The sequence below is a fragment of the Mucilaginibacter agri genome (assembly GCF_009928685.1).
Taxonomy (GTDB): Bacteria; Bacteroidota; Bacteroidia; order Sphingobacteriales; family Sphingobacteriaceae; genus Mucilaginibacter; species Mucilaginibacter agri.
On record NZ_WWEO01000034.1, the window covers coordinates 1 to 57,671 of the forward strand.

58 protein-coding genes and 1 pseudogene (1 of these 59 running past the window's edge) are annotated in these 57,671 nt (G+C 44.7%); 38 read left to right on the forward strand and 21 right to left on the reverse strand.

Annotated features, from left to right (window positions below; all coding sequences use genetic code 11):
* Nucleotides 1-116: 116 nt before the first annotated feature.
* The 10 genes and pseudogenes from GSY63_RS01570 to GSY63_RS01615 form a co-directional block, all read right to left on the reverse strand.
* Nucleotides 117-1,031, reverse strand: a pseudogene (locus GSY63_RS01570) (DUF932 domain-containing protein); the annotation flags it as partial.
* Nucleotides 1,032-1,072: 41 nt separating this feature from the next.
* Nucleotides 1,073-1,390 (reverse strand): single-stranded DNA-binding protein, encoded by a 318-nt coding sequence (locus tag GSY63_RS01575; protein WP_166584066.1) that lies wholly within the window; start codon nucleotides 1,388-1,390, stop codon nucleotides 1,073-1,075.
* A 730-nt stretch (nucleotides 1,391-2,120) separates the two neighbouring features.
* On the reverse strand, nucleotides 2,121-2,408 hold the full coding sequence (locus GSY63_RS01580) for a hypothetical protein (protein WP_166584067.1): 288 nt from the start codon (nucleotides 2,406-2,408) through the stop codon (nucleotides 2,121-2,123).
* Nucleotides 2,408-2,671 (reverse strand): hypothetical protein, encoded by a 264-nt coding sequence (locus tag GSY63_RS01585; protein WP_166584068.1) that lies wholly within the window; start codon nucleotides 2,669-2,671, stop codon nucleotides 2,408-2,410. The genes GSY63_RS01580 and GSY63_RS01585 overlap by 1 nt, the downstream gene beginning before the upstream one ends.
* 51 nt (nucleotides 2,672-2,722) lie before the next feature.
* Nucleotides 2,723-3,853 (reverse strand): hypothetical protein, encoded by a 1,131-nt coding sequence (locus GSY63_RS01590; protein WP_166584069.1) that lies wholly within the window; start codon nucleotides 3,851-3,853, stop codon nucleotides 2,723-2,725.
* The gene (locus GSY63_RS01595) at nucleotides 3,850-4,293 is read right to left on the reverse strand and encodes a hypothetical protein (protein ID WP_166584070.1); all 444 of its coding nucleotides are present in this window, start codon (nucleotides 4,291-4,293) and stop codon (nucleotides 3,850-3,852) included. Before GSY63_RS01595 ends, GSY63_RS01590 begins: the two co-directional genes overlap by 4 nt.
* 12 nt (nucleotides 4,294-4,305) lie before the next feature.
* Complete coding sequence (locus tag GSY63_RS01600) at nucleotides 4,306-6,516, reverse strand: argonaute/piwi family protein (RefSeq protein ID WP_166584071.1); 2,211 nt, start codon at nucleotides 6,514-6,516, stop codon at nucleotides 4,306-4,308.
* Nucleotides 6,517-6,646: 130 nt separating this feature from the next.
* Nucleotides 6,647-7,642 carry a PD-(D/E)XK nuclease family protein gene (locus GSY63_RS01605; RefSeq protein ID WP_166584072.1) on the reverse strand — a complete coding sequence of 332 codons (996 nt, stop codon included), beginning with the start codon at nucleotides 7,640-7,642 and terminating at the stop codon, nucleotides 6,647-6,649.
* Nucleotides 7,643-7,645: 3 nt separating this feature from the next.
* Nucleotides 7,646-8,239 carry a hypothetical protein gene (locus tag GSY63_RS01610; RefSeq protein WP_166584073.1) on the reverse strand — a complete coding sequence of 198 codons (594 nt, stop codon included), beginning with the start codon at nucleotides 8,237-8,239 and terminating at the stop codon, nucleotides 7,646-7,648.
* A gap of 4 nt (nucleotides 8,240-8,243) precedes the next feature.
* Nucleotides 8,244-8,837 carry an RNA polymerase sigma factor gene (locus GSY63_RS01615; protein ID WP_166584074.1) on the reverse strand — a complete coding sequence of 198 codons (594 nt, stop codon included), beginning with the start codon at nucleotides 8,835-8,837 and terminating at the stop codon, nucleotides 8,244-8,246.
* Between the two features lie 135 nt (nucleotides 8,838-8,972).
* Between GSY63_RS01615 and GSY63_RS01620 the strand changes: the two genes are divergently transcribed.
* Complete coding sequence (locus GSY63_RS01620) at nucleotides 8,973-11,174, forward strand: helix-turn-helix domain-containing protein (RefSeq protein ID WP_166584075.1); 2,202 nt, start codon at nucleotides 8,973-8,975, stop codon at nucleotides 11,172-11,174.
* Between the two features lie 28 nt (nucleotides 11,175-11,202).
* Here the strand turns inward: GSY63_RS01620 and GSY63_RS01625 are convergent, their stop codons facing one another.
* Nucleotides 11,203-11,421 carry a hypothetical protein gene (locus GSY63_RS01625; protein WP_166584076.1) on the reverse strand — a complete coding sequence of 73 codons (219 nt, stop codon included), beginning with the start codon at nucleotides 11,419-11,421 and terminating at the stop codon, nucleotides 11,203-11,205.
* Nucleotides 11,422-11,540: 119 nt separating this feature from the next.
* On the opposite strand from GSY63_RS01625, the gene GSY63_RS25140 reads away from it, so the two are divergent.
* The 17 genes from GSY63_RS25140 to GSY63_RS01705 all read left to right on the forward strand — a co-directional run bounded on the left by GSY63_RS25140 (nucleotide 11,541) and on the right by GSY63_RS01705 (nucleotide 30,796).
* The gene (locus GSY63_RS25140; RefSeq protein ID WP_394367168.1) at nucleotides 11,541-11,855 is read left to right on the forward strand and encodes a DUF6660 family protein; all 315 of its coding nucleotides are present in this window, start codon (nucleotides 11,541-11,543) and stop codon (nucleotides 11,853-11,855) included.
* Between the two features lie 65 nt (nucleotides 11,856-11,920).
* Nucleotides 11,921-12,106, forward strand: coding sequence for a hypothetical protein (locus tag GSY63_RS01630; protein ID WP_166584077.1), 186 nt, complete (start codon nucleotides 11,921-11,923; stop codon nucleotides 12,104-12,106).
* Nucleotides 12,107-12,112: 6 nt separating this feature from the next.
* Nucleotides 12,113-16,483, forward strand: a complete 4,371-nt coding sequence (locus GSY63_RS01635; RefSeq protein ID WP_166584078.1) for a CusA/CzcA family heavy metal efflux RND transporter — start codon at nucleotides 12,113-12,115, stop codon at nucleotides 16,481-16,483.
* A gap of 8 nt (nucleotides 16,484-16,491) precedes the next feature.
* Nucleotides 16,492-17,730 (forward strand): efflux RND transporter periplasmic adaptor subunit, encoded by a 1,239-nt coding sequence (locus GSY63_RS01640; RefSeq protein ID WP_166584079.1) that lies wholly within the window; start codon nucleotides 16,492-16,494, stop codon nucleotides 17,728-17,730.
* Between the two features lie 42 nt (nucleotides 17,731-17,772).
* Entirely contained in the window at nucleotides 17,773-19,917 is a 2,145-nt protein-coding gene (locus tag GSY63_RS01645; protein ID WP_166584080.1) for a heavy metal translocating P-type ATPase, read from the forward strand.
* Entirely contained in the window at nucleotides 19,910-21,226 is a 1,317-nt protein-coding gene (locus GSY63_RS01650; RefSeq protein ID WP_166584081.1) for an Nramp family divalent metal transporter, read from the forward strand. Before GSY63_RS01645 ends, GSY63_RS01650 begins: the two co-directional genes overlap by 8 nt.
* A gap of 1 nt (nucleotide 21,227) precedes the next feature.
* Nucleotides 21,228-21,890 carry a hypothetical protein gene (locus tag GSY63_RS01655; protein WP_166584082.1) on the forward strand — a complete coding sequence of 221 codons (663 nt, stop codon included), beginning with the start codon at nucleotides 21,228-21,230 and terminating at the stop codon, nucleotides 21,888-21,890.
* On the forward strand, nucleotides 21,887-22,612 hold the full coding sequence (locus tag GSY63_RS01660; RefSeq protein ID WP_166584083.1) for a ZIP family metal transporter: 726 nt from the start codon (nucleotides 21,887-21,889) through the stop codon (nucleotides 22,610-22,612). The genes GSY63_RS01655 and GSY63_RS01660 overlap by 4 nt, the downstream gene beginning before the upstream one ends.
* 7 nt (nucleotides 22,613-22,619) lie before the next feature.
* The gene (locus tag GSY63_RS01665; RefSeq protein WP_243749128.1) at nucleotides 22,620-23,309 is read left to right on the forward strand and encodes a DUF1345 domain-containing protein; all 690 of its coding nucleotides are present in this window, start codon (nucleotides 22,620-22,622) and stop codon (nucleotides 23,307-23,309) included.
* Between the two features lie 8 nt (nucleotides 23,310-23,317).
* Nucleotides 23,318-23,494, forward strand: a complete 177-nt coding sequence (locus tag GSY63_RS01670) for a DUF2188 domain-containing protein (RefSeq protein ID WP_166584084.1) — start codon at nucleotides 23,318-23,320, stop codon at nucleotides 23,492-23,494.
* A gap of 1 nt (nucleotide 23,495) precedes the next feature.
* Nucleotides 23,496-24,098, forward strand: coding sequence for a hypothetical protein (locus tag GSY63_RS01675; protein ID WP_166584085.1), 603 nt, complete (start codon nucleotides 23,496-23,498; stop codon nucleotides 24,096-24,098).
* 13 nt (nucleotides 24,099-24,111) lie between these two features.
* Complete coding sequence (locus GSY63_RS01680; protein WP_166584086.1) at nucleotides 24,112-24,585, forward strand: MgtC/SapB family protein; 474 nt, start codon at nucleotides 24,112-24,114, stop codon at nucleotides 24,583-24,585.
* A gap of 2 nt (nucleotides 24,586-24,587) precedes the next feature.
* Nucleotides 24,588-25,919: an RIP metalloprotease RseP gene (gene rseP / locus GSY63_RS01685; RefSeq protein WP_166584087.1), complete on the forward strand. Its 1,332-nt coding sequence runs from the start codon at nucleotides 24,588-24,590 to the stop codon at nucleotides 25,917-25,919.
* Nucleotides 25,920-25,930: 11 nt separating this feature from the next.
* The gene (locus GSY63_RS01690; RefSeq protein WP_166584088.1) at nucleotides 25,931-26,524 is read left to right on the forward strand and encodes an HD domain-containing protein; all 594 of its coding nucleotides are present in this window, start codon (nucleotides 25,931-25,933) and stop codon (nucleotides 26,522-26,524) included.
* 3 nt (nucleotides 26,525-26,527) lie between these two features.
* On the forward strand, nucleotides 26,528-27,115 hold the full coding sequence (locus tag GSY63_RS01695) for a hypothetical protein (protein WP_166584089.1): 588 nt from the start codon (nucleotides 26,528-26,530) through the stop codon (nucleotides 27,113-27,115).
* A gap of 60 nt (nucleotides 27,116-27,175) precedes the next feature.
* Nucleotides 27,176-27,766: a D-sedoheptulose 7-phosphate isomerase gene (locus tag GSY63_RS01700; protein WP_166584090.1), complete on the forward strand. Its 591-nt coding sequence runs from the start codon at nucleotides 27,176-27,178 to the stop codon at nucleotides 27,764-27,766.
* Nucleotides 27,767-27,784: 18 nt separating this feature from the next.
* Nucleotides 27,785-30,796, forward strand: coding sequence for a lantibiotic dehydratase (locus tag GSY63_RS01705; RefSeq protein WP_166584091.1), 3,012 nt, complete (start codon nucleotides 27,785-27,787; stop codon nucleotides 30,794-30,796).
* A 2-nt stretch (nucleotides 30,797-30,798) separates the two neighbouring features.
* Here the strand turns inward: GSY63_RS01705 and GSY63_RS01710 are convergent, their stop codons facing one another.
* Nucleotides 30,799-31,527, reverse strand: coding sequence for a LytR/AlgR family response regulator transcription factor (locus GSY63_RS01710; protein ID WP_166584092.1), 729 nt, complete (start codon nucleotides 31,525-31,527; stop codon nucleotides 30,799-30,801).
* Nucleotides 31,524-32,582, reverse strand: coding sequence for a sensor histidine kinase (locus GSY63_RS01715; protein ID WP_208094428.1), 1,059 nt, complete (start codon nucleotides 32,580-32,582; stop codon nucleotides 31,524-31,526). The genes GSY63_RS01710 and GSY63_RS01715 overlap by 4 nt, the downstream gene beginning before the upstream one ends.
* Nucleotides 32,583-32,692: 110 nt before the next feature.
* Between GSY63_RS01715 and GSY63_RS01720 the strand changes: the two genes are divergently transcribed.
* The 18 genes from GSY63_RS01720 to GSY63_RS01805 all read left to right on the forward strand — a co-directional run bounded on the left by GSY63_RS01720 (nucleotide 32,693) and on the right by GSY63_RS01805 (nucleotide 48,035).
* Entirely contained in the window at nucleotides 32,693-32,875 is a 183-nt protein-coding gene (locus GSY63_RS01720) for a hypothetical protein (protein ID WP_166584094.1), read from the forward strand.
* A 93-nt stretch (nucleotides 32,876-32,968) separates the two neighbouring features.
* Entirely contained in the window at nucleotides 32,969-34,114 is a 1,146-nt protein-coding gene (locus tag GSY63_RS01725; protein ID WP_166584095.1) for a hypothetical protein, read from the forward strand.
* Between the two features lie 95 nt (nucleotides 34,115-34,209).
* Nucleotides 34,210-35,043 (forward strand): RteC domain-containing protein, encoded by an 834-nt coding sequence (locus GSY63_RS01730; protein ID WP_166584096.1) that lies wholly within the window; start codon nucleotides 34,210-34,212, stop codon nucleotides 35,041-35,043.
* A 78-nt stretch (nucleotides 35,044-35,121) separates the two neighbouring features.
* Complete coding sequence (locus GSY63_RS01735) at nucleotides 35,122-35,775, forward strand: hypothetical protein (protein WP_208094430.1); 654 nt, start codon at nucleotides 35,122-35,124, stop codon at nucleotides 35,773-35,775.
* Nucleotides 35,772-36,116, forward strand: a complete 345-nt coding sequence (locus GSY63_RS01740) for a DUF4134 domain-containing protein (protein ID WP_166584098.1) — start codon at nucleotides 35,772-35,774, stop codon at nucleotides 36,114-36,116. Before GSY63_RS01735 ends, GSY63_RS01740 begins: the two co-directional genes overlap by 4 nt.
* A 37-nt stretch (nucleotides 36,117-36,153) precedes the next feature.
* Entirely contained in the window at nucleotides 36,154-36,468 is a 315-nt protein-coding gene (locus GSY63_RS01745) for a DUF4133 domain-containing protein (protein ID WP_166584099.1), read from the forward strand.
* A gap of 2 nt (nucleotides 36,469-36,470) precedes the next feature.
* Nucleotides 36,471-38,912: a TraG family conjugative transposon ATPase gene (locus tag GSY63_RS01750; RefSeq protein ID WP_166584100.1), complete on the forward strand. Its 2,442-nt coding sequence runs from the start codon at nucleotides 36,471-36,473 to the stop codon at nucleotides 38,910-38,912.
* A gap of 23 nt (nucleotides 38,913-38,935) precedes the next feature.
* Entirely contained in the window at nucleotides 38,936-39,313 is a 378-nt protein-coding gene (locus GSY63_RS01755) for a hypothetical protein (RefSeq protein ID WP_166584101.1), read from the forward strand.
* A 38-nt stretch (nucleotides 39,314-39,351) separates the two neighbouring features.
* Nucleotides 39,352-40,035 (forward strand): conjugal transfer protein TraI, encoded by a 684-nt coding sequence (locus GSY63_RS01760; RefSeq protein WP_166584102.1) that lies wholly within the window; start codon nucleotides 39,352-39,354, stop codon nucleotides 40,033-40,035.
* Nucleotides 39,998-40,684, forward strand: coding sequence for a hypothetical protein (locus GSY63_RS01765; RefSeq protein ID WP_166584103.1), 687 nt, complete (start codon nucleotides 39,998-40,000; stop codon nucleotides 40,682-40,684). Before GSY63_RS01760 ends, GSY63_RS01765 begins: the two co-directional genes overlap by 38 nt.
* A 12-nt stretch (nucleotides 40,685-40,696) precedes the next feature.
* Nucleotides 40,697-41,338 (forward strand): TerB family tellurite resistance protein, encoded by a 642-nt coding sequence (locus GSY63_RS01770; RefSeq protein WP_166584104.1) that lies wholly within the window; start codon nucleotides 40,697-40,699, stop codon nucleotides 41,336-41,338.
* A 10-nt stretch (nucleotides 41,339-41,348) separates the two neighbouring features.
* Nucleotides 41,349-42,536, forward strand: coding sequence for a conjugative transposon protein TraJ (gene traJ, locus GSY63_RS01775; RefSeq protein WP_166584105.1), 1,188 nt, complete (start codon nucleotides 41,349-41,351; stop codon nucleotides 42,534-42,536).
* A 23-nt stretch (nucleotides 42,537-42,559) separates the two neighbouring features.
* Entirely contained in the window at nucleotides 42,560-43,180 is a 621-nt protein-coding gene (gene traK / locus GSY63_RS01780; protein ID WP_166584106.1) for a conjugative transposon protein TraK, read from the forward strand.
* A 1-nt stretch (nucleotide 43,181) separates the two neighbouring features.
* The gene (locus GSY63_RS01785) at nucleotides 43,182-43,520 is read left to right on the forward strand and encodes a hypothetical protein (protein ID WP_166584107.1); all 339 of its coding nucleotides are present in this window, start codon (nucleotides 43,182-43,184) and stop codon (nucleotides 43,518-43,520) included.
* Between the two features lie 5 nt (nucleotides 43,521-43,525).
* Nucleotides 43,526-44,629, forward strand: coding sequence for a conjugative transposon protein TraM (locus GSY63_RS01790; protein WP_243749129.1), 1,104 nt, complete (start codon nucleotides 43,526-43,528; stop codon nucleotides 44,627-44,629).
* 4 nt (nucleotides 44,630-44,633) lie between these two features.
* Entirely contained in the window at nucleotides 44,634-45,662 is a 1,029-nt protein-coding gene (locus tag GSY63_RS01795) for a hypothetical protein (RefSeq protein ID WP_166584108.1), read from the forward strand.
* A gap of 24 nt (nucleotides 45,663-45,686) precedes the next feature.
* Nucleotides 45,687-46,844, forward strand: coding sequence for a hypothetical protein (locus tag GSY63_RS01800; RefSeq protein WP_166584109.1), 1,158 nt, complete (start codon nucleotides 45,687-45,689; stop codon nucleotides 46,842-46,844).
* A gap of 81 nt (nucleotides 46,845-46,925) precedes the next feature.
* On the forward strand, nucleotides 46,926-48,035 hold the full coding sequence (locus GSY63_RS01805) for a hypothetical protein (RefSeq protein WP_166584110.1): 1,110 nt from the start codon (nucleotides 46,926-46,928) through the stop codon (nucleotides 48,033-48,035).
* Here GSY63_RS01805 and GSY63_RS01810 read toward each other — a convergent pair.
* On the reverse strand, nucleotides 48,028-48,777 hold the full coding sequence (locus GSY63_RS01810) for a hypothetical protein (protein WP_166584111.1): 750 nt from the start codon (nucleotides 48,775-48,777) through the stop codon (nucleotides 48,028-48,030). The genes GSY63_RS01805 and GSY63_RS01810 overlap by 8 nt on opposite strands.
* Nucleotides 48,778-48,815: 38 nt before the next feature.
* Here GSY63_RS01810 and GSY63_RS01815 point away from each other — a divergent pair, with 38 nt between their 5' ends.
* Nucleotides 48,816-49,853, forward strand: a complete 1,038-nt coding sequence (locus tag GSY63_RS01815) for a PD-(D/E)XK nuclease family protein (RefSeq protein WP_166584112.1) — start codon at nucleotides 48,816-48,818, stop codon at nucleotides 49,851-49,853.
* Here GSY63_RS01815 and GSY63_RS01820 read toward each other — a convergent pair.
* A complete protein-coding gene (locus tag GSY63_RS01820) occupies nucleotides 49,850-50,140 on the reverse strand; it encodes a hypothetical protein (protein WP_166584113.1) in 291 nt (96 codons plus the stop codon). The genes GSY63_RS01815 and GSY63_RS01820 overlap by 4 nt on opposite strands.
* A 76-nt stretch (nucleotides 50,141-50,216) precedes the next feature.
* Nucleotides 50,217-51,674 carry a hypothetical protein gene (locus tag GSY63_RS01825; protein WP_166584114.1) on the reverse strand — a complete coding sequence of 486 codons (1,458 nt, stop codon included), beginning with the start codon at nucleotides 51,672-51,674 and terminating at the stop codon, nucleotides 50,217-50,219.
* Nucleotides 51,675-51,729: 55 nt separating this feature from the next.
* Between GSY63_RS01825 and GSY63_RS01830 the strand changes: the two genes are divergently transcribed.
* Complete coding sequence (locus GSY63_RS01830; protein ID WP_166584115.1) at nucleotides 51,730-52,956, forward strand: hypothetical protein; 1,227 nt, start codon at nucleotides 51,730-51,732, stop codon at nucleotides 52,954-52,956.
* Here GSY63_RS01830 and GSY63_RS01835 read toward each other — a convergent pair whose 3' ends face one another.
* The 5 genes in view from GSY63_RS01835 to dinB are tightly spaced (at most 51 nt apart) and all read right to left on the reverse strand, a layout consistent with a single transcriptional unit that may run on beyond the window.
* Nucleotides 52,957-53,397: a hypothetical protein gene (locus GSY63_RS01835; RefSeq protein ID WP_166584116.1), complete on the reverse strand. Its 441-nt coding sequence runs from the start codon at nucleotides 53,395-53,397 to the stop codon at nucleotides 52,957-52,959.
* A 51-nt stretch (nucleotides 53,398-53,448) separates the two neighbouring features.
* Nucleotides 53,449-53,961: a hypothetical protein gene (locus GSY63_RS01840; RefSeq protein ID WP_166584117.1), complete on the reverse strand. Its 513-nt coding sequence runs from the start codon at nucleotides 53,959-53,961 to the stop codon at nucleotides 53,449-53,451.
* Between the two features lie 18 nt (nucleotides 53,962-53,979).
* On the reverse strand, nucleotides 53,980-54,213 hold the full coding sequence (locus GSY63_RS01845; RefSeq protein WP_166584118.1) for a hypothetical protein: 234 nt from the start codon (nucleotides 54,211-54,213) through the stop codon (nucleotides 53,980-53,982).
* Between the two features lie 31 nt (nucleotides 54,214-54,244).
* A complete protein-coding gene (dnaE, locus tag GSY63_RS01850; protein ID WP_166584119.1) occupies nucleotides 54,245-57,193 on the reverse strand; it encodes a DNA polymerase III subunit alpha in 2,949 nt (982 codons plus the stop codon).
* An 8-nt stretch (nucleotides 57,194-57,201) separates the two neighbouring features.
* On the reverse strand, nucleotides 57,202-57,671 hold the end of the coding sequence (gene dinB / locus GSY63_RS01855) for a DNA polymerase IV (protein ID WP_166584120.1). It continues 688 nt past the right edge of the window; 470 of the gene's 1,158 nt are visible here — the last part of the coding sequence; its start codon lies off the right edge, out of view — the gene reads right to left on this strand; the stop codon is at nucleotides 57,202-57,204.

Below are 57,671 nucleotides of genomic sequence, written 5' to 3' on the forward strand. Positions count from 1 at the left end.
AACCTTAAAAAATAGCCGCATTATTATGTAAAGTGATATTGTAAAGTAGACGGCTAAACGCACAGGTTTAACCCCTTTTATGATGTTGCTTTACATAATCTTTTACTTTCCATAATGATGGCATTATAAGCACCGAACAAAGTGCCTGCGGTGGTTTCCATTTGTTGGGTTTCGTTACCCATTGCATAAGCAAAGGCATTATCTACAATGTTCGTGTAGGTGGTGGACAGCTTATCCAGTAAACCCAATTCCAAGTTTTGTATCACTTCCTTATTTGGAGCCATAGCAACCTGTATCAGTTTTTTCACCTGCTTATCCGTAATGCGAACATTTGTCTAGTAATTAAACAGTTCCTGTAATTCCTCGCCCATTTTATGGGAAATGCCCATTAAGGTATGCGCCTGTTTCAGGCGGTCATTAGCCGAGGCGGTATGCCTAATCTTAATAGCGGTGGTGCGGTTGCGCAGGGCGGCATTGAGCGTATTGTTGCAAACGATACGAATTGGTGTAAATGCTGCGGTTATACTGCCGAACCCATCGTGGGAGGTAGTTAAAAACAGGTATTGTTCTATTAAATCCTGTTTGCCAACCTTGATAAAATCGGGTAATTTGGCGGTGATAAATATCCGCTCTCCTTTACCCAATGCGCCTGCGGTCTCGTATTTGATACCCGTTTCACCCCCTACTATGGCATCAAAGAATTGAAAGGCATCGGCATTTTGTACCACCTCGTAATCCTTACCCACCACACCCAAAACAGTACTGTTATCGGTGCGAACGGTAGCGAAATAGTTAGGTACATTAATTTTAGGAAAGTCGATACTTTCCGCCATTTCATTTAACTCATTCGGTAATGAATTAGTGAACAACGGCCTTTTTTCTACCATATAATCTAAACCCGCATAGCGGATGGCCTCGGCACTGGTCGGGTAATCTTCCACAACCTGCCCTAATCCATGCCATGCTTTTTCCTTTACGCTAAAAAAACTGTGTTTTCCTGTCTGCTCGTTATAAAAAAGATTATGCGCCATTTTCTTAATATTTAAAAGTTTATAAATTCCTGTGCTACGGTTTAATTGGCTTTGGCTGATTTGGTCAGCATTTGTATCTGCTCGGTGCGGAATTGCAGGCTTGCCATAGGCTCGCCGTCACGGCTAACCCAAGGTTGAGCGGTCATAAATCCGCTTAATTGCACCAACATGCCTTTGGTCAGGTAGGGCGCTATGGCATCGGTGCGCCAGTAGGTACACTCAATAAAGGCGGTTTCTTCCTTGCGTTCGCCCTGTGACTGGTAGGTACGGTTGACCGCAACCCTGAAGCCTGTTACTTTTTTGTCCTCGTTTACTGCTCTTACGGTAGCGTCTGCTACCAATCTTCCTGTGATTTCCATGACTACTTTTTTTTATGGTTAAATATTCTGTTTCGCTCAATGACCATTAGTTTTTAAAATTCATTTGGCCTTTGATAGAGGCAGAAAATTTGCGCGGGGGGCTGGCATGCAAGGCTGACATAGAAAAAATACTACCCGGAGCGCAGCGGAGGTGTGGAGATTTTTTCGGTCACGAAGCCTGGCCTTGCTTGCCGAAGAGGTATAAATTTGCCTCAAGCAAAGGCTAAATGAACGCTCCTTGTAGTGTCCGCGATTGCTATCCCTCGAAGAATCTTTAGTGCGCTGCGGGGTGGCCCGTATTTGATGCGGGGAAAAGGCGTCCGCCCAGCCGGCTACCGTTGCCGGCCGAGGCGTCCGTAGGATCATAGACTGCTTTTGCCCGTTCCTGTTGAAATCAAGTCATGTCAATTGCGAAAAGCGGGGACGGTTTTTTTTATAAATCGAAAATGCAAGGGAAAGCCTAATGTAGCCTGATCGGCGGAGTCCTTCATAGAGTGAAGACTTAACCTTGCTTTTTTACGGATCGGGCGCGCAGTTTGCAGCGAAGCGAAAATGGCGAAGCCTCCGGTCAGTGATCGCAGCGGCATCCTTTGAAAAAGATATAGCGTAGAGCAGGGCCCAAAGGGGACCGAAAACAGGAAATAATGTAGGCTTAACTTCTAAGACAAATAAGTATTACGTCGAAGTTTAGACTTTGCCGTTGGTATTGAGGTGATTTTTATGATCCCGGTTATTTGGTATCAGATTTAATGACAGAAGGAATAACACTGGACATACTTCTAATGATTAACGGTGCTGAGGCTCCGATGTGAATGGCCAGCAATTTGTTAACATGTACCTGTCCGTCAAAATACGCGTAGCCGATGAGTGCCCCAAATAAAGGATTGATGATATAAGGTAACCAATAAGCGATATCTTTAAAATCGGGTCGCCTGCTTTTTGGTACTTTACTTAATTCTAATAAGTTCAAAAGCTGGATACATGTGCTGCCTAATGCTGCAAGAATGATAGCTTCCATTAATCTATCCGGTTTTTAAATGCGCCAACTATTTTTCTGAAAAACGGCTCGGTCTTGCGGAAACGGTCCCTGGTCGTTACTACGGGCTGCATATGATCATCTGTCGACGATACAAAGTCATCCGAGCTGTTGATGACTTCATAAATCTCCGGATTGCTTAACTTTGATCTTTGGGCAATATCCTCTATTTTATACCATTGGGCGGCTGGTAAACTTTCTATTGCATCAAGTATTCGTTTTTCATTTTTAGGCTCGGTGCTCATGATCTCATAGGATTGGTCTCTCTAAAGTACTATAAAAAAAATTGATTTCATTCATCGCAGTAAAGTATTGATTTCTTCGATCTTTGACCGCTCCCACGTCGCAAAATCATCGGGCGAGGTGAAAAGTTTTGTCCAGGCATCATTCAAAACCCTGGATATGGGCTGGTCATATTTCGCTATCTGGTCCGCATAGGTTCTCAGATCGATTTTTTTGCATCCTTCGAATACGTTTTCAGCGAGTTCATTCAGTAGATCTTGTGGAAATATATCTGCGTAATTGGCAGGGATAGGATTGTTAGTTGCTTTCAAAAATCTATCCCATGAAGCATTGATCTCTATGACTTCGGCCGTATGTCCCATTTTGTTAAGTAGGTAGCAGATCGCCCGCATCCTGGCTTCATCGGAAGGGTGTTTGGCTGAATCGTTATATATACTGGAATGTCCGCTGCTCAGCGTACATATCTTAAGATTTGTCCAGGCGTATGCAGGACCGACAAGATAGGTAGCTATCAAATCGCACGAAAACTCCATTACCCAGACACTGGCCCACCTGACAAGCTTTTCGCGGTAAAACGTTTTTAAGGTTTGTGCGCGCTGTTCACTATCAACCCGGATAATTTCTCTGTTATAAAAAGCCTCAATCGACCTGTTGATCTTTCCGATCAGGAATTTTTCGTACTGGCTAAAAAACAGGTGACCCATTTCGTGGTAAAGGTCAGGTAGATTTAGCAGGTTACGTTGTTCCCCATTAGGCACCGCAATAATATCATAGCCAGGAAAGGCCCAGAAGTAATCATCAGAATTGCTGATGGTCGTTATGATCGGCGGGTTCTGAAAAAAGCAATTGATCTCATCATAGATCTTGGTGATCTTTTTCTTGAAATATACTTCGGCTTCATCATAATTGATGATTACCAAAAATCTGAATAATTCAATATTTAGGATCTTCTCGTGAATGGTGTTATAACGTATGATGTTATTGGAGGCTAAAGATTCGATATCAAGATCGCCTGAGCTGATCAGGTGCTGAATCTCCTGAAAAAGCTCATGTAAAAGATCCTTTGTTTTTTGCAAAAAAGGTTCATCGATTTCGGGTGAAATCGTTGACGCATCCAATTCTTCCATCATTTTTGAAATTTTAGATGCCTGGTCAAAAAACAATCCTTTTAAAAAAGAAATCATCCGCGACCTTTTCTTAGTTTTCTGAACAATGAACTCCGCTCGCTGTCAAGAACAGTCAATAAATCATCAAGGATAATCAGATCTTTGCTTTGTATGGGCTTATCATTGGATACCTGATTTATCAGGTTTGGCAAAGCGCTGTTGAGGTCATGATATTTTGATAACCGGTCTTTATAGTCAAGAATGATCAATGAAGGAATAAAGTCAGACTTTAATTCGTTCTCGTCCATTATCTTTTTGATATTATCTAAAAATGCGGTCAGCGTTTTCTTAGCTTCTGCGTGTTCTTCAGCTGACACGGCCAATTTGGGATATTTCCTACGGTTACTTTCATCCGCGAGCAGGTGTTCTTTTTTAAAAGTTATGACCGAATTATTCACCTTGTCCGAAGTTGCGACCAGTTGGTTGTACTGGTTCGACAAAATACTTACATCACTCATGATAGTTGAATTTTAATTGATGTCCATTAATTCTTCTTCGTCTTCCTCGTCTTCTTCATTGACCTCTCTGGTTGAGGTAAGCGGTTCGAGCAAGGTATCAATCAGCTTAATAATGACCGGCAGAAAATTACTCTTATCCGGTGCTGAGAACGCTAACATGATCTGACAAAAAATATCTTCCATTACCTTCATAAAATCAAGGTCACCTTCTTTCATGGATAAATTCAAAGGTCTTGAAGTGCCTTTGATCTGAAAAGGGTAGCCGGTACTAAAAATAAATCCTTCAGTTGGTGACATTAGTTTATAGGAGCCGGCAACCGGGTTTTCAAGCCGGTCATAGCTATTCGTTTTTGCGGCGATCCTGATCGGTACCGAGCTTTGCTTATGCAGGTCGACCACACCATATTTTACAGTATCTTTTTGAAGTATCCCTTCAGAGACCAGCGTATTAACCGCTGATTGCAGCGCTTTGAATTCTACGCCGAAACTTCTACCATCGCGTATGATAACAATTCCATTGGGGTTAGGTGCGAAAAGCGGGATGTATAATTTTAGCTTTTCATAAATCACCTTATTCAGGGTTTTCGCACGTACTTTTTCCACACGCTGAGAATTGGTCTTCTGTGGAACTTCTTCAGGATGAAAGATGATTTGCTCCCCATTTTTAAAGAAAAATGTAAAACCTGCATGACGGTCATGTACATCTATACCGATGTAGATATCGTAAAATAAGTTTTTTGCAAGCGCATAAGGCCACTTTCTGTTTACGATCAGGTGTTCCAGGACCAGATAAAATAAATAAGAACTGAAACGCCCTTTCAGCGCTTCCACCACTCTATACTCTACCAAACTGTTTTTACCCGAGGAGGAGAATGGTTTAAAAAAAGAACTGATATTATGGGCAGAAGCACATTGTACCTTTAAATTGGGATAGAATTTACTTTTCAGCAGTTCATGAAACGTCTTTAAAAACGATTGGGAAAAAGCATCCAGGTCCGGTAATATGACCAGTGCGAAACCTTGAGTTGCCTGATGACGCTGGAGCGCTTTCTCTATTTCCTGAATCTGAACCGTTGCAGAAGTGCAACTTTTAACCGGGTATCGGATTATCGTAAATTTATCAAATGCGGGAGCTAGTTTTTTGATTAAAAACTCTGCGTTATTTTTAAAAGCTTCGACCAGATTGATATCAATATATTTTTCATCCGGGACCAAAAGGTACTGGGCGTCAAAAGATGTACGGTTGATAACTCCGTTGTTTTTGATCAGTTGCTTCCTTTGATAAGCAAAATCCCGCATACCAGAATTGAACCCGGTGATCTTCAACCTTTGATTATTATGAAATAATAATTCAGGTATCCAAAAGTTTTTGATCTTCTCAACCAGTGGTTCATTGCTGATCACTAATTTTCCGGAATTGAACTTTAAATTTTTGAAATAAGAGCTGATGTAATTGTTAATCGCCTCGAATCTTCTCGAAGGGTCTTTGATCGATAAATAATGCAAAGACTTAACTCTTTCATCTTTGGTGCTGTAAAGCATCCTTGCCAGTGATGTTGCTCCACTGTGAGGGTCCATTGTTCTTCCCGGATAGGTATATGACATCGAAAGATCATCAGGTTTCACATACCTTTTTAAGTCGGCTCTGCTATTTTCTATTTTCTCGGTGATATAATTTAATACGTTGAAAGTTGACCCATCGCGTATAAAATCCTGTTCTTTAATGGTTTTGCCAAAGCCAAGCAGTTCGATCGTATACCAATTGTCGCCGTTCAGATATAAGAATCGCTTACCTTTGTAATTATTTTCAAAAGTCCTTACGTTCCCCTCATTGATATAATGCGAAAGACAATGCTTGTCAATGTATTTAGTAGAAAGGTCCAAAGCCACATAAAAGTGCCCGTCAGCCAATCGTGCTAATTTATAAGTGAAGCCCTCAAAAACATTTATAGCTCCCTGAATACCTTTAATAGGTTCCTTTAAAAAAAACTGATGGGTATTTAATTTCCAAAGATCACGATGCTGCCCTAGCTGCCGCCTGATCTCATAATCAAGAAATTTATAAACAACGTCCAGCTGATGACCCTGAATATTTGTGGAGTCGATCTGATAAATTTCTGGAAGCAATTTTATTGGAATACTAAAAGGAACGCCATCTACATTCCGGTCTTCCATTTGCTTATCAGCGGGGACTGCGACAAAAAACTTTTGATTCCTTTTCAATATAGCCGAAGGTCCTTTGGTTACAGAAGATACCTCTTCGGCTATCTTTTGTAATTGCTTATTAACCAATTCGTCTTTTCCTGCAATAAATGACAGGTCAAACTCTATTAATTTGTAAGAAAAGTCCAGATCAGACAAGTTGTCTACTCGGTACAGATTTAAGATATGATCCTTCATCGTATGTATTATTATTTTTAATTAAATACCCGCACAACAATCTGAAATTGCAGTTCTTGCAGGAAACCTGGTTATTTGTCAGTTCAAAATCCTCTAATTCGATATCGTCACCGGTCATCAGCGCGATGTCTCTGCTCGTGAGTGTAATATAATCTATGATCGTATTGTATATCTCTTCGGTAAAATCATGTTGTTTCGACGACCCCTTTAAGAGGTTGACTTCAAAGAGTTTAATGTCTTCAAATAAATATGCGGGTTTACCTGGCGTATCAAGTCGTTTTTTATAGATCGTTAAACCACTGATCTGTAACTGTCTCGCGTAGTCCGAAACCATGCTATCAGACATTTTCCAGTCGATGATCATTGGCTTCCAGTCATAGGAAGCCAATAAATCCATTTGTGGTTTAACGATGGCATTGCCAACATAGACCAACCTGTCTTCTACATTCGGTTTGATCCAGTTGGCCTCTTTTAAAATATCGATCAGATAGCGCCCGTCCATCAAGATGATCTCCGGAATATTTATGACCGCTTTTCGGATATCATCATAACATTCTTCAACCTCCTGCTCGGTGAATGGCTGGCCGGTCTCATGAATGTCAAGGATACAATATTCACTTTCCATATTACCCTTTTTTATTTCAGGGTTCTGATAAAGTTTATTCTCAGAAAAGCGGAATTGCTTTTGTGCAAATTCGACCGCTTGTTCTGACAGGTTTTGAAAATTGAGCTCCTGCTTTTCCGCTATCTTTGGTATAATGATCAATTCTAAAAACTTATCGACCACGCTGCCTTTCCACATCGTCAGGTTCTGCATAGTGCCAAGTTCATAAGCCTTTCGTCTGATCAAATGTTTTCGGTTATGATTAGCTAAAATGGAAGCGAAGTAATATTTCCGGTTACATTCCCTCCAGGTATTTACAGTGGTATAAGCCCATTTCACACTCATTTCTTACTCACTTAAAAGTTGACGTAGGCGGTTAAGATATTTTTCCATGGCAAGTTTATTTTCAAATAATTCTTTGCCATCCGTTTTAGGGGCAATATCAGAAATCATATCCTTTGAAATATAAACGCTCTTGCGAAACGATGGATTGAACGCAGAAAAGTTGCTTTTTTCTAAATTCTGCTGTTGCAGGATATCATAGGTTTTATGAATCGCACGTTCAGCCTTCTCAAAGGAGATTTTTAGCACTTTCAATAGGTCCTTCAGTATCACGACCGGAATATTATTTGCATAAATTTTATCTTCTGTAATTTCTTTTACCATGTCCACCGGCAAATTCGAGGTTTCCGCGAGTGATTCTTCCGATATCGCAGCCTGTTGCATTTTGTCCTGTATCAATTGCCCTAAAGACATGTTGACCAACACACCGCGTAATCTCTCCATAAGACTTTTTTCATGGTCAAGGCTAAGCGTTTCACTAGGTTGTAGTAAAAGGATATGGCTGATTTCCCGTTCAGCAATAGGATCACTAGCCTCTTTTGCGCTTTCCAGATAATATATCCGTAAGGCTTCATCCGTAATATCAATGCGGTTGTTCATGGCTTTATAGTTGTTTTGCAATTAGTTTATCGATCAATTTTTTCTTAGCCCGGTGATGGGTCACTTTTAACTGTTTGTTTTCAATTCCGAGGAAATCTGATATTTCTTCATAAGTGTAATTTTGGGCCCGTAAAAGCAAAATATCCTTATCTACCGGATCCAGCTGGTCCAATGCTTCATTTAAGTGGAGCAATTCCGGGCTGTCGATATATTCGGACCGGTAATAGTCCGCGAAAGAAACCTGATTAATATGTTGAATGATCTCCTTGGTGTTTTCTTCACTGTTGGTCAGATCGACATACTCTATTTCATGCTCGCTTTGACTGCGGTTCTTCCTAAAGTATTGCCGCAAAAAATTAGTCAGCACTTTGTACAGAAAGTTATCAAAATGCTGTTTTGATTCAAACTCATAATGAGACAGCTTGAGGATCAATGTTTCCAGCGTTTTGTAGATAACCTCCCAGGCCTCATCTTCTGATAAATGCCAGTTGCGAGCACAATAGGTATAAAACTTTTTACCGTAGGTGTCATACAATTCTTCAAGGCCTTTGGGGTCTTGATTAATGATCAGCTGCATTATGTCTTTGTAATCTATCATAGCTCTTACTTATATATATGCAATCAGGTTACCGAACGTGTAACTGATAAAATAAAGATACGATCTTCGCTTAGTTAATCAGATTGTCGGCCGTTTGGAATGTAGATAAGAATAAGCCTTATATTTAGAACTGTTATGGAGGAAACCGAAAATAAAGAATTAAAGCTCGTAGAAAAATATATAAACCAGACGAACCGGAATATTTTTTTGACGGGGAAAGCAGGAACCGGCAAGACTACCTTTTTACGACAATTAAAAACAAGCACCCAAAAAAGTTTCGTTATCGCGGCACCGACAGGTATTGCTGCGCTGAATGCAGGTGGCGTTACCTTACATTCTCTTTTTAACCTTCCAAACGCCCTTTTCCTGCCAGAGTCAGCGACTAAACAGCCGCTGGTGAATATCATTACCCAGCAGCATGTTTTGAAAAGTGCATCGTACTCAACCGCAAAATTGGAGTTACTGAAAAATCTCGAGTTGCTGGTCATTGATGAAGTGTCGATGTTGCGGGCAGACCTACTTGATATGATCGATCTTTTGTTAAGACAATTACGAAGTGAGCTAACAACTCCCTTCGGAGGCTTACAGGTATTGTTCATTGGTGACCTGTTTCAACTTTCCCCGGTATTGGGCAGTAAAGAGGAGGTTGCATTTTCGGCCTTTTATCCGTCCCCTTATTTCTTCGATTCAAATGCGGTAAGGCAGTCCGATGTGGTCTATATAGAACTGCATAAAGTATACAGGCAAAGCGACCTGCATTTTATCGAACTGCTCAATAAAATAAGGCACAATGAAATTGAACAAAAGGATCTCGATGAGCTAAACAGGAAAATTTTCCTTCCTTCCGAAAATTCAAAAAAGCAATTCATAACACTGACATCACATATCAGCAAGGTTGACGAAATCAACGCCCGGAAGCTGTTGGAATTGGGGGGAGAGGCCTATAGCTTTCCGGCGCAGGTGACCGGTAAGTTTGACCATAAAAACTTTCCGGGAGAGGCGGTTCTGCATATAAAGCCCGGCGCACAGGTCATGGTAACCAAAAATGACCCGAGCAAAAAGAAACGATATTATAACGGCAAGATAGGTCAGGTTCACAAGATCTCTGAAGAGGGAATTTCTTTAATTTTCTCCGATAGCATTGAGCCGGTAATGATCCAGAAAGAAACCTGGAAGAACATCGCTTATGGTTTTGAAAATGAAAAGGCGACGACCACCATGGTCGGTGAATTAAAACAATTCCCAATACGCCTGGCCTGGGCGGTAACCATTCATAAAAGCCAGGGCTTATCTTTTGACCAGGCAGTTATCGATGCTGCAGATTCATTTTCAGAAGGACAGGTCTATGTTGCACTGAGCCGGCTGACAAATTTTGAAGGATTATATTTAGCTTCTCCTTTATCAAAGGATATTCTAAAGCAAAACGAAACGGTCGTCAATTATATCAAGGAATGCGAAAAGAGCTCCTTTCCAGAATCGTTACTTCAGCAAGAGACCAGCCGTTATATTTTTGAACTGTTGATGAATTGTTTTAACTGGAATTTTATTAGCGATCACATTCGACTCATTATTCGGCAAGTCGATAGCTGGCGCATTGCTAATAAATTTGAAAAACTGGTAAAAACGGAAGAAATTGATCAGCTAGTTGCACAACAACAGGAAATTTCTTTAAAGCTTATACGCCAACTTAGCGACCTGACCGCTGTTGCAATAGTTGACTATTCATTTTTATTTCAGCGAGTTAAAGCGGCACGCGATTATTTTACCGGGGTGCTTGACAACAAATTAAGCCCACTGGTAAGTGCAGTTCTTTCAAGTGCCGCGTCGGATAAAGATCAAAAAGAGTTTCTTCAATCATTGACTAAAATGGACGATCTGATTTATCGTAAAAAAGTAGATTTATCCGCAGCGGAAGAACTTGCCAAAGGACTATTGAACGGAATTGACGTTGAAAATCTTTTGTTGAACTATGAAAACGCTAAAAGACCAGCGCCCGGTCCGCCGCAAGCAATCAAAGCTCCAGTTAAGCATAAGCTAAATTCCAAACAAGCGACTCAGTTAAAATCGCTGGAGTACTTTCGGAACCAGTTGACGATACCGGAAATAGCAGCCAAGCGGCAATTAGCCATACACGTGATCGAAAGCCACATTACCGAATTGATCAAAGCCGGAGCGATAAAATTGCAGGAAGTATTACCCGAAGAAAAAATATCTTTTCTCCTGCCGCTGATTGCAAATGGCAATGTTGATATCAACGAATTGAGGGTCACAGTTGGAAATGCCTATAGCTTTTTTGAATTGCGAGCTGCCATAAATCATGTAATACGCAATTCTTAGTCCTGTCTGACAATATACGATAACCGATTTAACCATTTAAACCATCGGCTGTCCAGCCTGAATAGGATAAATATAACATGACTAAGCCCAATATGATCAGGATGGAAATTTTAATGTAGTTGCCCAGGTCATGTTCTTTTTCATGCGACAAATCACCTTTACCGCATAATTTATAGATGATCCGAATTGCACCACTGACCAATAGCGCAAAAAGGCATATCGCCAGGTAAACCTTGAGTTCATCCATAGTTCTAAGATACGTCTATTTAAAGATAATAGCTATTTACTGTGATTCAATTAATTGGCGCGAAAATTGCTCAAATGGGAATGTTGCAATTCTTAAAATTGTTACGTAGTTTTGACGCAATGAGGTTGTTTAGTTTAATCATGTGTATAATCGTTCTTTCGCTGGGCCTGATGCCCTGCAAGGACAGTAATGCCGTGGCTAAGTCGTATACCAAATATGCTGTAGAAGCGGCACACCATGGATCAAATCCTGTACAGGACGCCTGCTCCCCATTTTGCCATTGCTCTTGTTGCAACACTCCCTCGCTTACCGCGATCAGACCCCTATTATTTTCAATACCATTAGAAGTGGACAATTCCTACCCGGAATTACAAACTTCCAAAATCAAGAACAGGAATTTAGTTATCTGGCAACCGCCGAAATTAATTGCTTAATACCCTTTCGTAAGCATGCTTTTCAGCATGTTAAAGCATTTTAATTAATTTTTATTTCATCAGGTATGGCTCGAAAAAAAAGAGCCCTCCCGAACAAGCATCGTGTTGTTTACTATAACCGTAAGGTTAAACCTAAACCTGCATGGATGCGCATTACCCGTATCATCGGTATGATCATCGTCGTGACCGCCCTGATATTGGCAATGATCGGTATGGCTATGAAGTATTACCACGTGGTAACCAAGCACTAAATTCACATGTTAAATAAGATCATCAATTTTTCCATCAACAATAAGCTGGTCATCGGGCTGTTTACGCTCGCACTGATCGGCTGGGGGATCTATTCCCTCAAGCAGCTACCTATAGACGCCGTTCCGGATATCACGAATAACCAGGTACAGGTGATCACTTTAAGTCCTTCACTTGCTACCCAGGAAGTGGAACGGCTGATCTCTTACCCGGTTGAGCAAACAATGGCGACCATTCCCCGCATCGAGCAGGTTCGTTCACTTTCCCGCTTCGGACTTTCAGTGGTGACCATTGTCTTCCACGATGACGTGGATATCTACTGGGCCAGGCAGCAGGTTAACGAAAAGCTGTCTGAAGCAAAAAACAATATACCGGCCGGATTAGGTAATCCTGAAATTTCACCAATCTCCACCGGGCTCGGCGAGATCTACCAGTACGTCATCCATGCGAAGGAGGGATTTGAAAAGAAATATGACGCGCGCGAGCTGCGCAGCATACAGGATTGGATCGTTCGCCGCCAGTTGTTAGGCACGCCCGGTATAGCCGAGGTAAATAGTTTTGGCGGTTTGCTGAAACAATACGAGATCGCACTGGACCCCGACAAGCTGCGCAGCCTTAATCTGAGCATCAGCGAGGTATTTAATGCGCTGGAGCAGAATAACCAAAACACCGGTGGCGCATATATTGATAAAAAACCTAACGCATACTTTATTCGCAGCGAGGGATTTGTGGGAAATATTGACGACATCAACAAGATCGTTGTTAAAAATAACACGAACGGATTGCCGGTACTGGTCCGCGATATTGCGACGGTCGGCATTAGCAATTCCATCCGTTACGGCGCGCTTACCAGGTCAACTGTTAACAGCGAAGGCGAAGCGGTCGGCGGCATCGTGATGATGCTTAAAGGAGCGAACGCTAACAACGTAGTTAAACAGGTCAAAGAAAAGATCGAACGCATTAATAAAACGCTGCCTGAAGGCGTGACGGTCGAGCCGTTCCTTGACCGCAGCGCATTAGTTGACCGCGCGATAGGCACGGTGGCCAAAAACCTGATCGAAGGGGCGCTCATCGTGATCTTCGTACTCGTTATATTCCTGGGTAATCTGCGAGCAGGCCTGGTGGTTGCTTCGGTTATTCCGTTGGCGATGCTTTTCGCAATTTGTCTCATGAACGTATTCGGCGTTTCAGGGAACCTGATGAGCCTGGGCGCGATAGATTTCGGCCTCATTGTCGATGGCGCGGTCATTATCGTCGAGGCGACCATGCACCTATTGGCGGTCAATAACCCCGGCAGGGCATTTACCCAAAAGGAAATGGATGAGCAGGTAGAACAATCTGCCGGCCGGATGATGAGCGCTGCAGCTTTCGGCCAGATCATTATCCTGATCGTTTATTTACCGATTTTGGCGCTGGTAGGGATTGAAGGCAAAATGTTTGGCCCTATGGCGCAGACCGTTTCCTTTGCAATCTTGGGAGCATTCTTATTGTCCTTGACCTATGTACCGATGGTATCTTCTTTGTTCCTCAGTAAAAATCAGAACCATAAGAAAAATTTTTCCGACCGGATGATGGATGCTATCCATCGCCGTTATCTCCCTATGATCAAAGGCGCGCTAAATAGACGCCTGATCGTTGTGGGCAGCGCGGTGGCTTTGCTGGTTGTCAGCATTATCATTTTTACCCGCATGGGCGGCGAGTTTATCCCAACGCTTGAAGAAGGTGACTTTGCTGTGGAAACCCGCTTGCTGACCGGAAGCTCCCTTTCCCAAACAATAGATAAGGTCAACCAGGCATCACAAATACTGGTTAAAAGGTTTCCCGAAGTGAAGGAGGTGATCGGAAAGATCGGTGCAGCGGAAATCCCAACTGACCCGATGCCGATGGACGCTTGTGACCTTACGGTAATACTAAAGAATAAAAAGGAGTGGAAAACCACGCAAAGCCGGGAAGAACTGGCTAACCTCATGGCCAAAGCCCTGGAAGAAGTTCCCGGTGTTTCTTTTGGCTTTTCTCAGCCCATACAGTTGAGGTCGAATGAGCTGATCTCCGGCGTACGCCAGGATATCGGTATCAAAATATTTGGCGATGATCTCGATGCATTGACGGATCTGTCTAAACAGATCGGCAAGATCGTTGGTTCGGTAAAAGGTGCTAAAGATATTTATTTAGAGCAGGCCACCGGCTTACCGCAGATCGTGGTCAAGATCAACCGGGATAAGATCGCGCAATACGGCTTAAGTGTCGGAACGGTTAACCAGGCGCTCAATACTGCTTTTGCCGGACAATCGGCAGGATTGGTTTATGAAGGTGAGCGCCGTTATGATATGGTGGTCCGACTATCACTGGCCAACAGGCAGGGCATTAATGATGTAAAAAACCTTTATGTGACCGCTCCTAACGGCAACCAGGTTCCCCTGGAACAACTGGCTGACGTTTCCTTCGAGATAGGCCCTAATCAGATCCAGCGGGAAGATACCAAAAGACGCATTATCGTCGGCCTGAACGTACGCGGCCGTGATATTCAAAGCGTGGTAACCGAGATTCAGCAGAAATTAAATGCGCAGATCAAATTCCCGCCGGGATATTACGTAAGCTATGGCGGGCAGTTTGAGAATTTGAAAGAAGCGACCAAGCGCCTTTCAGTTGCCGTACCAGTTGCCTTATTGTTAATTATTTTATTGCTGTACTTCTCCTTCGGGTCGTTCAACCAGTCTTTGCTGATCTTCTCCGCCATTCCAATGGCTGCTATCGGTGGTGTATTCGCTTTATTGCTGAGGGGCATGCCTTTCAGTATTTCTGCCGGCGTTGGCTTTATTGCCTTGTTCGGGGTTGCTGTGTTAAACGGCATCGTACTGATCACTGAATTTAACCGCTTGAAAAAGTCGGGTAAAAAAGACCTGAAAGCTATCGTTTTGGAAGGTACTGAAGTGCGTCTGCGGCCAGTATTAATGACCGCCACAGTGGCTTCACTTGGTTTCCTGCCAATGGCCATTTCGACCGCTGCAGGTGCCGAGGTTCAAAAACCGCTGGCAACCGTCGTGATCGGCGGACTTATCACTTCCACCATCTTAACATTAATCGTTTTACCCGTGTTATATACCTATTTCGAAAAATGGCGTGACAAAAAGGTCAAAGCCATTCCGGCTGCTGTTATTGCTTTATTTGTTTTATTTGGCTTGCCGGCCAAAGCGCAGACAGTTCCCGCTCAGCCGCTGAATATTCAGCAAGCCATTTCTACTGCCGTTACCAATAATCAAAATGTGCAGTCATCCCGCTTACAGATCACCCAGCAGCAGGCGCTCAAGGGCAGCGCTACGGAATTGGGTAAAACCGACTTCAATATCCAGTACGGACAGATCAACAGTGTAAAAAGGGATAACAATATCAGTATCCAGCAAAACATCCCTTTTCCCGGTCTATACAAAAATCAGCGCGACGTTTATAATGCCAGGATCGGGGCGGCGGAAATCGGCCTGAATGTAACCAAGAACCAGCTGACTTACGAGGTGAGGCAATCTTATACACAGCTGGCCTATTATGTCGCCCTTCAGAAATTGTATTTCAGCCAGGATTCGATCTACAGTGCTTTTCTAAAAGCGGCCGCGCTACGCTATAAAACCGGTGAAACGAACCTGCTGGAAAAAACGACCGCTGAAACGCAATACAACGAGGTTAAAAATCAGATGATGAAAAATCAGTCTGATATCGTAGCGGCCAGGTCGGAACTGAGGCGCTTGCTGAATACCCGGGATAGTATTATCGTTACGCCCGGCCAATTCGTTAAAACGACCGAGGCCATTCCGTATGCCGACAGCAGCATTGTTAAAAACCCCTTATTGGCTTATCAAAAGCAACAGATAGTCATTGCCGATAAGAACATCAACCTGGAAAAGTCCCGATCAGGTCCGGACTTTACGGTCGGTTATTTTAACCAGTCCATCATTGGCGTCCAAAATGTTAACGGGCAGGACCGCAACTATTCCGGTTCCAACCGTTTCCAGGGGGTACAGGCAGGTATATCCCTACCATTGTTTTTTAAACCCTACGCGGCGCGGATAAAAGCGGCAAAGATCGACAAGCAGGTTAGTGAATCACAATACAGCCTTTTCCAAACCAATCTGCAAAGCCAGTATCAGCAGGCTTATCAGGATGTGATCAAGAATGCACGAAGCATCGAATATTACGAGAAAAGCGCCCTGCCTAACACCAATCTGATCCTGAAACAAGGCCAGATTGCCTTCCAGAGTGGTGATATCGGTTATATCGAATTCGCTCAGGCGCTGCGTACTTATTCTGAGATCAGGTTCAATTACCTGCAAGCTATTAACCAGTACAATCAATCCGTTTACACGCTACAATACCTTATCGGTTTATAATCAAAGACATGAAAATTAACATTAAAAACATAGGAAGACTGGCTATCATTTTAGCCCTGCCATTTATGATCAGTTCTTGCGGCAGCAAGCCGGCCGAAGATACAGAGACCAAGGCTAAACCGGATACCGCACACAAAGAAGATAAGAACACGGTGGAAGTTACCGCCGCCCAGTATCGGGCCATCGGCATCTCTATGGGCTCTACAGAATTGAAAGGCCTTGCCGGGCTTTTAAAAGTAAATGGCTTTATTGATGTACCGCCGCAGAACCTGGTTAGCGTAACTACGCAAATGGGCGGGATCATTAAATCCACACCCTTATTACAAGGCAGCAGCGTGAACAAAGGTGAAGTGATCGCCGTATTGCAAAACCAGGACTACGTACAGCTGCAACAGGATTATCTGGAAAGCAAAAGCCAACTGGAGCTTAGTGATTCAGAATATAAAAGACAGCAGGAATTAGCGAAGCAAAATGTCAACTCGCAGAAGGTATTACAGCAAGCCAAAGCCCAGTACCAGACGATGCTGGCCCGGGAAAACGCTTTAAAGCAACGCCTGCGACTGATCAATATCAGCCCGGAGAGCCTGGCTGCCGGAAATATCCGTAGCTCCATCAATATCTATGCGCCGATCAGCGGCTATGTAACCAAGGTCAATGTTAATACCGGCAAGTTCATCAACCCGAACGATGTGATGTTCGAGATCGTGAACAGCTCCAATCTGCACGTAGAGCTGAACGTCTTTGAAAAAGACGCGGAGAAGGTTAAGCCCGGGCAACGGGTAAGATTCAACCTATCCAATGATTCTACTGATCGTATTGCGACCGTGCAGCTGGTTGGCCGCGAGATCAACACCGATAAAACCGTTACGGTACATGCCATCGCCAAGGGCAGCATCAAATTCATTCCGGGAACCTATCTGAAAGCGTTTATCGAAACCGGCAGCAGCCAGGTAACAGCTTTACCGGAATCGGCGATAGTCGATTACCAGGGCAAAAAATATGTTTTCGCGCAATCCCCTGTTAAAAAGATCAGTGGTCACCAGCATGAGAAGGATGAACCCGAAAGTGTAAAAGAAGCGGCCGGGGAATCTTTTCACTTTGAAATGGTGGAAGTGACGACCGGCATTTCTGATGGTGGATTCACAGAAGTGCAGTTACCGCAGGATCTCGACCTGAAGGGCCGTATCGTCATGAAAGGCGCTTATGACCTGCTATCCAAAATGAAGAACAGCGAAGAAGAAGAATAAAACGCCATGATGGGCCTGTTTAAATACTTAATACCAAAAACTATGAAAAAGAAAGTTAATGCAACGCCGGCCGTAAAGGAACAACCGGTTAAGAAAAAAGCAGGCCCTGCTGCTGACAGCAAAAAAAAGGGCGAGCCTGAAGTAAACGACAAACCAAAAACCGGAAATGAACATAAAGGTGATGACCACGAGGAAGAAGAAGGTCACGACCATGAGCATGGCGGGATCTTCGGGAAAAACACAGAGATGATCTTCGCCATTATTTGCGGCGTTGCGCTTGGCGCTGGCTGGGGATTGTCTTTTATCAGTGGCCTGCCAAGCTGGTTAAGCTTAGCCTTATATCTGACCGCTTATTTCTTTGGCGGATTTTTTACCGCCAAGGAAGCAGTGGAAACTATTCTTAAAGGCGGTTTTGAAATCGACTTTTTAATGCTTGTCGCGGCCATCGGTGCAGGGATACTTGGTGCCTGGGTGGAGGGGGCTTTATTACTGTTCCTTTTCAGCCTCGGACATTCCCTGGAGCATTATGCAATGGGTAAAGCACGCAAATCCATCGCGGCGCTGACCAGTCTTGCCCCGCCGACCGCGCTCGTTTCAAGAGACGGTAAACAGGAGGAAGTACGTATCGAGGAACTGGTATTAGGCGATATCATCATCATTAAACCGAACAGCAAAATACCTGCCGACGGCGTCGTGGTCAAGGGCGAAGGAAGCGTGAACCAGGCCCCCATTACCGGGGAAAGTGTGCCGGTTGACAAATCGCCGGTACCTGATGCCAGTAAGGATTTCAGTAATGAAGCCAGTATCAAACCACAATACCGTGTATTCGCGGGTACGATCAACGGCGCTTCCGCTTTAGAGGTCAAGGTGATCAAAGAGGCCAAAGATTCTACCATCAGCCGTTTAGTTAAAATGGTGAACGAGGCGGAAAAGCAAAAGTCACCGACCCAACTGTTTACCGATAAGTTTGAGAAATTCTTTGTACCGGCGGTACTGATCCTGGTAGTAGCCTTGTGCTTTGCCTATCTGGTGATCGATGAGCCTTTTGCCAAGAGCTTTTACCGCGCAATGTCGGTACTGGTTGCGGCCAGTCCTTGTGCACTTGCCATATCAACGCCAAGTGCGGTACTCGCCGGGGTTGCACGCGCCGCCCGTGGTGGTGTACTGATCAAAGGCGGCAGGCCTCTGGAGGACCTTGGTTCCCTGAATGCCATAGCTTTCGACAAGACCGGTACTTTAACGGAAGGGAAACCGCAGTTGACCAACGCGCTGCCTTTCGATAAGATCACGGAAGAAGAATTGCTGACGCTGGCCGTAGCGGTCGAAAAGCTAAGCGACCATCCGCTGGCCGAAGCCATCGTTTTGGGTGCCATGGAAAAGTTAAAAAAAGCGCATATACCGGAAGCGCATAATGTAAAAGGTATTACCGGGCGAGGTGTTCAGGCCGAAGTTGGCGGTAAAAAAGTGCTCATCGGCAACAAAGCCCTGTTCGAAAAAACTATACTTGATGGACTTTTAAAACAGGTGGAAGATCTTGAAAAGGAAGGCCATACGACCATGCTGGTCAAACGGGACAAGGATTTTATCGGCTTGCTGTCCTTAATGGATGTACCGCGCAAGGAAGCCAAACATGTGCTTTCGGAACTGAGCAGCCTGGGCATTAAGAAAATGGTTATGCTGACCGGCGATAACCAGCAGGTGGCAGACGCGGTCGCCAAACAGATCGGCATTACCGAAGCCTGGGGCGACCTGATGCCGGAAGATAAAGTGAAGGCTGTTCAAAAGCTGGACAAGTCAGAAAAAATGGTGGCCATGATCGGCGACGGGGTGAATGACGCGCCGGCTATGGCTAAAAGTACCGTCGGTATCGCCATGGGCGCAGCCGGTTCGGATGTGGCACTGGAAACGGCGGATATCGCCCTGATGGGGGACAAGCTGGAAAGCCTGCCGTTTGCAATCGGATTGAGCCGTAAGGCCAAAGGGATCATCAAACAAAATCTTTGGATCAGCCTGGGTATGGTTGCGGTTTTAATCCCGCTGACCGTATTAGGTATAGCCTCGATCGGCCCGGCGGTGATCGCGCATGAAGGTTCTACCCTGTTGGTAGTGTTTAACGCTTTGCGCCTGCTGGCTTATGATAGCGCTCATAAAAATGTAGCTAAGACTAAAAAACGAAAGGATGCTTAAAAAGGTAAAAAAGTTCTTTGGTGCCTTAGGCCCCGGGATCGTAACAGGAGCAAGTGACGATGATCCGTCAGGCATTGCCACCTATTCTCAGGCGGGTGCCAAATATGGCATGGCAACACTCTGGACAGTGCTGGTCACTTTTCCGCTTATGGCGGCTATCCAGGAAATGTGCGCTCGGATCGGTCTCATCACTTCGGCCGGGCTGACCACCACCCTGAAGCAGCATTACGGCAAACCGGTGCTTTACCTGATGGTAATATTCAGCGTACCTGCCATTATTTTGAACATCGGGGCGGATATTGCCGCTATGGGTGCTGTCGCGAACTTGTTGGTGCCTTCCGTGCCGCCAATTTACTTTAGCATACTTTTTACAGGGCTGCTACTGTTCTTTATCGTCTACCTTCCTTATCAAAAGTTAGCCGCGGTATTAAAATACCTGTGCCTGACGCTGCTGCTTTATATAGCGGTACCATTCTTTACCAAACCCGACTGGGGTGAGGTGTTAAAACAGACCGTAGTGCCTACCATCAAATGGGATAAAGATTTCATTGGCGTATTGGTCGCTATCCTGGGTACCACCATCTCTCCCTATCTTTTTTTCTGGCAAACGGCCATGGAAGCCGAGGATGTGAAAGCAGTTAAAAGGCAAGTCATGATCAATAAGCGATTACTTACCTTAAGCGATGATTTTCCGGATAACGGGGAGAAAAGGGAAAAACGCCTGCTGACCATGCTGATCCAAAAGATGAGCATCGATGTGAATCTCGGCATGTTCCTGTCTAACCTGATCATGTTTTTCACGATCCTGGCTACCGGTACGGCACTTTATAGTCACGGTGTCAGAAACATAGCTACAGTGGAACAGGCGGCCAAAGCCCTCGAACCGGTGGCCGGCAAACTCTCCTACCTGCTGTTCGCGGTTGGCATCATTGGAACGGGTTTTCTGGCTATTCCCGTATTGAGCGGTTCCTTATCCTATATCGTAACAGAAACATTTGGCCTGAAAGGCAGTCTGGATAAGAAGTTCAAACAAGCAAAAGCCTTTTATGCGATCCTGATCGTTTCCGTTTTACTGGGATTGAGCATTAATTATTTTGGGATCAACCCGGTCGATGCGCTTTTATACACCGCCATACTTTACGGAGTCACCTGTCCGGTCATCATTGCCATCGTATTGCATATTGCCAACAACAAAGACATTATGGGTGATTACACGAATAAATGGCTGTCGAATACGCTGGGCGGACTATGCCTGCTGGTCATGACCATAGGTGCCGGATTTTTGATCTACCTGCAATTCTGGAAATAACATGAAAGCGATCAATCTGGAATTCCCCGTTATATTAGTTGGCCTGGTTTTTTTAGGCCTGGTCACTTTTACCTGTCTGGCGAATACGGCGGTGACCTCGCAGTTAACGGCGTTTAACCAACATATAGGATCGGCTATCAATAATGCCCGGTTTTCCTTAATGGATACGCTATCTCCGCATATCGGCAGTTTTTATTTCTGGATACCGTTCTATTGTTGCCTGATCTTATTGTTAGCTGGTTTCGACCGGGTGAAATTCTTAAGAACCTTCCTGTTTTTCACAGCCTATCTGTTGATAGCCGGTTTTTGCACCTGGCTGTTAAATTTAATGGGCTCACGATTTTTACCCGAAAGTAGTACAAACTTTCACTATAACTACAGTGGCCTGGCAATGGACCGTTCGCTGATCTGCATAAATGCGACGCTTTCCTTTGGCGCAGCAATTTTCATTTCCCTGTTTTTAGACAGAAGGTTTACCGTTATTAAAGCGGCGTTGCTGCTTTTTAGCCTGGTGATCATCTATAATCTGATCTACCTCGGGGGCGACCTGCCTGTCACTTTATTGCTGGGCATGGTAGCCGGCGTAGCGACTGCATTGCTCTGCAAATCCTGGTTTAAAAGGCTTAGCGACGAATCAACGATCAACAAATTTATAGCATCATGACTTCCAAAGAAATATTGTTTTCCGTCATTCCGGTATTGCTGCTTTGTTCCGGCGGGCTCATTGCCTTATACCGTCCGCCCGGTTCAGCCCTGAAAAGCTTCGTGCTTCACTTTGCGGCGGGGGTGGTTTTCTCTGTAGTGGCCGTTGAGCTATTACCGGACATGATCAAAATTCATGATGCCAAATCTATTATCATAGGCTTTACCGCAGGCATTACAGCCATGCTGCTGATCAAACATTATACGGAAAAATTAGCGGTTAAAGAAAGTGCAACTTCAGAAGCTAAAGGCTTACCGTGGGGTATCTTGACCGCTATCGGAGTTGACCTGCTGCTGGATGGTATCCTGTTGGGAATAGGTTTCGCGGCCGGTGCCAAAGAGGGTGTTCTACTGGCATTAGCATTAGCGCTGGAATGTTTTTCCTTGGGAATGGCTACCGTAACGACCCTGCTGGGTTCAGCCCTATCCAGGAAAACGGTCACCATTATCCTGCTTGTTTTAAGCGTGCTGTTCATCATCGGTGCGCTGATCGGCTTATTATTATTACATGCAGCAGGAGACAAGGTCCTGGAACTGATCCTTTCCTTCGGTTCAGCGGCTCTTTTATTCCTGGTAACAGAAGAACTGCTGGTAGAGGCGCATGAGGAACGGGATTCTCCCATATTTACCGGAGCATTCTTTGGCGGGTTTTTAATTTTCATGATCCTGGGCATGGTCATATAACAACATCATGGCGAAAAAAAATAAATTCAATATTTATCTGATGGATGCCCATCACAAACTATATGTGTCGCTGGTAGTGGCCGCCATATTTTTTATGCTGCTGATCGGCCGTTTTTCCGGCCCTATTCATTTTATGATCACCTGGCTGGCTTATGCCGCTACGTCACTAACGCTATCAGGCCTGACCATTTTCAATATACACCCGGCAGAGATCAGCCGTGAGGCACATGACCAGGATTCGAGCCGGACACTTGTTTTTGGTTTTGCGTTGCTGGCCTCGCTGGCAAGCCTTTTTGCGATCCTGATCCTGCTGAAAAGCACTGCTGCGGGGGATAAAGAGCAAATGACCGGGCAAATATTATTGTCACTGGCTTCAGTAGTAAGCTCCTGGGTGCTGGTGCATACCATCTTCACCTTCAGGTATGCGCATTTTTTTTACTGCGATATCGATAAGGATGCCGACGGAAAAAATCCTAAGCCCGGCGGGTTGCAGTTTCCGGAGGAGGATAAGCCCGATTATCTGGACTTCTGTTATTTTTCTTTTGTGATCGGTATGACCTTCCAGGTCTCCGATGTGCAGATCACCTCAAAAAGGATCAGACGGCTGGCGCTTATGCATGGCCTGCTCTCCTTTGGGTTTAATACCATTATTGTAGCACTCAGCATTAATGTCGTTGCCGGCTTAATGCAAAAATAGATCAACTTATGAAATGGACGAACGCAGACTACCCTTATGAAATGAACGACTTGGAACCGCATGTCAGGGAAAAGGCGATTGAGATCGCTAACCAATTGAGAGATGAAAGAGTTGTCTCTGAATTGAATATTGTTTCGGAGGCGATCAAACGCGCGCAGGAATGGTTTTTAGAAATGGAAGGGTAATATGAAGATTGAATTTAAAGCATCTACAGAGGAGGGCTTGAACAAATACCTATTTGTAAAACAGCCTGATGAAAGCCGGGAAGGCGAAAACGCGCATATTAGTTTTCATCATTACCTGCTTTTAGCAAGCCGCCTGACCGAGGGAAAGTCCTGTTTTGTGCTGACCCGGTATTCGCCCTACTTAAAGGAAGTGCTTACGGGAGTTCAATCAACGGATTGGCATTATAATGTGATCGCAGACGATTTTCAGGGTCTGGGTGCTGACCTGGGGTTTAGTCTTTCGCACAAGTTGACTAACGGCAATTCGGTTAAAGAGCAAAGCGCTTACTTCCCTTTAAGGGACCTGTTGACCTTGCGAAGTTTTCCGGAAGATACCTTTGGGGACAAATCATCGCACGTTAGCATATTCGCTTTAAAACCCGGAACAACGGAAGATATCCGGTCATTTTTAAATGCAAAAAGAGCCCCTTACCTACCTGAGCTTTTACTTGGAAATGAACTTTTTATACATATTTCCTGCAGCAAATCATCCGGTTACTATGATACAATTTTAATAAAATCAGTTCAAAGCCTGGCATCAGTAATCACGGTGACCAGTACCTAATTATAAAGTTAAAATGGGAATAAACACTGAAAGCGAATGGACAATCGTCCTGAAATTATTACTGGCCGTTTTCCTTGGTGGGGTTGTTGGCCTCGACAGGGAAAAACATGGCAGGAGTGCCGGCATCCGGACTTACGCCGCGGTTTGCCTGGGTGCCACATTATTCACGGCGATTGGTGAACATTTGGGTGATTTGGCTGCCGCATCCAGGATAATAGCAAATATTTTGGTGGGTATTGGGTTTTTAGGTGCGGGGATCATTTATAAAAATGACGTGACCAATAGCTCAAACGGGTTAACCACAGCCGCTACTATTTGGTGCACTGCCGGAATAGGTGTGGCAGTAGGCATGAATATGCTGATCATCGCTTTTGTAGCAACAGGGGCACTATACGCATTACTTGCGCTTCATCATCAAAGCTGGTATACTAACTGGAAGAAAAAGATGCACGCTAAACACGGAACTGAAAAAAACGACGAGGAATAACCATGGAAATAGTAATCATGATCGTCCAGTTCATGCTGGGCATTTCGTTAATGGTGACCGTTCATGAATTGGGACATTTCCTGGCTGCAAGAGCCATTGGCATAAAAGTGAAAAAATTCTATTTGTTTTTTGACACCTTCGGCTGGCGCCTGTTTCGCTTTCATTACAAAGGCACCGAATTTGGAATTGGCTGGTTACCCATTGGCGGGTATATACGGATGATAGGTACTATCGCCGATGATGAGAATGAGCCGGATGAAGATGTTAACGTCCCTACGACCCAACGCTATTATTCAAAACCGGTTTGGCAGCGCATGATAGTTATGTCAGCCGGAATTTTGATGAATCTTTTGCTTGCCTTAGTCATTTATTGCAGCCTTTTCTTGTATTACGGGCGAAATCAGATCACAGGTCTTGGCAGCAGTTTTACGATCCTTCCCGGGGAACTCGGAATTCAAGCAGGCCTTCAGCCGGGAGATCAGGTAACCGCGATCAATGCCGATTCATTGCTTTATGAAGACGAATTGCTTAGTACTCATTTAATGCATGGCAATACGGTACTTTCCATTGTTCGGAAACATGGCAACGAAAGGGTGCACTTGCATGTAGCGGTTTCCCCAAAGATCATGCAGCTGGTAGCTGATAAAGGCTTAACCCAGTTCTTCTCCATTAAAGCAGGGTTTAAAATCGATTCCGTATATACCAATCTCGATCTACGGAAGAATACTGCATTTAAAAATGCGCATATCATTGCATTGAATGGTGATTCCGTGCGAACCTATAATGATTTTATCATCCGTCTGAAGGAGAATAAGCAACGGCAATTATATCTGACGGTCATTCATGATGGAAAAACCAATACCATGCTGGCCCATCGTGACAAGGATGGTCATATTGGCTTTAGTCTTGATAGCAAGCTGCCATCCTATAAACCGGAAAGTATTAATATCAGCCAATCCCTGACTGCAGGTTCGTCCAAAGTTTGGAACACCATCAGTGAAAACACCAAAGGATTAAGCCAGATAGTTAAAGGGGAAGTTAAAGTGAAGGATGGGTTACTTGGACCTATAAGGATCGCCGGCCTTTTCAGCAGCCATTTCGATGGAAAACGATTTTGGAGCTTGGTCGCCTTATTATCGACAGGACTTGGCCTGATCAACCTCCTTCCTCTGGCTCCCCTTGATGGTGGAGTTATGGCGGTCCTTTTTTGGGAAGCATTAACCGGAAAAAAAGCCAGCCGAAACTTTTGGGCAGGGTTTTACCTGTCAGGCCTGTTGTTTGTTATTCTGCTTTCGGCTTATATTCTTTTCAATGATATTCGTTCAATAACCTAACCTGATTAACAATGCTAACAGAATTGATCAAACAGATAGAGAGCCATGTGACCGGTCTATTATTACACCAGTTACCGTCGGGCATGTTCTACCACAATATCAACCACACCCGCCAAATGGTGGCAGCTGTAGCCGAGTTATCCGGCCAGATGCTGTTTAACGAATGGGAACGCCATATTTTACAGGCATCGGCCTGGTTCCATGATAGTGGTTATTGTTACAGCTATGATGGCCATGAGGCGATCAGTATGACTTTGGCCGGTGATTTTTTAAGAGAAAAAGGCGTAAAGGACAATTTTATTCATTCCGTTAATGAATGCATCAGGGCTACCAAAATGCCCCAACATCCTACCTCGGCCATGCAGAGTGTGATGTGCGATGCAGATATGCGTCACCTTTCATTACCTGATTACGAATTGCAGTCGGCCAGTTTACGTCAGGAGTGGGCAGTTCATTTGAAGAGGGACTTTAGCGAAAAGGATTGGCATCGCCAGAATCTTGAATTTTTGACCAGCCATCGTTACTTCACCACCCCAGCCAGGTCATTTTGGGAACCACAAAAAATTTTAAATATTAATTATTTAAGACTATTGCTCAACGAATAAGATATGAAACAGATGCGCCTGATCTTATTGGTATTCTTTTTTTACACAAGCGTTGGCTTTGCTCAAATAGCAGACAAGCAAGTGCAAGTGATAAGTTATCTTGAAGCCCTTCAAAATACTGCTGATTCCCTGTTAAAAAATACACCCCGAAAAGAGTCAGGTGAATCGTATTTCAATATTTCGGATGTCTTATATGCTAAAGCACGTCAAATAACAACACAAGAGGTATTCCGTCAAAGGGATATGGCAAACTCAGGATTTATGGTGACGATGCAGCAATTGTTAAAAAAGCTTCAGGCCGATCTGTATAAGGATAAGCCAGCTTTAGCCAATCTTGATATACCTGATAATTTGGGTATAACAGTAAAGGCAGCACTGACCAATTTTTTCCGCATTCAACCACCTTTAGGCCTTGAACAGGATCAGCGCTATGCATGGGTAATGATTCAGGTCTTTGAAAATCTCGACCAGATATCAGTAGGTCTTTTACAAGAGCGGCTCACTGCTGAACTCCGAAAAAGTATCCTGCAACGTTTGGTAGTACAGCAAAATATTATCAGTCGATTAAAGCAATATCAGAAAACTAACTAATACAGATCCAGAAAAATTCCGGTTTGCCGGCCGGCGGTCTGATAAAAACCAAAATACAAAATGAAGAATCACGAGTATATGACCGCCGAAATCCGGGAGCATCTGGAAGCAACGCAAACACTAACCGAAACAGTTTTTTTAGATAAAATAGAACAGGCTGCTGCTATGATCATTGACACGATCAATAATGGTAAAAAACTACTGCTGTTTGGAAATGGTGGCAGCGCAAGTGATGCCCAGCACATTGCAGCAGAATTTACAGGCCGTTATGTGAGGGAGCGGCGCGGCTTGCCCGCTATTGCGCTGACAACGGATACTTCTGCGCTTACGGCGATAGGAAATGACTATGGATTTGCCGCCGTTTTTGCACGACAAGTGGAAGCATTGGCCCAGGAAGGTGATCTGGTGATCGGTATATCCACAAGCGGGAATAGTGAAAATGTGGTTGCCGGATTATTCGAAGCTAAAAACAGGGGTTGCCGTCTGATTGGGCTATCCGGGGCGGACGGTGGTATGGTATCGGTTATTTGCGACGTTACCTTAAATGTTAATAGCAAGGTTACAGCGCGTGTACAGGAAATGCATATCCTGGTGGGACATTTATTATGCAGCGCAACAGACAGAATGTTCGCACCGGCAGATAAACCCTAAAATTCATTTCGGCCTCTGATGAGTTATCATTTTTCAAAATATATTCTACAGCGCATACCCATCTTTCCGGTAAACCGTTACAGGCAGCCACTATCCGAAACGCTGCTTGATCCCTTATTTCAGGCGGCCCTTTTTCTGGCCAGTCCCCAATTCTATGCGCGACTGTTAAATGCCGGCTTTGACATCTCAAAAATGAACGGCAGGGAAATTAAAAGCGCTACGCGGTACCTGAACCGCGCATGTTTTCGTTCAACGCCTTTCGGATATTTTGCATCGGTCAATGTTGGCGTGTGGGAAAGTGGCGGACATATTCATTTAAGAGAAAATGCTGATGAAATGCAATCATTTATTCAACCTGCGGAATTGGTCTTACAATCTTTATTCCGGCAACGAGCAGCTGAAAATCCAAATATTAGCTATGAACCTAATCCGACTTTGTATCGGGTAAAGAAACATTTTCGCTTTATCAGGGAAGAGTCGGGCAATAATCATAAAAGAAGCTATCAATTACAGTCTTCTTTATATGCGGTAATTTTAAATGCGCTGTTAAAGTATTGCAAAAACGGAAAAAGCAGGAATTTAATCATTGCGCGGATCTGCAGGGATGCGCGATGTACGCAGGAAGAGGGGGTTGAATACTTCGAATTTTTGAAGGATGCACAAATCTTGCTTCCAAAGCAGCGTGCGACGATCACTGGCCATGTTGAAGATCTTTTGGATCACAAATCGCTAACCATTAATACGGCGATATTAAATTTAGGCCCTGCATATGAATTAAAAAAGCAAGGCTTGTTATTAGCGCCATCCCTTCAAATTCTCGACAGCCGGTTGCGAACGCTCATCGCTGAACCTGCTGAAGAAAAAAGCCTGCTTAATACAATATTGGTTCGCAAAACAACGGTCAATTCAGTCGATATCAGTTACCAGGCAGATTTGAAACAGGGTTTATCTGCGTTGGACAAATTATGCCCGGAAGACCAGTTACCGGCATTAAAGGAATTTAAAGGAAAATTCCGAAAGCACTTTGAAGGTGAACGTATCCCTTTATTACTGGCGCTTGATCCTGAATTGGGTATCGGCTACCAGGCAGAACCGCTTGAATCACCGAATCCATTATTAGAAACCGTTAATATCCGTCCAAGGGGCGGAAGACTGTCAACAGTATTCTGGACCGAAGCCCACCGATGTCTGATGGCCTCCTGGATTAAAATGGAGAGCCGGAACGATACCGTAATATTCCTGGAGGAAAAGGAATTAAATAGACTGCCGGGATCTCAGCCCTCAGTTACCAACCTTGGTTCTTCGGCGCTTTTTAATATAAGTGAGGATGGGGTATTTATTGAAAGTGCCGGAGGGTGTAACCCGCTTGCACTAATTGGTCGGTTTACACTGGCTGATCCTTCGATTTCAAGGGTCGGTAAAGATATTGCCGCGCAAATTGAAAGTTTAAACCCCGACCTGATCTTTGCCGAGATCCTGCATTTGGCAGACCCCCATATAGATAATGTAAATCGCCGTGAGCAGTTATGGACCTACCAGCTGCCTGTACTGGCAGCCAGTATTCCTGGAACGGAAACCATAACACTTGATGACCTTTACGTAGAACTGGCCGGGAGCGTGGCGCTGATTTGGTCGAAAAAACATCAAAAGTACGTTATTCCGAGGTTAACCAGCGCTTATAACCATAGTATTGACCAGCTTCCTCTGTTTCGCTTCCTTGCTGATCTTTCTTATCAATACGGGCGGACGCAATTGTCTTTTGATCTCAGCCATTATTTTCCGGGTTTCAGTTATTATCCCCGGGTAATGTATCAGGGCGTAATACTCAGTTTGGCTACCTGGATCATCAGCCCTGATGAATTAATGCAACTTCAAAACGAAAACGGAGGAACCGAGGCTTTCATGAAATTAGCTGAAAGGCATCGGTTACCGAAGAAATTCATAGTTTCCGAGGGAGACCAACAACTGGTTTTTGATCAGCTTAAGGAGGAAGATTTACGCCTATTCCGTGAGACAATACGTACTCATAGACAAATGGTCATTCGTGAATACCTCCCGCAAAAATCAAAAGAAGCAGTAATCGGTTCAGAATCGGGCAACCAATATCATGTTCAGTTTAATGCTGTTATGATACCCGATGAACCCCTTCATTTGCCGGCACCGCATTTTGTAGCTACAGAACACCATCAGCAACGGAAATTTATCCCGGGTACTGAATGGCTTTATCTGAAACTGTATATTCCGCGCTTAGCCGTGAACCGATTACTGCTTCAGTTGCAAAAGGTGATCAATAAAAAGTTCATCCATGGCAGAATCAGCCGCTGGTTTTTTATCCGTTATGAAGATCACGCGCCGCATATTCGTTTACGTTTTAAGTTCGATCCCTTAGATATCGATGCTGTATTAGCGGCTTTACGGTTAGTGTTGGAAGATAATGTGCACCAGCATCTGATCAGGGAATATCAATTAGATGTGTACAGCAGGGAACTGGAAAGATACCAGGCAGCCGGCATCGAAGAAACCGAGGAATTTTTTTGGTATAGCAGTGAATTTGTAGTGCATTTTTTAAAAGCCATAAAGTCCGGCAATCGTATTCCGTCCTTTCAGGCTGCTGCATTTACTGTTAAAGTGATCACCGAAGGCTTTTATTCTGCTGCAGAGCAACAACTGGAGTTTTGGCAAAACGCATTTGAAAACTATTTTACAGAGTTTGAAGGAAAGAACATCAAAGTCGAACTTGACCATAAATACCGTGTTCACAGCCAGGAACTCGATGTTTTTCTGCATGCGCTGGAACCCTTTCCGGAAAAACAGCTTCAGCATTGGCTGAAAAAAATGCGGCTTAAAGCGATAGAAATTAATAAAAAGCTTGATAATAATGCGTCAAAAAGAGACTACCTGCTTAGTCTTATACATGTGCACCTGAATAGGATGTTTGCCGACCAGCAGCGGGAACAGGAAATGGTCATTTATTTTTTGTTATCTAAATGGATGCGTTCCAGAATTGCCAGGCAAAAAAAGGGTATCTAAGCCTACCGGTTGGTTTTGATCAGCCTTTCATCCATACGTTCTAAAAATGCCTGTTTATATTGGTCACCCATCATTAGACTTTCGCCGTTATGTAAACGGACTTGCGCCCTTTCAATCACCTTAACAAAATTTATGTTGACAATGAATGATCGGTGAATGCGGGCAAATATGGTTTTCGGCAAATGCCGTTCAATTTCTTTAATAGTCAGGTAAGTGGTGTGCTTTCCATCATTTGTATATATATGGATATAATTTGCTGAGCCTTCCATGTAGATCACTTCGTCAAATCTGATTTTGACCAGCCTGCCCTTAACCTCACTTTTGATCGTGAAAAAATCATCCATTGGCGCTGCGGCAATTTTTGCCGGCCTGATAATTTTTCTTCTGGCTTTTTGAATGCATTTAGCAAAGCGCTCATAATTGATCGGCTTTAACAAAAAATCGAAAGCTTCCCGGTCAAAGGCCTGGAGTGCATATTCTGGAAACGCGGTTGTAAAAACCACCGTTGTATACAGGTTGACCATTCCTGCCAGTTCCAGGCCGGATAATTGTCGCATATCAACATCAACAAAAGTGATATCAGGTGCGTTTTCACCGGTAAGAAATGGTAGTGCCTCCAGTGGATTTTGCGCCTGACCTATCAGCGTCAGGTCGGGCGTTAACTCAATATATTCTTTTAGAAGCGCAATAGCATCCGGTTCATCGTCGATCACGTAGCAGGTAAAATTCATAGGTTCAGGGTTAAGGTTATCTTATATATACTGTCATTTTCTGTGACGGCAAGCTGGTGCCTTTCAGGAAATAAGTTGGCTAAACGTTTTTTAATATTTTTTAAACCTACGCCGCTGCTGGGATAGGGCGTGCTTTTTCTTTTCAGATTTTGTGTAGTAAAATGCAGGCCGTTTTGATTGACCTCCAGGTCGATCTTACCTGAATTACTCCTATCGCCAAGATCCCCATGTTTAAGCATATTCTCTACCAGGGTAAGAAGGATTAGCGGGGGGATCATCACTTCTTTAAGCTTTCCCTTTTTAGTGAACTTAAGATATATTTCACCTTGAAACCGTAACGCACTTAGTTCAATCAGTTTATCGATCTGTCCAATTTCCGCTAATAATGGAACCATCCGGTTATCCTGACTGCTTAATAAAGAGTAGCGCATCAATTCGGAAAGGAGCATGACTCCCTTGCCTGCCCTGTCTGAAAGTTTATGGACCGCATTAAAAATGAAGTTCAGCGTATTAAAAAGTAAATGAGGACTGATCTGATTTTGCAAAAAGGCATTTTCGGCGGTGATAAATTTGTTCTCCAGCTCCAGTGAACGGGTAATTTGTCTAAGACTTTCCTTTTCCATGAAGTGGTTCCGTTCCTTAAACTTTACCATATATAGCATCGACCAATAAGCGATACTGAACCCTATAAAAAATATTTCCCGGAATATATTGGTGAGATAAATCTTTTCATGCATTGTATCTAAGGCATACCGGACCGGGCCGCCGCCGGTTAGCCAGACATCAATATGAAGTTTCATCCATAAGAAGAACAATAATTCGAGGATGATCAATGCAATGGAGATCAAATAGGGTCGCGAGGTTCTAAAAAATGCAAAGTCTAAAATGATGTGGGCGTTTCCATAGAATAGGAATATATTCAGCGCATAATAAATAACATATTGAAGTGGTGAGGCGAGTAGACCAACGGTAATATTGATTAAGGCAAGTTCATAAAGAATGAACAAAGCCCAAACCAGTAGGTGTCTGAACAAAATAACCTTTGATATATTCATTATAACGTCTCTGCGGGCATTTGCCTTTCTGCATATCACAATTGCCTCTCTGTGTAATAAAGTTTAGGTTCGATTTTCATCACGGTAGTTTTGATATAAAAATTACCAATATGAAAAACATTAAATCAAAAAGGTTGCACAAAAGTTTAGAAACTATTTGCGACTTTAACAGGGGAAATACAAAAGCTTACAGCGAAACTACCAAGCCCACTGAAACAGATCCAACCACGGCAACGGTCACCATCATCATCACAACAGTTAATACGGGGCACGCGGGGAAAATGTTAATATAAAGTTAAATATTATTTAATTTTTTCCCGTCAACTAAATATCCTAAACCCTCGGTTATGTAGCTTATATTAATTGGAAACAAATATTTCAGTGTTTTGCTTAAGTCAGAATTATCAAATGTGGAGGATTGTGTCGGGATTATTGTTAACACAAAAGAAATAATAAGCGAGCCCGGCAATGCAGTTGTTCAGGCAGCGCTATATGAGCGGTTGGTCTCGTCCTGCACAGAACTAAAACAAAGAATGATAAGCGAGGTGTTCGGCTCCGCCAAAGACCATGTTATCAGGCGTTACGTACAGTTCCACCAGGCCGGATTGATCACTTTATCAGATATCGTATTTCAACACGTTCGCAAGGTCGAGGTGCCATTGATCCCCGGGAAAAGCGAATTGCTGATTAAGACCTTAAGCGCCTTGCAGCAATTGCTCGAATTTATCGCCCGGCAATTTTATGCCTATTTTGATCTTATTCATGGGATCACCCAATATGAAAGCGATCTCACCAGTAATCAATTCCGGTCTAAAATTGAAACGCTTGCACCATTATTGGAGCGGCAACCCATCGAGCCATCGTTGGTCAATGTGTTTTTCAGGAGCATGGAAGATAGTTTGGATCAATTACGTGTCCAAACCATCAGTTACGAGCAAGCGATCTATGTTGATCAACTGCTCCGGCTTATTCAGTTGAAACTGGAAGAAGGGAATACGGATACTATACGTTTTACGGCTTTACTGTATCAGCAGAATTTTAACAGCACCTATTTTGAGTCCTGGTACCGCCAGACCCATTTGACTGTACAAAACGGCGGAACACACGTGGAGTCAAAAAGATTGATCATAGAACCAATTTCACAGGTCCTGGGTATTTCGGCCGGCCGCAAGCCATTAGATATGCTATTACGCGATTGGCTGTCCGATCATATCGCGACAGGCCCGCAATCAGCGACCCGCAAGATAAAACAGGAAGTTGTGGTGCCCCGGTTGCCTTTGATCCTTTCCGTGCCGCAACTCGCACTCTTTGTTAGGCTTTGTTATCTGGAAGGGTGCTTTCAAATATCGAACATATCTAATATCATGCGATTCTTTACGGATCATTTTGAGACCAAAAAACAACCCCATGTTTCTGTTAAAAGCTTTAGCCGAGCATTTTATAGTGCGGACCAGGCTACCGCTGCCATGGTCAGGGATTTCCTGCAACGAATGATCATTATGATCGATAAAACCTATTTTCCCAAAACATAAATCAACGCCTATGGGATAGTGATACCTGCCTGCACTGTTTGAGACACTTGTTATGGAGAACGGGTGGCGGTGCGATTTACTTAAAGCGATAAACTATGTTAACTAAATTTAGCGACCGTTTATATGCTGATCTGAACAGGGATTTAAATGCCCTAACGCTTGAAGAAGATCAGTTGATCAAGCGGTATGAAAAAAGCATTCATGCTTGTGTTAAATACCTGAAAAAATTAAAAGACTTTTGCAAGGTTAATGATCCGGGTACACCCGCTGAAGAAATTCAATTCTTCAAGCATATCAAACCTAAGTTCAAATCCCAGCTCATCTATTACCAATCATTACTTAACCTTGAGATCCGGCGTCCGATTGGTGATTGCAGTGCGATTTCCGATTACCTGAAGAATGAAGCAAAGGTTCTGCACCATTTTTTTGAATGTAACTTATCTTTCTATCAGTACGTCCGGACTCAGGCGACCTATTTGGATGATTATTACTTTGTACGAGGAAACTATGATGTCTACCTCGATCCGGATCAATGCGTAATCGACTTCGATCCTGCCTTTAGTACCACCCATGACCACAAGTTGGCGCAGGTACTGGCCAGTGAAATGCTACAGGAACACCTGCAATCTGCTGTGCAGCGGTTACACCAGAAGGATACTGTTATGGTTACGGATATGGAGTTAAGGGATTTTGACTGGCAGCAAACCAAATGCGGACTGATCGAACTCATCTATTGCTGGCACGCCACGGAGGCCTTCGGCAAAAAGAACTTGAAAAGCATCGTGAAATTTATAGAAAAAGTATTCAATGTATCGCTGGGTAACTTCTATGACACCTTTGACTGGTTGAGCAGCAGACCCAGCCCGACGACCTATATCGATGAAATGAAAGAGGCTTTCCTCCTTCGCGTTCAGAAACGACTTAAATAAACGGTCGTAAAGCGGCTCAAAAGGCCGCTTTTTTTATGATACAGGCAGATTAACACTATCCGAGTCGGATGAACTCGGATGCCCGGGAGGCGGTATTTGAGGAACTTTGATCCATCATCGGCAGCAATGGGGCTGCCGATTAAACTTCAGGTTATGTTACAGCATTTAACATGGTCAGCTTACGGAGCCGGAGTACTGGTGATCGCAGGAATTTATTATGCCGTTATAGGTTTGACCTATTATCGTTTTGAATTGGGTAATCTTTTGCGCCGCATATCGGGAAAGCCGGCAGTTGCCCTGTCATCCGTCCAAGGTGACTTTATTATTCCCACTGCTGATATCGTTGGCGGAACGCGAACCGATGGGATGGATATCGTAGATCAGGAGGAGCTCGTTTTTGCTTCGCCTGATGAGGAAAGGCCGGTTGCCGCACTTGTACAGCCGATCCGGCCGAACCTTGGCGAGGTGCACCTGCTCGGTGAATTTTCAGAAATGGTATCAGAAACGAAGACCCTGATCAGGGTCATCAACGAATCCAATGAAAGCAAGGAAAATTTCGAGATGCTTTTCCGGCTGATCGTACAAAAATATTCCGACCTGGCGGGTACCGGTTATGTAGACCAGATCAACGCCTACCTGCTGGCAGAAGGTGCCGACCTCTTTCCCTTTACCCTAACGAACAGCGAATTACAAAACTATTGGTTGAACGAAACAAAATTACAAAGCGCATGAAAACGAACAGATCAAAACATCTTACAGGCGTGGTACAATTCGCCTTTAAGGTTTGGAGCGGGATCTCTTTCCTGTTAGTAGCAGGATTGACATCCGCCATGGCCCAGGATGGGAATGCCGGTATTAACCAAGCGACCTCACAGGTAAAAAGCTATTTCGACACCGGAACGAACCTAATGTATGCCATCGGTGCCATCGTCGGGCTGGTCGGAGCGATCAAAGTTTATAAGAAATGGAACGATGGTGAGCATGACACCGGCAAGGTTGCTTCCAGTTGGTTCGGTAGCTGTATCTTTTTGGTGGTGGTGGCTACGGTGCTTAAATCATTTTTCGGGGTTTAATCAAGTGATCAAAATTAAAAGGAAGGAAATTGTAATCATGGCGATCTATCAAATAAATAAAGGCATCAATAAAGCCATCGAATTTAAAGGTTTGAAGGCTCAATATATTGGTTACCTCGGCGCAGGCCTGGTAGGCTTGCTCGTCCTTTTCGCCATACTGTATATTACCGGTGTGCCGGTCTATATATGTATGCTGGTCATTGCCGGTGCGGGTACCTTATTGTTTACCCAGGTTTACCGGTTCAGCCATAAGTATGGCCAATACGGACTGATGAAACGCGGTGCCAGGCGATTCCTGCCCGGGTATCTGAAATTTAATTCACGCAAATTATTCACCCGAAGAACCTATTGATCATGGCCGCCTACACTAAAGCAGAACAAATCTTTCCGATCTATAAGGTCGAACATGATTGCATGGTTTCCGTTTATGGGGACCTGACCATCGCGTACAGTTTACAATTACCGGAGCTATTCACACTTTCGGAAGAAGATTATGAAAACTATCATCAATCCTGGGTCAGAGCGATCAAGGTACTGCCGAGACACAGCGTTTTACATAAGCAGGATATTTTTATACGTTCTGCATACAATGGTGCGGAAGGACTGCCGGAGAACTTTCTTACCAGGGCTGCTGACCGGCATTTTAAAGGCCGTCCTTTTTTGAAGCATACCTGTTACCTGATGCTAACCAAAAAAGCCGCTGACCGCAAACAGGCAACCAGCGGTTTTTCAGGAATCATGCGTAAAAGCGTTAGTCCAAGGCAAACAACTGATGGAAGGATGCTGACCGAGTTTTTGGAAAAAGCAGGCCAGTTCGAGCGCATCCTGTGTGACAGTGGGTTAGTGACGATGCAGCGGTTGAAAGATCAGGAACTTTGCGGAACGGCTAACCGTCCGGGCCTGCTGGAACAGTATTGCTTTCTTTCGGACAAAGACAGTCAGCCCCTGCTGAAAGATATCCATTTAAAAGACCGTTTGCAGATCGGAGATCAGCACGCCCAGCTTTTCACACTGGGAGACTGTGAGGATCTACCGGGCGTTTGCGGCAGCAGGTTGACCTATGATAAATACAGTACCGATAAAACCAAGTTTCCGATAGGTTTTGCCGCACAGCTTAACCTGCTGCTGCCCTGCGATCACATATACAACCAATATATTTTCATTGGTGATACGGGGAAGGTATTGAAGCAGTTGGAAGCCAAAAAGCTGCGTTTACAATCACTTTCCGCTTATAGTCGGGAGAATGCGATCAGCCGCGACGCAACCAATGACTTTCTTAATGAAGCTATCGGCCAGCAACGCCTCCCGGTCAAAGCGCATTTTAATGTGCTGGCCTGGACCGAGAACCGCGATCAATTGCAGGAGATCAAAAATCAGGTCGGCTCAGCAATGGCTCAGATCGGAGCTTCCGTTAAACTGGAGTCTGACGCTGCCGCGCAGGTATGGTGGGCCGGTATTCCCGGCAATGCCGCTGATTTTCCGGAGAATGACACGTTTGATACCTTCCTTGAACAAAGCACCTGTTTTCTGAACCTGGAGACGAATTACCGCAGCGATCAGCCAGCCTCAGGCATTCGTTTTTGTGACCGGCTGACAGGCAGGCCTGTTTTCGTCGACCTGTTCGATGCACCACGAAATACCGGGATCACTTCCAATATGGGTATGCTGGTCTGCGGCACGTCCGGTGGTGGTAAAAGTATGACCGTCAACCATATTTTGCGCACTTTGTACGATCAGGGTGCACATTGTGTCACTGTCGATATCGGCGGTAGTTATAAAGGTTTATGTGAACTGGTCGGCGGTTACTATTTTACTTACGAGGAACACAACCCGATCCGTTTTAATCCTTTTTTCCTGCCTCCCGGACAGCTACTGGATACCGAGAAAAAGGAGAGCCTGAAAGCATTGCTGGTGACGCTATGGAAACAGGAAGATGAAAGTTTTATCCGCAGTGAGTATGTGGCGCTATCGAACGCGCTCCAGGGTTATTATGACCATATTGGTCAAAATGCGGCTGAATTTGCCTGCTTTAATTCATTTTTCGAATACCTGGAACAGCATTATGTGGAGTTGCTCAAAAAGCAGAAAGTAAAAGATAAAGATTTTGATATCGATAACTTCCTCTATGTGCTTCGCCCATATTACAAGGGGGGCGAGTTCGATTACCTGCTGAATGCGACCGGCAACCTGAACCTTCTCGATCAGCGTTTTGTCGTCATTGAACTGGATTCGATCAAAGACCATCCGATCCTTTTCCCGGTAGTAACCCTGATCATTATGGAAATGTTCCTTTCTAAAATGCGCAAGCTTCAGGGGGTGCGCAAAGTGCTGACGATAGATGAGGCCTGGAAGGCTATCGCCAATTCAGGCATGGCCGGATTTATCCAGTATGCTTTTAAGACCATGCGGAAATTCAACGGCGTGCCGAATGTCGTTACCCAGGAACTGGATGATCTCATCAGTTCCCCCATTATCAAGGATGCGATCATTAATAACGCCGATATCAAGATTTTGATGGATATGCGGAAGTTCATGAACAAATTCGATAAGCTGCAGGATACGCTGGGCATGTCCGATAAAGGTAAGACCCAGGTCCTGTCGGTGAATAAGGATAACCGGGAGATCTACATCGACCTCGGCGGGCAGGTAATGAAGGTCTATAAAAATGAATTGGCCCCGGAAGAATATTTTGCTTATACCACAGAGGGAAGGGAGCGGGTCAAAGTCCAGGAGTACGCTGCCAAACATGGCAGTATGGAAAAGGGCATTGAGGCCCTGGTCGCGGAACGTAAATAAGGCAAACCATAAAATCGAAACATATGAAAACTATCCTGTCTATTATGATGATGACCAGCCTGCTTTTGAGCATGGCGGCATGCAACCGGGTGGAAGATAAAGCCATCGCCGGTGTCTATGTAACGCAGTTCGAGAACGAGTACTCGCGTACCAACGACACGCTCGTGATCACGGCCTATAACCTGGCGGGCCATACCTATACGGTTGAAAGGCACAGCGGTTTCAATAAGATAAGGGATGGCAAAGTAATGCCGAGAGAATTCAAGCAACAACGCTGGACAGCAGTTTATACTAAGGAGAACCAAGTATTATCGGAGGCGGAACTGGGCCGTAAATTATTTCTTAAACCGGATAGGCAGGAATTGGTGCTCGGCAGTACCGTTTACCGCATGATCAAATAATATAGCAATCACATCTGCAAATTGAAAGGAGGGAAAAAATGAAAGCGTATTTGAAAATAAGTGTTGTACTGATGTTGTTCATGCTCGCGGTCAGCAGGCCGGAACCGGCCAAAGCGCAATTCGTGATCGGAGAGGTGATCAAACTAACGGTCACTAAAGTTATCAAAGCCATCGACCTGAAGGTACAGCGGATGCAGAACCAAACGATCTGGTTACAAAATGCACAGAAAGCGATCGAGAACGAGTTATCCAAACTTCGACTCTCTGAGATTTCCGGCTGGACGGAAGATCAGAAACAACTGTTCGGTACCTATTATGACGAACTTTGGAAGATTAAAGCTACCATTGCTTATTATCAGCGGATCAAGGATGTTGCCGCAAGGCAGGTAGCGCTGGTAAATAAATATCATCAGGCCTGGAACCTTTTTAGGCAGGATACGCATTTCAGCACGGCCGAGCTACAGCAGATGACCTCCGTTTATACCGGTATCCTGTCGGCAAGTGAAAGGAACCTGGATGACGTGATGAACGTGGTGAGCAGTGGAAAAACCCAAATGAGTGATGAGCAAAGGCTGGAACTGATCAACAAGGCAGCGGACCGGCTGGATGAGAACTATAGCGACCTGACCCGCTTTAATGCTGAAAACCAAATGCTAAGCCTCCAGCGTAGTAAGGCTTCGGGTGATGTTAAAACAACGAAGCAACTTTATGGCCTGCAATAATAACATAGTGTACAGGGGATGGATCAGGGTCATTATCCTGACAGGGTGCTTGCTGACAACTGCGCAGATAAAGGGTCAGACCTTTGCGGAATGGTTTAAGCAAAAAAGCACGCAAAAGAAGTACCTGCTGCAGCAAATCGAAGCCTTGCAGGTATACTCCGGCTACCTAAGGAAAGGCTATGCTATCGCTAAAGGCGGTTTGGGTACCATTTCCGGTTCCTTATTAGCGGAGAACGGGCTGCACGGCAGCTATTACACGGAACTGAAAAGAGTGAACCCGGTAGTAGCCAACAACAGCGATGTTAAGGAGATCATCCAATGGCAGGCCGACATAATCAAAATTTCTAACAACTGGAGCCGGATCAACGGGTTGAACAGCGGAGAGATACAATATTTGGGCAGTGTACGGCGAACGCTACTGACTGACTGCGAACAGCTCATCAATACGTTGCAGAATGTGGTGAGTGATGGAAAAATGGAAATGAGCGATGCCGACCGGCTGAAGCTGATCCAGCGGCTGCATTCCGAAATGCAGTCGAACTACCGGTTCGCGGGCGGGTTCAGCGCTCAAGCCAAAAGTTATGCCGCCCAGCGGTTACAACAACAAACAGACAATCAATTCCTGGGTAAAACCTATGGGATAAAATAGAAAGGAAACGTCATGAAAGTCAAAGTTTGGATATTAGGGGGAATCACTCTCATGGTCGGAATGATCGAACCGGGACGATGCTTTGCCCAGGTGCAGGAAATGCAGCAATTATTGCTGAATATTGAGAAACTGACCCAAATGAAAAGTATCCTGTCGGATATGAAAACCGGGTACCAGATCTACCAGCAGGGTTATGGCAGTATATCCTCCTTAGCCAAAGGCAACTTTAGCCTGCATGAAACCTATTTGAACGGCTTATTAGCCGTTAGCCCATCGGTCAAAAACTATGCACGCATCGCGGACATCCTTTCGCTGCAAGCCAGCCTGGTCAGTGAATATAAACGCAAACAGGCCCTGTTTAGGCAAAGCGGTAGCTTTTCGGTCGGTGAACTGAGTTATATCAGCGACGTTTACGCCCGGCTGGTCAGCCAAACGCTAAACGATGCCGGTGAGTTGGCCGATATCCTGATGGCCGGTAAGCTGCGCATGTCGGATGCCGACCGCATCAGGGCTATAGACCGCATTTACACGGGAAGTTCAGACCGGCTCCAGTTCCTCCGAAGCTTCAATAACCAGGGCATGGCCATCTCCCTGCAACGATCCAAAGAGAGCGGAGATACCCGGACGCTCAACCGACTTTACGGAATCCAATAAAGCAAAAATCATGAAAAAATTATTGATGACAACCGCCCTGATGGCGGTAACTGGAACCTTTTTGCCCTTAATTTCCCATGCTGAGGGGCTGGCTAATGACATTCACGGGCTGCAAAGCGTACTCGATGGTGTTTATAATGATATGCTGGGTATGTGCAGTAACCTGGTAGGTGTAGGCCAAGGCATTGCCGGATTTGGCGCGCTGTGGTATATCGCGGCAAGGGTCTACCGGCAGATCGCCAATGCGGAGCCACTGGATTTTTATCCGCTGATGCGACCATTCGGCATAGGGCTGGCGATTATCCTCTTCCCCGCTGTGATCGGGCTCATCAACGGCATTATGCAGCCCACGGTCAGTGCTACCGGCAGCATGGTACAGAACTCCGACGCGGCGATCGCCCGGCTGCTGCAAGCGAAGGAAGCCGCTGTAGAAAAAACAGATGCCTGGCAAATGTACCATGGCGCTGACGGGGATGGCGACCGAGAAAAATGGTACAAATACACGCATCCCGATGACCAGACGGGGGACGGTGAAGGTATGCTGGCGAGTATTGGCAATGATATGAAGTTTGCTATGGCCAAGGCTTCCTACAATTTCCGGAACACCGTCAAGGAATGGATGTCCGAGATCTTACAAGTCTGTTATGAAGCGGCCGCGTTATGTATCAACACCATCCGGACCTTTTACCTGATCGTACTGGCCATTCTCGGGCCGCTGGTGCTCGGCATATCCGTATTTGACGGTTTCCAGCATGTGTTGACCTCCTGGCTGGCCAAATACATTAACGTCTTTCTATGGCTACCGGTGGCTAATATTTTCGGGGCGATCATTGGAAAGGTGCAGGAGAACATGCTGCAGATCGATATCGGTCAGGTCCAAAATTCCGGAGATACCTTCTTCAGCGCAACCGACACTGCTTACCTCATCTTTCTGCTGATCGGCATTATCGGTTATTTCACAGTGCCAAGCGTCGCCAATTATATCGTGAATGCAGGTGGCGGGCACGGTCTGCTGCAAAAGGTGAATACCATGGTGGTCAGTACCAGCAACACGGCTGTGCAAACGGGCGGGATGATCGGCGGCCGCGCGGAGCAGGGCGGCGCTAACCTGATCAATGCGCCCAGGGATTTCATGTCCGGCTACAACGGCACTGCCGGAAATAAGGACCAGTACCAGACACAAAAACTATCTTCTTAATAATCACCCTAAAATCGAAAGTTATGTTTAGTCATTTAAAAAATATCGAAACCGCCTTTAAGCATATCAGGCAATTCAGCCTGTTCCTGATCATCGGCAATGTGCTAACAATGGGCTTTTGTATCTACAAGACCACGCAAGTCGTCAATGCAGCGCAAAACCGCGTTCACATCCTTTACAATGGCAAACTGCTGGAAGCTTCGGCTTCCGACAGGAAGTCCAATTTACCGGTCGAGCTGCGGGACCATATCCGCACCTTTCATGAGTACTTCTTTGATCTCAGCCCGGATGACAAAGCGATCCAGGCCAATGTGAACAAAGCTTTGTACCTGGCCGATGAATCTGCCAAAAGGGAATACGATAATCTCAGGGAGGCAGGCTACTACAATAACCTGATCTCAGCCAATATCTCACAGGAGATCCACGTGGACAGCACCCGGCTCAACGGCAATCAATGGCCGTATAATTTTACCTGTTATGCGACGGAAAAACTGGTTCGTTCCAGCGGAACGGTTTACCGTAAGCTGGTTACGCAAGGCGAGATCAGGGACCTGGCAGAACAATCCGATAATAACCCGCATGGCTTTCTGATCCAGCATTGGGAAGTACTGGCCAACCGGGATACAACGATAATCAATAATTGATATGTGCTTCCTGAAACGAAAAACAAGCAAAAACAATGAGGCGACCGACCGTATGGCCGGTGTGATCGCGGGCAGTATCCTGAAGTGGCAGCGCCGTACTTCAGCGCGGCTAAATGAAAGCGTTAACCGTCAATCCAAAAACACACAGCTCCGGTGGTTCTGGCTTTGCTGCGGTTTGGCCTTGTTCGCACTGGTTTGCAGTGTTATACTTACCAGCCGCAGCACCACTTTACCGCGTATACATGATCCGGCATTACCTACCCATATCGGGCAAAGCTCCGCCGGTCCGCCCAAGCCTCAGGATAGACAGAAAACAGATTCATTAAATCATCAAAAATAAATACTATGGAAACTATCAATGAAACCAGCGGCCAGACACCGCTGAATCCTGAGTTCAGGAAAAAGAGAAAATTCTACCTGGTGATACCTCTACTGATCCTGCCGTTTATGACCATGGCCTTTTGGGCACTCGGTGGCGGCAGCGGTAAACCGGACAATAACCAAGTGAGCCAGCAAAAAGGCATCAATATGGCCCTGCCGTCCGCACAATTCAAAACCCGCGAAGCCAGCAATAAGATGGATATCTACCAAAGTGCAGCCAAAGACAGCGCGAAAAAGAGTGAAGGCGCAGGCAGCGAGTTTATGCAGCAGATGGGTTTTGATCCTGCCAGCGTGGACAGTGCCGCGGTCAGTAAGGACAACCCGGCCGGCCCTGATCTGAAGCGCAGTACAGCAGATATCCAGTCGGACCGCATCAGCGCGAAGCTGGCCGCCATCAACCGCCAGATCAGCCAGCCTGCTACGCCCTATGAAAATGCAGATGATAGCCGTTCGGTCAAAAAACTCAACCGGATGATGAAAGCCATGAACTCATCGTCAGCGAAAGACCCTGAAATGGAACAGTTGAACGCTATGCTGACAAAAATCCAAGCGATACAAAATCCAGGCTCTGTCAGCAAGCCTGCTGTAAAAAAAGAAAGGGACAGCGCATTTAAAGCGATACCCGCCATGATCGACGGGCGTCAAAAAGTATTGAACGGCGGCACAGTACGGCTGAAGCTCACAGATTCCATCCGCCTGCGCGGGGAGAGGCTGCCTAAAGGCCAGCTGATCTACGGGGCCTGCCAGGTGACCAATCAACGCCTGTTGCTAACCATAGAAAATATCCGGCTGGATAAAAAGATCATCCCGGTCAACCTGACGGTTTTTGCACTGGACGGCATGCCGGGCATTCCGGCACCGGAAGCTGATCTTGGCGGCGCTGCCGGAACGGGAGCTGATAATGCAGTACAAAGCATGCAGATCATGAGTATGGATGCCAGCCTGGGAGCGCAAGCGGCCGCCGGTGGGATCAACGCCGCTAAAGGCCTTTTCAGTAAGAAAGTTCGTAAGATCAAAGTCAAGCTAAAAGATGAATACCCCGTGCTTTTAAAGGTCAATAAATTTTAAGCGTATGAAACCAGTGAACAGAGTGCTCCTTGCCTTTAAAGGCTGGGAGGATAAAAAAAATGAGTTGCAGCCGTTGCTGAAATCGGGAACGACCGATGAGCGGGCTATGCTGGCCCTGCAACTGGAACACCTGCGACAGGCCGGGCATCGCCTGCGCCATACGGCAAGGCCGGATGAAAAGCCTTTTCTCAGGCTGTTGGAGAACCAGTTGAACAGGCTGGAAAAGCAGCTTTATCCAAATTTCTTGCAGCGCATCCTGCTCCGGTTAAAAGATCGCATTTTCGACGGACCAGCTTACCTGGAACAGCAGGGCCGGCAGCGCGCGGCCAACATGGAAACGCTAAAACAACAATTGCGTGAACGTGGGCTGAGTTCAGTTGCCGGAAAGCTGGAGCAGCATTTAGACCCGGATCACCGGCAGGTATGCTTACCGCTGGATTGCCAGTTAACGGCGGACAAGCGGCTAAATCTCGACCTGCATTTCGACAAGGATGTTTACGGCAATTTTCAATTGGGAAAATTGGAGGGCACTTTGGTGGAAAATGGTAAAGCGGAACGTTATCATTCCTTTGAATTACCGGACTGGCCGGGCCTTAAAGCGGATCAGGTGCTCAGTTTGCTGGAAGGGCGCGCGCTGAAACAGCATTACACGGACGCTACCGGCCATGAAAATACACGCTGGGTGGAGGTAGGCAATCAGGGCGTTCAGCATTATTCGCCGGACCATGGTTTTGATATCGCTACGACATTGGCAGCCCTGCCGAACATCACCCGCAATAAGGAGGAACTGACCCAATATCTGGAAAACGGCCAATGTGTGCCGACACACTGGAAGCAGAACGGACAGTTCCAGAACATTTTCGTGCAGGCCGATCCTGCGAATGGCAGCCTCAAAATCTTCGATGCCAAAATGAAGCCGGTCAGTGCGGAACAGCTCAGCCAAAAAGCGCAGCAACAGGAAAAAAACCGGAAACCCTCCGTGGTGATGAAACCTACACGGCAGAGCCAAAAGAACGGGCATAAGGTCCATTAACTAATCATTGCAATCAATCAGACTATGGAAAAGGCGGTCAATTTTTATGAACTGAAGACGCAATTACAGGAACTTGGCTACAACGACCCGGCAAACCTGGATGAATTGCGCGGAATGGTTTACAGCGATAAACAACTCCATGATATCTATTCCAAACAGGATGGAGCCGAGTTCACCTTGTCGTATCAATGGGATAAGGCACATGGTTACCAACTCTATTGCATCGATGCTTCGTTGAACATTCCCGGAAAACAGAATAACCAGGTGATGCAATATCTCCGGCCGGATGTCCCAGCGCCAATGGCACTGGAACTTTTGACGCTTAGCCTATCGGTACGAAACGGCCATGACCCCTTTATGCCTCTAAGCAAACCCGAAACAGAACAATATATCCATGAATTAAAATCAAATGTTATGAACACACAAAATTTAGAATTTCTGAAAAAAAGCCTGCTGAACCTTGGCTTCGGCGATAAGGTAAACAAAGAGCTGGAGCAACAGATCAGTAAGGGAACCCCCGAGTTCGTACTGAATGCTAAACACGAATTCAACCAGAAGCCGGTAGACTATCAATTGTATTTTAAAGCCGGTGAAAACGAAGGCATGTATTTCTTCAACAAGTATGACGCGGCGCTGCACAAGGGGAAAGACCAGGAAGTTAACCAAACCTTTTATATCAATAAAGGAAACGGCATTACCGCCAAAGAGGCATTCAACCTGATGGAAGGCCGTGCCGTACATAAACAGTTGTTCAATAAAGAGGGTGAAAAGTACCATGCCTGGTTACAGCTCGACCCGGAAAATCTAACCCAAAACGGCAGTAAGGAGATCAAGAGGTTCAATGAAAATTACGGCTTCGACCTGGAGCAGGTTTTGACCGGGAAAGGCATTAAAGAAATGGACAATGCCGAAAGCAAGGAAAGCTTGTTAAAATCCATCCGCAAAGGGAATGCCCAGCAGATCACGGTTATTAACGGAAAGGAGGATACCAAATATTTTGTTTCCGCCAGCCCGCAATTTAAAACCATTGACCTGTACGATGACAAAATGAAGCGCATCAAACGCGAAGAATTACTACAGGCATCGCAAAAGACCAGTACTACCCAAAAACAGACCCGGCAGCAGAAGGAGGGCCTGCCTGAAAAAAAGCAGCAGTCGCGTAAGCGGAAAATGACAGTTTAAGTAAAAAAGGCGGGATTATCTTCCCGCCTTTTTTTAATTTATGGGTCTATTTTTAACTTCGCATAACAGTTACTTAACGAAATGGAAATAGAAGAATACTACGATGCCTTAACAGGTTTTGCCCAAACCATCAATGAAACCGGAATATCGCCAGAGCAATTCATTAGTGACCTGATCAATAATGATCATGATAAGATTGACAAACTCATCAGTTTCAGGCAAGACTTTTTAGGCGTCACCGAACTGAACCGTGCCAGCGGTTATATATCGATGGGTTATTTTAAAGCATATGAGGGTGTAAAAAGAGAGACCTGTTTTGTGATCTGTTTTGAACTGACCGAACAGGTGATCAAGTTAGAATATCGCCAACGTTGTGAAACCTATAGCTTAACCCAGCCGATCTTTCAGGCCGAGCCCAGTCTGGCCGAGCATATCCGGAGGAAGGACTCTGGTAATTATGATAATGAATTGATCGACCTATCAGCTGTTGATCAAATAGGCGATACGGAGATTATTAAATATAAAGACCATTACTTTTTGATTGATTATTGCTTAAATCCTTCAGAGTTAGGTTGGATAAAGGCGACCTTCCCGGATAATCCATTGTTTATCCGTTTGAAACCCTATAAAGTATTTGACAAACAACCTCAAGGCCGACTGTTTGAATCCATACTCATGCCCGCAAATCCGAATTGGTGGAAAACCTTAAACATTCACAACAGGGATAAAGAAGGGGCGGCCTATCAATTAGGAGAGGACGAATATCCAGATAATCCCCAAGCGCTATGGGAATATAAAGTCAAGAACATAAATCGGCTGGAAGTGATCGCTAAGCGTGATAATAATGGAAATTTGTCCATGATGCTGGAGGAATTAACTGGGATGGATCATAATAATATGGTTTTCGGTCGATGTATTCATTTAGACACCGATGATAAACAGGGAACGAATGCCAATGATGCGATATTAAATCATTTGGACCTTGCGATCAATGTATATGAGGACGACAATGGTAAAAAACGATTAACGGAAAATTTAGCTCACGGTCAGGTCACGAGCAATGCGAGTTACCGTACTCATTTATTACGTATTGAAAACGTACCATTTAAATCATTGGTCGGCTTCGCTCTCTTATTTTTTAAATCTCAAACACTAATCCAGGAATGGTTTGAGGACCAGTTCTCTAAATGAAGTCACCGTGTTCATCACCTATTTGCCCCAGAGACCTATAAAGAAAAGGGTCCCGATCAGTTCCATCAGTAAATAATGCAACACTCCATATATCGCTACGAGGAATTCTGGCGTGAAAGAAATCAGGCGACATCGGATCGGCTGGAAGGATCAGCCATTCCTTATCGTTACGGGCAAACTGAACAGCTCCATCTAAGGCATGATCGGAATTGTGTTTGATCAGGTATCGTTCGCTATTAACCAAAATCAAAGAATGCGATGTCGCACCGTTATTACAGATCTCGCAACCAGCATTTCTAACCAGTTGAGCTTCCAATCGGCTCATTATATCTGGAGCATTCGATTCCTTTATGGCGGAATTACATGCGTACCGATAGAGATAAATTCCATCATTAAGATCTAATACCTTGCTCATGTCGATGTTCAGTGTGAAAAGATAACGTGTCTCCATGTAATTGTCAGCGGTCGGCTTCAAATTCAATCGGCCTCGTTCCGAAAGCCAATAGATCGCTCGATTTTTATCCTCTGAAAAGGAGATAAAGTCTGTCGTATCGTAGTAGCGCACGTCGCTGGGGATAGAACGATCAGGACGAACATGTTTTTGAATTGCCGATATTAACCCTTCGCGCTTAATATATGCTGGGTCACCAACACCGAAAGTTTTACTTCTTATTCCATCAAGGCGAAAGCGGCCAGGTAAAGTACCGGTATTGCATAAACAGTCTCCCCTGTATAATTTCATATGATAATAGTTAATTTAGCGGAACCTAAAATTATAAATTGAAACCGAACCTTTTTAGCATCGCGACAAAAGAATTACATCAGGACGCATTCATTGCGTGGCTTGTTCAATGGGCGGACCCGAAAAACGCAAGCTACGATGAAACTTTACATCGCCTTGGAATAACTTTTGTAAAGGCATTACTCGCTAAACGTTATCCGGTCACTGACGAACCTTTGTTAAAGGTTCGCTGCGGCCGGCAGTGGGAAAATATTGATGTTTACGTTGAAGTAGAAACAGCAACGGTGAAATATCTCATCGTTATTGAAGATAAAACTTTTACGAAAAAAAGAGAAGGGCAATTGGAACGTTACCACTTATCCGGCGAACGGTGGTGTAAAAAGTTTGGCGCAAAATTATGCTGCGTTTATTTAAAAACAGGAAGCGAGTCGCAAAAAAGTCTTAACCTGATCAAAAAAGATGGTTTTGCGACATTTGACCGAAAAGATTTTATTGCTATTCTGGATCAATATCCGTCAAGCGGAAGTGATATTCTAACCGATTTTAGGGTCAGGTTACACCAGTTGCAGATGGCGCATGATGCTTTTGAGACTACGCAGCTTGGCCAATGGGACGATGCCTGCTGGATCGGGTTTTATCAATATCTTGAAAAAAATTTGGGTATCATAGATTGGAACCTGGTTAATCCGCCCAGCGGTGCCAGTTTTTGGAATGCTGTTTTGAACTGGGACTATTGGAATGGGTTTCCTGTATATTTACAGATCGAACAAGGGAAATTATGTTTTAAGATATCTTATATCGATGCCGAGATAGATACCGAACTTAGTAAATCCGAGTTGAGAAATCGCTGGTATGAAATCGTTCGCAAAGCAGCACAAAGGCAAAATGAAGATGCTATTCATCGGCCAAACCGTTTCGGTGTTGGAGATTACATGACCACTGCCGTTGTTAACGCCGCAGACTGGCTTGGTGACCCGAAACAAAATATCGACCCTGTTGCCGTAATTTCTCGCTTACGGCATTACAAAAATTTCCTCAAAAGCTTATTGCCGAATGAAAACCATACGATTGCTTAGAAGAGGCCATATTGCAGACCTATCTGCGCTTTACCTTCAAATGCTGGATTTGTACTGTAAAAACCCGCAATGTGTTTTGTATATGGGCAATGGCCAAACTTAATGAGTTTGATCTTTCCAGACTTTTGCAGTCGCGCGACGTAGCGACAGATATTTGGCCTCAAAATGCCTGTTTGTACCTCTACCATCCGCATTGTTGACGGCTCTTTAAAAAATGCCGAAAATGTTCTCAATAACTCATTGGAGTCTTTAGACCGTTTTCTCTCCACAGGCTTGATCTCTTGCATAACTTCTTATTTTCATGCAAGTTGCGATATGCTATTTTCCTTATTGTACACAATGAAACTAAGGAAAGTAAAGACATTAAAGCTTTTTGATCAATGTCTCTAATTGATGATGATAATCCTTGAACGCCCGTTTATGCGTGTTCCCAAACGATCTTTTATCAATATTTAAATCAGGTATTAGCTGATTAATCAGTTCAGTCTTTTTGCCCGCGGTCAAGCCCGTACGAATCTTTCCTGCGCGGTCTAAAATATCAAACCAGGCAACGATGGCGCTTTTACTTCGTTCCCCCAAGCGGTAGTGACCTTGCTCATTTAAAATAGGCGGTTCAACCTTTTTTAAAATTTCAAGGAATTGCGAAGTTCTTAAAGGGTCCAAAAAAAGACTGCCCGTATCTTTTTCAGCGTGCTTTTGCAATTGGCTTTCGGGAAGCAGCCCGCGCTTGTCTTTCATCCAGACTCGGAACACGTCTGCTTTTTTGATACTGGCTCCCTGAAAGGAACTTTTAAGATTTGCATTTCCGATAATCTCTACGTAATTCAAAAAGTCTTCTTTTCTTGCCGGGGTAAGTTCAAATTGCTCATCTAATAACGCCTTAAGTGCATCGGCAGTAGCCGATTTGAAAGCATGTAGAAATTTCGTTTCCAGAACAATTTGCCTGAGCCGAAACTGCTTTTTAATATTGCCCGGAGCGGTCCTTTCAGAGAATTGATAATTATTAAGATCATAAGAAAAAAAACGATCATGCCAGTCGTAATAACCGTGTCCCCGGTCAATCACTTGAGTGGAGGTAGCAATTTCTTCTTTTGCTAAACGATCATCCTCTCCCAAGCTTAACAATTGGTCTTTAGTTTCCTGGAAAATTTCATCCGCATAAGCCTTAAGTATGATAAATCTTTTTCTGACCGAATTTTTTTCAGGTTCTGATAGCTTTTTGACAACCATCAAAATCGTCAGTTCTGTGTCAATGTCAGCTGCAAGCATTACTTCAAGCAGGGCGGTCCGGAATTTCAAGTCATGAATTTTATCAAGCTCTTTCACTATGCTTTTGGACGCTGCCCGGGCATAGGCCTGATAACTAGATACGTCGGTATGATCAATGGCGTATTGCTTGAATACGTCAAGCTGATCGGCGATCTGTTTGAGAAGCTTCGCCAAAGTTGTTTCTAAAATCCGATGGCCGTAATATTTTTGTTCTAATGTCTTGGCCACTGCCATTTTGAAGAATTCTTCAGTAAGCCGTTTGGACAAGGTTTCAAGGGGAGTATCTGCTACAAAGCCAGCAGCGATCGGATGGCTGTTGGAGCTGACGGTTCGCGTACGGGTATGGCTTTCAGCTCTATCTTGCTCCCATTCTTTATCTGTGAAAAACTCACGCAGGTACAAATATGGTTTTGGCTGCAAGGGCGCTTGCAAATAGTCTTGTTTAAGAATGTCAATAAAATGGGTATCTGACAGTATCACTTCCTTAAACGGGAATGGAGAAAATTTTAATTCATGATCAAAATCGATATCAATATTTTCGGCTAACTTCATTTAATAAATCGGGTATTCAGAAACCTAAGTTAAAATTAAGGAATTAAAAGATCGAATGAACTATTTGGATGAATGGTATCAGACACTGCAAGCCTTCAAATGGAAGAATGCATTGATCAATGACCCGCATTTTCGGAATCTCGAAGCCATCAGAAATGAGATCGCTGCTTTCATTCCTCCTGATGACTTTGAATTATCGCTGACCAAGAGCCATGACAACTGGCTTTTACATATCCTCTTCGATAAGCAACCTAACTCGATCTATTTGCTGAACGAAGTAGCGGAACTCCTAAGGTTTTACCGGAACTTGCCAGATAAGGAATCTTTAAAGCTGTTTCAGAAAAATGGCAAGATCAATTATAAGGGGTTTAACGAAAAGCTTTTTGAACTTCAGGTTAACTACCTTTTGCGTTCGGGGGGACTGGAGCCGAAAATAGGTCAATATTATTTGCTGGATGGAAATAAAAAGGAGATCGACTTACTGGTGCATTATCATGGGCAAACCTATAATATTGAAGTAACCAAGTATTACGATGTCTTTACAGAGTCCTTGCTTGGACTTGCCACGGATATCATTGGGTCACTTCACCTCACTACGATCAAACGTACGTTGACGATGGATGAAATATTTTCAGGCTATTTTGCATTTAAGAAGAGAAATGAAGAAGTGGTAAGGCAAAACAAAAATCTTTTTCATAAGGGCGTTAAAGATTTCATTCATGGTTACCGGTCTGTTAAGGAAAATACGATCCTCCATCCGGCTAAAAAAGAGACAGATGATTACGTTTTTTTGATCGAACCCGTATTCAGCCAGAATTATGAGCGTCTTTATGATGGGGAACTGGGCAAATATCCGGGTTACATTAAGTTTAAAATCGAGGCGAACCTGCAGACCAACAGATATCATGCGAATACTTATGCAGCCACCAGGACGAGTGTAGCAGATGGAAACAAACGTTTGGTTTCAAAGATAAGAGAGAAATTGCGCCAACATCATAAGTTCGAGGATGGGTTACTGGTTATCGTGATCGCCATTGAAGAGATATTCAGTAGCTTTTCCAATAACCGTGCTATTCCTATCCGTCAAAGAGACGTTGATAAACGGGCCATTCATGCAGAGATCCGCGGAAAGGCGGCTGTAGTTTTACTGTTTAAAGAATTGAAGTCTGATGGGGTGTCCTATCAGAAAATGACTTTTGGTGATCGCGTAGCGCACCAAGACATCTTTGAGGTCATTAAGAAAATTTATCCTAATATCCGTTATCTGCCGGAAGCGTCCTGATCAGAGCTTATCCAGATTTTTTCTTTCCTCCTCCGGGAAATCGATGTATTTGGAAAGGTCCTTCACCATTTTGCGCGCAAACACCGCACCTTCCGCACTACTCGTCATGATATCATCGTCGCCCAGGTCCGTGTGCTCGCCGTAAATCGCTTTTTTCAATTCCTGGCGATGATTTAACTCGTCCAGTTTGTTGCCCATCTTTTGGACCAGCGTATAGTCCGGAATGCCGTTTTGTAACAGGTCGGGAAAGTTTTTAAATGGAGCGAGTTTTACATTAATGACTTTTTGCATCACCTCACCCCATTGCAGAACTTCGCTAAGTGAGTATACGGGGTTATTCCGGTGCTGCATATCCAGTACCAAAGCCAGAAACATTTCAGGGGTTCCATTCCATGATGGTTTCAGCTTAAAAGCGCGCATGATGAAAGACAGGAAACTCATAGTATCATCTGTTAGCTATGAGCAAATATCATAAATAATTCTGACTAAAGTTTACCGCTCTCCTTCGGCAATGATTACCTGCATTACAGCGTCGGCTGTCAAATGATGCATCGGGCAAACTAATCTTCCATTTCTCTCCAGCATTTCGGTACCAAAATGCGGGCAACGTTTGCCTTTGCACGAGCGCCCGACGAAAGACTGATACCAGGCATGGTAATTTATCAGGTTCTCCGAGCCGGCTTCCGGAGGTTCGGTTGAAAACAATAAGCCCGTACTTTGGCGTTCTAAAAGCAACCGGCGTTTTACAAGTTTAAGGAAGTTGTAACTGCCGTTGTTATGGGTAACAATTACCGTTAGCGTATGGCCGTCACTTACCTTGAACCAATGTCGCATTCTGGGGTGAATCTCGAAGCGGCCATCAATGTGATAGTGTTCATGTGGGAAACCAAATTGAGGATCGGCATGCAAATTGTCAAACACCGGTATATAAAACAGTAAGCCGTCACCCTTCCACCTTAGTTCGGCACAGGTCACCTCATACGTTTTACCGATTTCATATTGCATAGTCCAAACTACGAAATATTATTTAGCGTGCGCCCGGAGTTTTTCGCCGATCACCTGCAGGTCCATGGTGGTGTAATACAGTGCGCCTAAGGGCTGATAATCGCCACTTTTTTCTTGGGCGATATATCCTTTGAAGCAACCGCCCGCCGTGATCATAAAACATGGCCCTGTCTCGCCCGGCATCGCTTTTTTATCCAATTGAAGTTCGGTTGGCTGGCCGTCAATCAGGCACTGAATGTTTATCCTATCCATATGTTAAAAATTTAATGAGCTCATCAGTATATCAGGAAATTACCGGGTTAGGTAAAATGGGAAGTTTAGCAAATTTCAAAACCTCCAGGCTGGCAAAGCCAAATTCTGCCACGACCTTACCCAATATGAGGTAACAGCCCGCTCCCCGGAAGGGATACATGGGCGTGTTATTAGGAAAATGTACAGTATCAAAAGCGTTGCCTTCAACGTCAAGAAAGTTACCGAACCACATTCGTTGGCTGTTTTTGGTGTGCACTGTTTTCTCGCAAACGTAAAGGCCGACCATTCTTACAACTTGTCCAATATGATTAATGAGATCATTCGCGCCTATTTCACCCCGATAGTCAGTTTGCAGTAATTCAAACATGGTCATGCTTAGCGGAAAACCAAGCAACTCCAGTTCATGGTAAGCATTTTCCAGTCTGGTATTGACCAGGACGGGTAAGGAATAATTTTTTGTTTCCAGCTGGAACAATTCTGCATCATTGTTAGGTTTAGCTTTTGCACCCATTAATAAGTGAACAGCCCACAATAATTCTTTTTTGCTTTTGCCGGTAAAGCGCAACGCGCCGACACGAATGAGAATGATGACCTGCTCTAAACCGATAGCTGTCCTTTTGATGAAATCTTCCAGGTTTTGGTAAGGCCCGTTCGTTTTGCGTTCTTCGGGGATCAGTTCAATATACACGCCGTTTAAACCATGAATGCCAATGAAGCCTAAGTAAACGTCAACTCCGCTGATATTTACGGCACTGTCGCTGTTATTGACGCAGGGTAAGTGTACGATACCGCCGGCACTTTGTAGTTCCTGAACATAAACGAGCCGATTACCCTGATAGAAGCCGCCATAGTTATTTAATACAGCGACCATAAATTCCCGTGGGAAATAAGTTTTTAAATACAGGCTTTGATAGCTTTCTACTGCAAAGCTGGCCGAATGTGCTTTGGAAAAACTGTACCCGGCAAAAGAACTGACCTGACGCCAAACTTCGGCAGCGATATCGTCCGGCCTTTCCAGTCTTTTGGAGCCAGTGAAAAAACTTTGCTTGATTCGGTTCATTTCCTGTTCCGAACGCCATTTGCCACTCATGCCCCGACGTAGAATGTCGGCATCAGTGCCATCCATACCCGCAAAGTGAATGCAGATTTTAATCACATCTTCCTGGTAGACCATCACGCCATAAGTTTCCTCCAATTGCTCTTTCATGACGGGATGCAGGTACTTTACGTCTTTAGGGTTATGGTGCCGTTTGATGTATTCGCCCATCATACCGGAACTGGCAACGCCCGGACGAATTATAGAACTGGCCGCAACCAGCACGAGGTAACTATCGCAGCCGAGCTTGCGGTTTAGCTGTATCATAGCGGGAGATTCGATATAAAAACAGCCTTTGGTATTTCCGACCCTCAGATTGGCGTTTATCGCCGGGTCTTTCATAAACGTCTTAACTTGGTGAATATCGATCTTGCGTTGCTGATTTCCTTCTATTAATTGCACCGCCACTTTAATATGGCCGATCCCCCGCTGGCTAAGGATGTCATATTTATCAAAACCGATATTTTCAGCTTCGTACATATCCCATTGCACGGTAGCCATACCTTTTGGCGGCAGGTCGAGTGCCGTATAATACGTGATCGGCTCCTCGGTAATCAAGACACCACCGGCATGGATCGAACGCTGGTTAGGCATATTGGCCATGCGCTCGTGGATTGCGACGATCTTGCGAAATGTATCGTTATTTTGATTAATTGCTGCGCGGGTCTGGTCGGTAAACCCGTCGATCTCCGCTTTCGGTAAACCCATCACTTTGCCGATCTCACGGATAATGCTACGGTCTTTAAAAGTTGACATGGTGCCTAAAAGCGCGGTATGCTGGCTGCCATAACGTTTAAATATATAATCCTGCACATCTTCACGTTCATCCCAGGAATAATCAATATCAAAATCCGGCGGCGATGTGCGCTGCGCGTTGAGGAACCGTTCAAAATATAAATTCAGCTCTATCGGGTCTACATCTGTGATCTTCAGGCAATAGGCCACGATGCTGTTGGCACCTGAACCTCGGCCAACATGGTAGTACCCTTGTGAATTGGAATAACGGATAATATCCCAGGTGATCAGGAAATAGGCGCAAAAGTCCAGTTCGTATATAACCTTTAATTCGTGCCTTATCCTTTTCTGCGCCTCCTTATTTGACTTGCCGTAGCGATATTCCATGCCGCTGAGGGCCAGTTTTTCCAGCAGCTCCCGGTCATTCTTTTTGTTGCCGGTAAAAGTACGGCGGTTAAGGTTTACCCGGCCTTTAGGATAATCCATCACGCAGCGGTTCATTAGATTCCGCGTATTATCCAAGATGAAGGCATAACGGGAGAATTTTGCTTCCAGCTGACCCGGCGGCAGAAACATGTCACTGGGACGGCATTTGTCGGATGCAGTTACTTCAGTTAATACCACATTCAAATCGATGCCCCTGAGATATTCGTGCAGGCGGTACTCGATCTTATCAGCCACAACAACGGGCTGAAGGGCCAGTAACTTCGACTTAACGGTTGACAGGTCAACATTAAACAAGCTGTTCAGCTGGTCATAGCGAATGCCGAGATATTCGTTATCTGATAAAGTTTTTTCATTGGGGTAAGGGTAAACGATAAATGCGTTTTTAAAAGGCGGTGCCTCATCCGGCAAGGGCTTCTTTTGCAAATTATGTTCCGATAAGAAATCATTTAGTTCCTTCATGCCCTCCTTGTTCTGCGCGATGCCGAAGTACAGTAACTGTTTATCCCTTCTGAATTCCAGTCCGGCGATCGGCTTGACCTGTTTGGCCTCGCATTCCCGCATAAACTCCATGATCCCCGTAGAGTTGTTGATATCCGTCAGTACCATTTGCGTAACACCGTAACCCACCGCTTCTTCGACCAATGCCGGGATCGACATGGTGCCGTAGCGTAGGCTGTATTGCGAGTGCACGTTAATGTACATGAGAAATTTTAAAGATTAAGATTGATGCCGGATGCAAGTTTGATGGAGTCTGGGCCGAATCGCCGCCGGATCTTATCCATCGCCTGGCAAAGACTGTATTGCTCTTCTGAAGCGGTATACAGATCGATCTGCTCAAAGCCATTGACCAGATTAGACAAACGGACACCGACGAGGCGGATCAGCAACCTTTTTTGATAGGCGGCTTTAAATAATTCTTTTGTCTTTTTGATAAGCGGTCCATCCAATGCCGTGTAAGGTATGGTCGCTTGTTTGGTGACATCCTCACGTGTAGAATATCGCACCGTCACCGTTACGCAGGCAGTTTGCTTTTTCTTTTGACGCAGCTCAAAAGCCAGTTCCATGACCATAGAAACTAAGAGGTCATTGATCGCCGCGAGGTCTATGCTGTCATTTTTGAAAGTGCTCTGCGTACCAATAGACTTTTGTTCCTGATAGGGAATGATGGGTGATTCGTCGA

Bases quoted from the DNA above. Each gene is read 5' to 3' on its own strand.
- GSY63_RS01575 (WP_166584066.1), bottom strand. From the start codon at position 1,390: ATGGAAATCACAGGAAGATTGGTAGCAGACGCTACCGTAAGAGCAGTA.
- GSY63_RS01580 (WP_166584067.1), bottom strand. From the start codon at position 2,408: ATGGAAGCTATCATTCTTGCAGCATTAGGCAGCACATGTATCCAGCTT.
- GSY63_RS01585 (WP_166584068.1), bottom strand. From the start codon at position 2,671: ATGAGCACCGAGCCTAAAAATGAAAAACGAATACTTGATGCAATAGAA.
- GSY63_RS01590 (WP_166584069.1), bottom strand. From the start codon at position 3,853: ATGATTTCTTTTTTAAAAGGATTGTTTTTTGACCAGGCATCTAAAATT.
- GSY63_RS01595 (WP_166584070.1), bottom strand. From the start codon at position 4,293: ATGAGTGATGTAAGTATTTTGTCGAACCAGTACAACCAACTGGTCGCA.
- GSY63_RS01605 (WP_166584072.1), bottom strand. From the start codon at position 7,642: ATGAGTGTGAAATGGGCTTATACCACTGTAAATACCTGGAGGGAATGT.
- GSY63_RS01610 (WP_166584073.1), bottom strand. From the start codon at position 8,239: ATGAACAACCGCATTGATATTACGGATGAAGCCTTACGGATATATTAT.
- GSY63_RS01615 (WP_166584074.1), bottom strand. From the start codon at position 8,837: ATGATAGATTACAAAGACATAATGCAGCTGATCATTAATCAAGACCCC.
- GSY63_RS01620 (WP_166584075.1), top strand. From the start codon at position 8,973: ATGGAGGAAACCGAAAATAAAGAATTAAAGCTCGTAGAAAAATATATA.
- GSY63_RS01625 (WP_166584076.1), bottom strand. From the start codon at position 11,421: ATGGATGAACTCAAGGTTTACCTGGCGATATGCCTTTTTGCGCTATTG.
- GSY63_RS25140 (WP_394367168.1), top strand. From the start codon at position 11,541: ATGAGGTTGTTTAGTTTAATCATGTGTATAATCGTTCTTTCGCTGGGC.
- GSY63_RS01630 (WP_166584077.1), top strand. From the start codon at position 11,921: ATGGCTCGAAAAAAAAGAGCCCTCCCGAACAAGCATCGTGTTGTTTAC.
- GSY63_RS01635 (WP_166584078.1), top strand. From the start codon at position 12,113: ATGTTAAATAAGATCATCAATTTTTCCATCAACAATAAGCTGGTCATC.
- GSY63_RS01640 (WP_166584079.1), top strand. From the start codon at position 16,492: ATGAAAATTAACATTAAAAACATAGGAAGACTGGCTATCATTTTAGCC.
- GSY63_RS01645 (WP_166584080.1), top strand. From the start codon at position 17,773: ATGAAAAAGAAAGTTAATGCAACGCCGGCCGTAAAGGAACAACCGGTT.
- GSY63_RS01650 (WP_166584081.1), top strand. From the start codon at position 19,910: ATGCTTAAAAAGGTAAAAAAGTTCTTTGGTGCCTTAGGCCCCGGGATC.
- GSY63_RS01655 (WP_166584082.1), top strand. From the start codon at position 21,228: ATGAAAGCGATCAATCTGGAATTCCCCGTTATATTAGTTGGCCTGGTT.
- GSY63_RS01660 (WP_166584083.1), top strand. From the start codon at position 21,887: ATGACTTCCAAAGAAATATTGTTTTCCGTCATTCCGGTATTGCTGCTT.
- GSY63_RS01665 (WP_243749128.1), top strand. From the start codon at position 22,620: ATGGCGAAAAAAAATAAATTCAATATTTATCTGATGGATGCCCATCAC.
- GSY63_RS01670 (WP_166584084.1), top strand. From the start codon at position 23,318: ATGAAATGGACGAACGCAGACTACCCTTATGAAATGAACGACTTGGAA.
- GSY63_RS01675 (WP_166584085.1), top strand. From the start codon at position 23,496: ATGAAGATTGAATTTAAAGCATCTACAGAGGAGGGCTTGAACAAATAC.
- GSY63_RS01680 (WP_166584086.1), top strand. From the start codon at position 24,112: ATGGGAATAAACACTGAAAGCGAATGGACAATCGTCCTGAAATTATTA.
- rseP (WP_166584087.1), top strand. From the start codon at position 24,588: ATGGAAATAGTAATCATGATCGTCCAGTTCATGCTGGGCATTTCGTTA.
- GSY63_RS01690 (WP_166584088.1), top strand. From the start codon at position 25,931: ATGCTAACAGAATTGATCAAACAGATAGAGAGCCATGTGACCGGTCTA.
- GSY63_RS01695 (WP_166584089.1), top strand. From the start codon at position 26,528: ATGAAACAGATGCGCCTGATCTTATTGGTATTCTTTTTTTACACAAGC.
- GSY63_RS01700 (WP_166584090.1), top strand. From the start codon at position 27,176: ATGAAGAATCACGAGTATATGACCGCCGAAATCCGGGAGCATCTGGAA.
- GSY63_RS01705 (WP_166584091.1), top strand. From the start codon at position 27,785: ATGAGTTATCATTTTTCAAAATATATTCTACAGCGCATACCCATCTTT.
- GSY63_RS01710 (WP_166584092.1), bottom strand. From the start codon at position 31,527: ATGAATTTTACCTGCTACGTGATCGACGATGAACCGGATGCTATTGCG.
- GSY63_RS01715 (WP_208094428.1), bottom strand. From the start codon at position 32,582: ATGAATATATCAAAGGTTATTTTGTTCAGACACCTACTGGTTTGGGCT.
- GSY63_RS01720 (WP_166584094.1), top strand. From the start codon at position 32,693: ATGAAAAACATTAAATCAAAAAGGTTGCACAAAAGTTTAGAAACTATT.
- GSY63_RS01730 (WP_166584096.1), top strand. From the start codon at position 34,210: ATGTTAACTAAATTTAGCGACCGTTTATATGCTGATCTGAACAGGGAT.
- GSY63_RS01735 (WP_208094430.1), top strand. From the start codon at position 35,122: ATGCCCGGGAGGCGGTATTTGAGGAACTTTGATCCATCATCGGCAGCA.
- GSY63_RS01740 (WP_166584098.1), top strand. From the start codon at position 35,772: ATGAAAACGAACAGATCAAAACATCTTACAGGCGTGGTACAATTCGCC.
- GSY63_RS01745 (WP_166584099.1), top strand. From the start codon at position 36,154: ATGGCGATCTATCAAATAAATAAAGGCATCAATAAAGCCATCGAATTT.
- GSY63_RS01750 (WP_166584100.1), top strand. From the start codon at position 36,471: ATGGCCGCCTACACTAAAGCAGAACAAATCTTTCCGATCTATAAGGTC.
- GSY63_RS01755 (WP_166584101.1), top strand. From the start codon at position 38,936: ATGAAAACTATCCTGTCTATTATGATGATGACCAGCCTGCTTTTGAGC.
- GSY63_RS01760 (WP_166584102.1), top strand. From the start codon at position 39,352: ATGAAAGCGTATTTGAAAATAAGTGTTGTACTGATGTTGTTCATGCTC.
- GSY63_RS01765 (WP_166584103.1), top strand. From the start codon at position 39,998: ATGTTAAAACAACGAAGCAACTTTATGGCCTGCAATAATAACATAGTG.
- GSY63_RS01770 (WP_166584104.1), top strand. From the start codon at position 40,697: ATGAAAGTCAAAGTTTGGATATTAGGGGGAATCACTCTCATGGTCGGA.
- traJ (WP_166584105.1), top strand. From the start codon at position 41,349: ATGAAAAAATTATTGATGACAACCGCCCTGATGGCGGTAACTGGAACC.
- traK (WP_166584106.1), top strand. From the start codon at position 42,560: ATGTTTAGTCATTTAAAAAATATCGAAACCGCCTTTAAGCATATCAGG.
- GSY63_RS01785 (WP_166584107.1), top strand. From the start codon at position 43,182: ATGTGCTTCCTGAAACGAAAAACAAGCAAAAACAATGAGGCGACCGAC.
- GSY63_RS01790 (WP_243749129.1), top strand. From the start codon at position 43,526: ATGGAAACTATCAATGAAACCAGCGGCCAGACACCGCTGAATCCTGAG.
- GSY63_RS01795 (WP_166584108.1), top strand. From the start codon at position 44,634: ATGAAACCAGTGAACAGAGTGCTCCTTGCCTTTAAAGGCTGGGAGGAT.
- GSY63_RS01800 (WP_166584109.1), top strand. From the start codon at position 45,687: ATGGAAAAGGCGGTCAATTTTTATGAACTGAAGACGCAATTACAGGAA.
- GSY63_RS01805 (WP_166584110.1), top strand. From the start codon at position 46,926: ATGGAAATAGAAGAATACTACGATGCCTTAACAGGTTTTGCCCAAACC.
- GSY63_RS01810 (WP_166584111.1), bottom strand. From the start codon at position 48,777: ATGAAATTATACAGGGGAGACTGTTTATGCAATACCGGTACTTTACCT.
- GSY63_RS01820 (WP_166584113.1), bottom strand. From the start codon at position 50,140: ATGCAAGAGATCAAGCCTGTGGAGAGAAAACGGTCTAAAGACTCCAAT.
- GSY63_RS01825 (WP_166584114.1), bottom strand. From the start codon at position 51,674: ATGAAGTTAGCCGAAAATATTGATATCGATTTTGATCATGAATTAAAA.
- GSY63_RS01830 (WP_166584115.1), top strand. From the start codon at position 51,730: ATGAACTATTTGGATGAATGGTATCAGACACTGCAAGCCTTCAAATGG.
- GSY63_RS01835 (WP_166584116.1), bottom strand. From the start codon at position 53,397: ATGAGTTTCCTGTCTTTCATCATGCGCGCTTTTAAGCTGAAACCATCA.
- GSY63_RS01840 (WP_166584117.1), bottom strand. From the start codon at position 53,961: ATGCAATATGAAATCGGTAAAACGTATGAGGTGACCTGTGCCGAACTA.
- GSY63_RS01845 (WP_166584118.1), bottom strand. From the start codon at position 54,213: ATGGATAGGATAAACATTCAGTGCCTGATTGACGGCCAGCCAACCGAA.
- dnaE (WP_166584119.1), bottom strand. From the start codon at position 57,193: ATGTACATTAACGTGCACTCGCAATACAGCCTACGCTACGGCACCATG.